This window comes from Rouxiella sp. Mn2063 (assembly GCF_049319665.1).
GTDB lineage: Bacteria > Pseudomonadota > Gammaproteobacteria > Enterobacterales > Enterobacteriaceae > JBMOUD01.
The window spans coordinates 173,015-229,718 of record NZ_JBMOUD010000008.1 but is presented as its reverse complement, the minus strand read 5'-3'; the positions used below and the strand labels follow the sequence as shown (position 1 = coordinate 229,718).

Annotated in this window: 56 protein-coding genes (1 of these 56 only partly in view); 18 read left to right on the top strand and 38 right to left on the bottom strand. The window is 47.4% G+C overall.

Features of this window, described 5'->3' with window-relative positions:
• Positions 1–447: 447 nt before the first annotated feature.
• Positions 448–1,635: a macrolide family glycosyltransferase gene (locus ACL9RG_RS13985; protein WP_422793222.1), complete on the bottom strand. Its 1,188-nt coding sequence runs from the start codon at positions 1,633–1,635 to the stop codon at positions 448–450.
• Positions 1,636–2,127: 492 nt separating this feature from the next.
• On the opposite strand from ACL9RG_RS13985, the gene ACL9RG_RS13980 reads away from it, so the two are divergent.
• The gene (locus tag ACL9RG_RS13980; RefSeq protein WP_422793221.1) at positions 2,128–2,298 is read left to right on the top strand and encodes a hypothetical protein; all 171 of its coding nucleotides are present in this window, start codon (positions 2,128–2,130) and stop codon (positions 2,296–2,298) included.
• A 208-nt stretch (positions 2,299–2,506) separates the two neighbouring features.
• Here ACL9RG_RS13980 and nrdF read toward each other — a convergent pair whose 3' ends face one another.
• From nrdF to ACL9RG_RS13955, 5 genes are all read right to left on the bottom strand, one after another.
• Positions 2,507–3,490, bottom strand: a complete 984-nt coding sequence (gene nrdF, locus ACL9RG_RS13975; RefSeq protein ID WP_422793220.1) for a class 1b ribonucleoside-diphosphate reductase subunit beta — start codon at positions 3,488–3,490, stop codon at positions 2,507–2,509.
• Positions 3,491–3,509: 19 nt separating this feature from the next.
• Complete coding sequence (gene nrdE / locus ACL9RG_RS13970; RefSeq protein WP_422793219.1) at positions 3,510–5,660, bottom strand: class 1b ribonucleoside-diphosphate reductase subunit alpha; 2,151 nt, start codon at positions 5,658–5,660, stop codon at positions 3,510–3,512.
• Positions 5,642–6,046, bottom strand: coding sequence for a class Ib ribonucleoside-diphosphate reductase assembly flavoprotein NrdI (gene nrdI / locus ACL9RG_RS13965; protein WP_422793218.1), 405 nt, complete (start codon positions 6,044–6,046; stop codon positions 5,642–5,644). Before nrdI ends, nrdE begins: the two co-directional genes overlap by 19 nt.
• A 9-nt stretch (positions 6,047–6,055) precedes the next feature.
• Positions 6,056–6,304 carry a redoxin NrdH gene (locus tag ACL9RG_RS13960; RefSeq protein WP_422793217.1) on the bottom strand — a complete coding sequence of 83 codons (249 nt, stop codon included), beginning with the start codon at positions 6,302–6,304 and terminating at the stop codon, positions 6,056–6,058.
• 353 nt (positions 6,305–6,657) lie between these two features.
• The gene (locus ACL9RG_RS13955) at positions 6,658–7,089 is read right to left on the bottom strand and encodes a carboxymuconolactone decarboxylase family protein (RefSeq protein ID WP_422793216.1); all 432 of its coding nucleotides are present in this window, start codon (positions 7,087–7,089) and stop codon (positions 6,658–6,660) included.
• A gap of 109 nt (positions 7,090–7,198) precedes the next feature.
• Here ACL9RG_RS13955 and ACL9RG_RS13950 point away from each other — a divergent pair, with 109 nt between their 5' ends.
• Positions 7,199–8,671: a PLP-dependent aminotransferase family protein gene (locus ACL9RG_RS13950; protein WP_422793215.1), complete on the top strand. Its 1,473-nt coding sequence runs from the start codon at positions 7,199–7,201 to the stop codon at positions 8,669–8,671.
• Positions 8,672–8,873: 202 nt separating this feature from the next.
• On the opposite strand, the gene ACL9RG_RS13945 is transcribed toward ACL9RG_RS13950, so the two are convergent.
• The gene (locus ACL9RG_RS13945; RefSeq protein ID WP_422793214.1) at positions 8,874–9,182 is read right to left on the bottom strand and encodes a DUF883 family protein; all 309 of its coding nucleotides are present in this window, start codon (positions 9,180–9,182) and stop codon (positions 8,874–8,876) included.
• A gap of 270 nt (positions 9,183–9,452) precedes the next feature.
• Between ACL9RG_RS13945 and ACL9RG_RS13940 the strand changes: the two genes are divergently transcribed.
• Both ACL9RG_RS13940 and ACL9RG_RS13935 read left to right on the top strand, forming a co-directional pair.
• Positions 9,453–10,649 carry an MFS transporter gene (locus ACL9RG_RS13940; RefSeq protein WP_422793213.1) on the top strand — a complete coding sequence of 399 codons (1,197 nt, stop codon included), beginning with the start codon at positions 9,453–9,455 and terminating at the stop codon, positions 10,647–10,649.
• 170 nt (positions 10,650–10,819) lie between these two features.
• Complete coding sequence (locus tag ACL9RG_RS13935; RefSeq protein WP_422793212.1) at positions 10,820–11,155, top strand: DUF2002 family protein; 336 nt, start codon at positions 10,820–10,822, stop codon at positions 11,153–11,155.
• 35 nt (positions 11,156–11,190) lie between these two features.
• Here the strand turns inward: ACL9RG_RS13935 and ACL9RG_RS13930 are convergent, their stop codons facing one another.
• Complete coding sequence (locus ACL9RG_RS13930; protein WP_422793211.1) at positions 11,191–11,655, bottom strand: DUF1198 family protein; 465 nt, start codon at positions 11,653–11,655, stop codon at positions 11,191–11,193.
• A 190-nt stretch (positions 11,656–11,845) separates the two neighbouring features.
• On the opposite strand from ACL9RG_RS13930, the gene ACL9RG_RS13925 reads away from it, so the two are divergent.
• Entirely contained in the window at positions 11,846–12,382 is a 537-nt protein-coding gene (locus ACL9RG_RS13925) for a class IV adenylate cyclase (protein ID WP_422793210.1), read from the top strand.
• Between the two features lie 39 nt (positions 12,383–12,421).
• A complete protein-coding gene (locus tag ACL9RG_RS13920; RefSeq protein WP_422793209.1) occupies positions 12,422–13,303 on the top strand; it encodes a PhzF family phenazine biosynthesis protein in 882 nt (293 codons plus the stop codon).
• Between the two features lie 70 nt (positions 13,304–13,373).
• Here ACL9RG_RS13920 and ACL9RG_RS13915 read toward each other — a convergent pair whose 3' ends face one another.
• Entirely contained in the window at positions 13,374–13,832 is a 459-nt protein-coding gene (locus tag ACL9RG_RS13915; RefSeq protein WP_422793208.1) for a GNAT family N-acetyltransferase, read from the bottom strand.
• Between the two features lie 65 nt (positions 13,833–13,897).
• Positions 13,898–14,605, bottom strand: coding sequence for a GNAT family N-acetyltransferase (locus tag ACL9RG_RS13910; protein ID WP_422793207.1), 708 nt, complete (start codon positions 14,603–14,605; stop codon positions 13,898–13,900).
• A 179-nt stretch (positions 14,606–14,784) separates the two neighbouring features.
• On the opposite strand from ACL9RG_RS13910, the gene ACL9RG_RS13905 reads away from it, so the two are divergent.
• Both ACL9RG_RS13905 and ACL9RG_RS13900 read left to right on the top strand, forming a co-directional pair.
• Positions 14,785–15,054 (top strand): AbrB/MazE/SpoVT family DNA-binding domain-containing protein, encoded by a 270-nt coding sequence (locus tag ACL9RG_RS13905; protein WP_422793206.1) that lies wholly within the window; start codon positions 14,785–14,787, stop codon positions 15,052–15,054.
• Positions 15,055–15,056: 2 nt separating this feature from the next.
• On the top strand, positions 15,057–15,416 hold the full coding sequence (locus tag ACL9RG_RS13900; protein WP_422793205.1) for a type II toxin-antitoxin system PemK/MazF family toxin: 360 nt from the start codon (positions 15,057–15,059) through the stop codon (positions 15,414–15,416).
• A 68-nt stretch (positions 15,417–15,484) separates the two neighbouring features.
• On the opposite strand, the gene ACL9RG_RS13895 is transcribed toward ACL9RG_RS13900, so the two are convergent.
• The 5 genes from ACL9RG_RS13895 to ACL9RG_RS13875 all read right to left on the bottom strand — a co-directional run bounded on the left by ACL9RG_RS13895 (position 15,485) and on the right by ACL9RG_RS13875 (position 19,968).
• The gene (locus ACL9RG_RS13895; protein ID WP_422793204.1) at positions 15,485–16,588 is read right to left on the bottom strand and encodes a DUF2817 domain-containing protein; all 1,104 of its coding nucleotides are present in this window, start codon (positions 16,586–16,588) and stop codon (positions 15,485–15,487) included.
• A gap of 186 nt (positions 16,589–16,774) precedes the next feature.
• The gene (locus tag ACL9RG_RS13890; protein ID WP_422793203.1) at positions 16,775–17,554 is read right to left on the bottom strand and encodes an ABC transporter substrate-binding protein; all 780 of its coding nucleotides are present in this window, start codon (positions 17,552–17,554) and stop codon (positions 16,775–16,777) included.
• Between the two features lie 256 nt (positions 17,555–17,810).
• On the bottom strand, positions 17,811–18,455 hold the full coding sequence (locus tag ACL9RG_RS13885; RefSeq protein WP_422793202.1) for a glutathione S-transferase family protein: 645 nt from the start codon (positions 18,453–18,455) through the stop codon (positions 17,811–17,813).
• Between the two features lie 215 nt (positions 18,456–18,670).
• Positions 18,671–18,952 carry a hypothetical protein gene (locus ACL9RG_RS13880; protein ID WP_422793201.1) on the bottom strand — a complete coding sequence of 94 codons (282 nt, stop codon included), beginning with the start codon at positions 18,950–18,952 and terminating at the stop codon, positions 18,671–18,673.
• 140 nt (positions 18,953–19,092) lie between these two features.
• Positions 19,093–19,968 carry a LysR family transcriptional regulator gene (locus ACL9RG_RS13875; RefSeq protein ID WP_422793200.1) on the bottom strand — a complete coding sequence of 292 codons (876 nt, stop codon included), beginning with the start codon at positions 19,966–19,968 and terminating at the stop codon, positions 19,093–19,095.
• A gap of 119 nt (positions 19,969–20,087) precedes the next feature.
• Between ACL9RG_RS13875 and ACL9RG_RS13870 the strand changes: the two genes are divergently transcribed.
• Positions 20,088–20,273 carry a hypothetical protein gene (locus ACL9RG_RS13870; protein WP_422793199.1) on the top strand — a complete coding sequence of 62 codons (186 nt, stop codon included), beginning with the start codon at positions 20,088–20,090 and terminating at the stop codon, positions 20,271–20,273.
• Complete coding sequence (locus ACL9RG_RS13865) at positions 20,266–21,504, top strand: MFS transporter (RefSeq protein ID WP_422793198.1); 1,239 nt, start codon at positions 20,266–20,268, stop codon at positions 21,502–21,504. Before ACL9RG_RS13870 ends, ACL9RG_RS13865 begins: the two co-directional genes overlap by 8 nt.
• A gap of 51 nt (positions 21,505–21,555) precedes the next feature.
• Here the strand turns inward: ACL9RG_RS13865 and ACL9RG_RS13860 are convergent, their stop codons facing one another.
• The 11 genes from ACL9RG_RS13860 to ACL9RG_RS13810 all read right to left on the bottom strand — a co-directional run bounded on the left by ACL9RG_RS13860 (position 21,556) and on the right by ACL9RG_RS13810 (position 33,295).
• Positions 21,556–22,584 carry a methionine ABC transporter ATP-binding protein gene (locus tag ACL9RG_RS13860; protein WP_422793197.1) on the bottom strand — a complete coding sequence of 343 codons (1,029 nt, stop codon included), beginning with the start codon at positions 22,582–22,584 and terminating at the stop codon, positions 21,556–21,558.
• A gap of 57 nt (positions 22,585–22,641) precedes the next feature.
• The gene (locus ACL9RG_RS13855) at positions 22,642–23,412 is read right to left on the bottom strand and encodes a MetQ/NlpA family ABC transporter substrate-binding protein (protein ID WP_422793196.1); all 771 of its coding nucleotides are present in this window, start codon (positions 23,410–23,412) and stop codon (positions 22,642–22,644) included.
• A gap of 103 nt (positions 23,413–23,515) precedes the next feature.
• A complete protein-coding gene (locus ACL9RG_RS13850) occupies positions 23,516–24,181 on the bottom strand; it encodes a methionine ABC transporter permease (RefSeq protein WP_422793195.1) in 666 nt (221 codons plus the stop codon).
• 11 nt (positions 24,182–24,192) lie between these two features.
• Positions 24,193–25,431 carry an SfnB family sulfur acquisition oxidoreductase gene (locus ACL9RG_RS13845; protein WP_422793194.1) on the bottom strand — a complete coding sequence of 413 codons (1,239 nt, stop codon included), beginning with the start codon at positions 25,429–25,431 and terminating at the stop codon, positions 24,193–24,195.
• 214 nt (positions 25,432–25,645) lie between these two features.
• A complete protein-coding gene (gene hpaB / locus ACL9RG_RS13840; RefSeq protein ID WP_422793193.1) occupies positions 25,646–27,208 on the bottom strand; it encodes a 4-hydroxyphenylacetate 3-monooxygenase, oxygenase component in 1,563 nt (520 codons plus the stop codon).
• 40 nt (positions 27,209–27,248) lie between these two features.
• Positions 27,249–28,049, bottom strand: a complete 801-nt coding sequence (hpaI, locus tag ACL9RG_RS13835; RefSeq protein WP_422793192.1) for a 4-hydroxy-2-oxoheptanedioate aldolase — start codon at positions 28,047–28,049, stop codon at positions 27,249–27,251.
• Positions 28,050–28,059: 10 nt separating this feature from the next.
• On the bottom strand, positions 28,060–28,863 hold the full coding sequence (gene hpaH / locus ACL9RG_RS13830; RefSeq protein ID WP_422793191.1) for a 2-oxo-hept-4-ene-1,7-dioate hydratase: 804 nt from the start codon (positions 28,861–28,863) through the stop codon (positions 28,060–28,062).
• Positions 28,864–28,889: 26 nt separating this feature from the next.
• Positions 28,890–29,270: a 5-carboxymethyl-2-hydroxymuconate Delta-isomerase gene (locus tag ACL9RG_RS13825; RefSeq protein WP_422793190.1), complete on the bottom strand. Its 381-nt coding sequence runs from the start codon at positions 29,268–29,270 to the stop codon at positions 28,890–28,892.
• 106 nt (positions 29,271–29,376) lie between these two features.
• Entirely contained in the window at positions 29,377–30,444 is a 1,068-nt protein-coding gene (hpaD, locus tag ACL9RG_RS13820; RefSeq protein WP_422793242.1) for a 3,4-dihydroxyphenylacetate 2,3-dioxygenase, read from the bottom strand.
• Between the two features lie 116 nt (positions 30,445–30,560).
• Entirely contained in the window at positions 30,561–32,015 is a 1,455-nt protein-coding gene (hpaE, locus tag ACL9RG_RS13815; protein WP_422793189.1) for a 5-carboxymethyl-2-hydroxymuconate semialdehyde dehydrogenase, read from the bottom strand.
• Positions 32,012–33,295 carry a fumarylacetoacetate hydrolase family protein gene (locus ACL9RG_RS13810; RefSeq protein ID WP_422793188.1) on the bottom strand — a complete coding sequence of 428 codons (1,284 nt, stop codon included), beginning with the start codon at positions 33,293–33,295 and terminating at the stop codon, positions 32,012–32,014. Before ACL9RG_RS13810 ends, hpaE begins: the two co-directional genes overlap by 4 nt.
• A 708-nt stretch (positions 33,296–34,003) precedes the next feature.
• Between ACL9RG_RS13810 and ACL9RG_RS13805 the strand changes: the two genes are divergently transcribed.
• From ACL9RG_RS13805 to ACL9RG_RS13795, 3 genes are all read left to right on the top strand, one after another.
• A complete protein-coding gene (locus ACL9RG_RS13805; protein ID WP_422793187.1) occupies positions 34,004–35,488 on the top strand; it encodes an aldehyde dehydrogenase family protein in 1,485 nt (494 codons plus the stop codon).
• Between the two features lie 440 nt (positions 35,489–35,928).
• A complete protein-coding gene (locus ACL9RG_RS13800) occupies positions 35,929–37,461 on the top strand; it encodes a catalase (protein WP_422793186.1) in 1,533 nt (510 codons plus the stop codon).
• Positions 37,462–37,500: 39 nt separating this feature from the next.
• Positions 37,501–38,064: an ankyrin repeat domain-containing protein gene (locus ACL9RG_RS13795; RefSeq protein ID WP_422793185.1), complete on the top strand. Its 564-nt coding sequence runs from the start codon at positions 37,501–37,503 to the stop codon at positions 38,062–38,064.
• A 32-nt stretch (positions 38,065–38,096) separates the two neighbouring features.
• On the opposite strand, the gene ACL9RG_RS13790 is transcribed toward ACL9RG_RS13795, so the two are convergent.
• Positions 38,097–38,615, bottom strand: a complete 519-nt coding sequence (locus ACL9RG_RS13790; protein ID WP_422793184.1) for a MarR family winged helix-turn-helix transcriptional regulator — start codon at positions 38,613–38,615, stop codon at positions 38,097–38,099.
• A gap of 348 nt (positions 38,616–38,963) precedes the next feature.
• Between ACL9RG_RS13790 and ACL9RG_RS13785 the strand changes: the two genes are divergently transcribed.
• From ACL9RG_RS13785 to ACL9RG_RS13775, 3 genes are read left to right on the top strand one after another with little or no spacing between them, the layout of a single operon-like run.
• Positions 38,964–40,325 (top strand): c-type cytochrome, encoded by a 1,362-nt coding sequence (locus ACL9RG_RS13785; RefSeq protein ID WP_422793183.1) that lies wholly within the window; start codon positions 38,964–38,966, stop codon positions 40,323–40,325.
• Positions 40,326–40,339: 14 nt separating this feature from the next.
• Entirely contained in the window at positions 40,340–40,822 is a 483-nt protein-coding gene (locus tag ACL9RG_RS13780; RefSeq protein WP_422793182.1) for a (2Fe-2S)-binding protein, read from the top strand.
• The gene (locus ACL9RG_RS13775) at positions 40,803–43,049 is read left to right on the top strand and encodes a molybdopterin cofactor-binding domain-containing protein (RefSeq protein WP_422793181.1); all 2,247 of its coding nucleotides are present in this window, start codon (positions 40,803–40,805) and stop codon (positions 43,047–43,049) included. Before ACL9RG_RS13780 ends, ACL9RG_RS13775 begins: the two co-directional genes overlap by 20 nt.
• Before the next feature lie 124 nt (positions 43,050–43,173).
• Here ACL9RG_RS13775 and ACL9RG_RS13770 read toward each other — a convergent pair whose 3' ends face one another.
• The 5 genes from ACL9RG_RS13770 to ACL9RG_RS13750 all read right to left on the bottom strand — a co-directional run bounded on the left by ACL9RG_RS13770 (position 43,174) and on the right by ACL9RG_RS13750 (position 48,032).
• Positions 43,174–44,148 (bottom strand): XdhC family protein, encoded by a 975-nt coding sequence (locus ACL9RG_RS13770; RefSeq protein ID WP_422793180.1) that lies wholly within the window; start codon positions 44,146–44,148, stop codon positions 43,174–43,176.
• A gap of 317 nt (positions 44,149–44,465) precedes the next feature.
• Positions 44,466–44,861, bottom strand: a complete 396-nt coding sequence (gene gloA, locus ACL9RG_RS13765; RefSeq protein WP_422793179.1) for a lactoylglutathione lyase — start codon at positions 44,859–44,861, stop codon at positions 44,466–44,468.
• A 583-nt stretch (positions 44,862–45,444) separates the two neighbouring features.
• Positions 45,445–46,353, bottom strand: coding sequence for a ParB/Srx family N-terminal domain-containing protein (locus tag ACL9RG_RS13760; protein ID WP_422793178.1), 909 nt, complete (start codon positions 46,351–46,353; stop codon positions 45,445–45,447).
• A gap of 179 nt (positions 46,354–46,532) precedes the next feature.
• The gene (locus ACL9RG_RS13755) at positions 46,533–47,435 is read right to left on the bottom strand and encodes an alpha/beta hydrolase (protein WP_422793177.1); all 903 of its coding nucleotides are present in this window, start codon (positions 47,433–47,435) and stop codon (positions 46,533–46,535) included.
• Between the two features lie 78 nt (positions 47,436–47,513).
• Positions 47,514–48,032: a nuclear transport factor 2 family protein gene (locus ACL9RG_RS13750; protein ID WP_422793176.1), complete on the bottom strand. Its 519-nt coding sequence runs from the start codon at positions 48,030–48,032 to the stop codon at positions 47,514–47,516.
• A gap of 389 nt (positions 48,033–48,421) precedes the next feature.
• On the opposite strand from ACL9RG_RS13750, the gene ACL9RG_RS13745 reads away from it, so the two are divergent.
• Positions 48,422–48,826: a DUF805 domain-containing protein gene (locus ACL9RG_RS13745; protein WP_422793175.1), complete on the top strand. Its 405-nt coding sequence runs from the start codon at positions 48,422–48,424 to the stop codon at positions 48,824–48,826.
• Between the two features lie 229 nt (positions 48,827–49,055).
• Here ACL9RG_RS13745 and ACL9RG_RS13740 read toward each other — a convergent pair whose 3' ends face one another.
• The 3 genes from ACL9RG_RS13740 to ACL9RG_RS13730 form a co-directional block, all read right to left on the bottom strand.
• The gene (locus tag ACL9RG_RS13740; protein ID WP_422793174.1) at positions 49,056–49,451 is read right to left on the bottom strand and encodes a hypothetical protein; all 396 of its coding nucleotides are present in this window, start codon (positions 49,449–49,451) and stop codon (positions 49,056–49,058) included.
• A gap of 51 nt (positions 49,452–49,502) precedes the next feature.
• Positions 49,503–49,655: an ash family protein gene (locus tag ACL9RG_RS13735; RefSeq protein ID WP_422793241.1), complete on the bottom strand. Its 153-nt coding sequence runs from the start codon at positions 49,653–49,655 to the stop codon at positions 49,503–49,505.
• Positions 49,656–49,820: 165 nt separating this feature from the next.
• Positions 49,821–50,798 (bottom strand): LysR family transcriptional regulator, encoded by a 978-nt coding sequence (locus ACL9RG_RS13730; protein ID WP_422793173.1) that lies wholly within the window; start codon positions 50,796–50,798, stop codon positions 49,821–49,823.
• A gap of 140 nt (positions 50,799–50,938) precedes the next feature.
• Between ACL9RG_RS13730 and ACL9RG_RS13725 the strand changes: the two genes are divergently transcribed.
• The gene (locus ACL9RG_RS13725) at positions 50,939–51,685 is read left to right on the top strand and encodes an SDR family oxidoreductase (protein ID WP_422793240.1); all 747 of its coding nucleotides are present in this window, start codon (positions 50,939–50,941) and stop codon (positions 51,683–51,685) included.
• 318 nt (positions 51,686–52,003) lie between these two features.
• Here the strand turns inward: ACL9RG_RS13725 and ACL9RG_RS13720 are convergent, their stop codons facing one another.
• The 3 genes from ACL9RG_RS13720 to ACL9RG_RS13710 form a co-directional block, all read right to left on the bottom strand.
• Entirely contained in the window at positions 52,004–53,974 is a 1,971-nt protein-coding gene (locus tag ACL9RG_RS13720) for an acyltransferase family protein (RefSeq protein WP_422793172.1), read from the bottom strand.
• A 691-nt stretch (positions 53,975–54,665) separates the two neighbouring features.
• Complete coding sequence (locus tag ACL9RG_RS13715; RefSeq protein WP_422793171.1) at positions 54,666–55,643, bottom strand: DUF4928 family protein; 978 nt, start codon at positions 55,641–55,643, stop codon at positions 54,666–54,668.
• Positions 55,643–56,704, bottom strand: partial view of a DNA cytosine methyltransferase gene (locus ACL9RG_RS13710; RefSeq protein ID WP_422793170.1) — the 3' portion only. It continues 303 nt past the right edge of the window; 1,062 of the gene's 1,365 nt are visible here — the last part of the coding sequence; its start codon lies beyond the right edge, outside the window; the stop codon is at positions 55,643–55,645. The genes ACL9RG_RS13715 and ACL9RG_RS13710 overlap by 1 nt, the downstream gene beginning before the upstream one ends.

Sequence of the window (56,704 nt, the reverse complement as noted above, 5' to 3'; positions counted from 1 at the left end):
TCTTACTGCACGACGCCGAGGTCCGCGTTGCGATGTGCGTTATGGTACAAGTACAACATGAAAGCGTACAACCGCCACTGGCTGAAAATTGCAACCAGCATAAGTAAATCAACGGGTTGTCATGGAATATTTAGTTGTCGCAAAAGATTACCTGGATGTTAAACCACCGGTTTAAAGCCATCCCGATGGTGCAACGTATCATACCAGCCAAACAAGCAATAAGCTGTTGTGGAGGGAAATTAGAGGCGTGCCGTAAATCTGGTATGTAATGGGTTTAGGGGATTTCGATGATGACTTTGCTGATACTGAGGGTAGTCGAACTCTTTAACAATGAGCGATCGCCTCTTGTCATTAAAATACAAAACGCCCGATATAATGCATCAGGCGTTTTAGAGGTATAAAAATATCAATCTATGCCAAAACTAGACCCCGGCATTAAGTTTACCATCACTGGCTATTTGCAACAGTGCTCATTATTCTGTCAAAAGCGTTTGCCGCAGATTTTGCTCCACCAGCGCATTTAATTTCTTTTTGTAAAAGTGAAATGTTTTGTTGATAATTAGGATTGGTTTTTACTTCACGTGCGTAAGAAAGTAGATTTTCTGCAGTAATATTCTCCCGCGGCAGATATTTCCCTAAATTTAGTTCTTGGATCCGTTTAGCGTTAGTGCGCTGTTCTGCCATTTGTGGAACTGCTAGCATAGGTACGCCATAATACACCGACTCCATTACACTACCCATGCCTGCATGAGTTACAAATAGGCTGGCTATTTGTAACACTTCCAATTGCGGTATACTGCGATGTATTTCAATATTGGGCGGTAATTCACCGAGCCCCTCAGCGTCAGTGTAACGACCAATGACCAATATTACATGCCACTCTGTATCAGCAAACGCTTTTATACATGTATGAAAAAATGATGGCTGGTGATTAAATATAGTACCTAATGATATGACTACGATTGGATTGTCCGTTTGCGGTGGTGTCCAGTCAGTGTGAGATGACCGACCTTCAATGTCAGGTCCAACGAATACAGTTGAAGGATCTGTTGTGTCTAGTTTTTCTTGGAAAGAACGAGGAATATAAGCAATAACATTTTCATGATCGGCCATAAAGGGTTCAATGGGTAGTTTCAGATCGTTATCCCGTAACATTTTTTCCAAGATTGGCGGGGAAGGTTGTTTGTCGAGAGGTATGCTATGCCATTCTTCGAATATTCCTTCATAACTTACATGTGTTGGCATGATGAGAACAGAAGGTATATTCCATAAATATGCAAGAGCCTTACCATGCCAGCCAAACATGTCATAGGCGATAACATCTGGTCGATCATTGTTAAAAGCGAGCATCATTTTAGGATAATTGTCATACGCCTCTTTGGCAAATTCCTCGTTAACATACGCTAAATTCTCTGGCAGCGGTTTCTCTTTTGTTACTCTTGGCTCGAAGAGTACCGGTGTAGCGCCAGCAAGCTCAATGCAGCGAGCGAATTCTGGCGATGTTGTGTAGCTGACTCGGTATCCACGGGCAACAAGCTCTTTGACAGTCCCTAGGGTAGGGTTGACGTGTCCATATTCGGCACAGTTAAAAATTGCGACATGTAGCTGTCGTTTTGTCATTCCCAAATTTGCCATCACCTTTTAGTCCTTAAAAATTAAATTAATTGAGAAATTTTAATTGTGGCAAAATCTAGCTAGTAATAACAAATCTCTAGCCATCCATAACGAATATCACCACAGCACCTTGCCGCCTTATTATGTCAATTTAATCTGTAATTATTACTCTGATTTTTATTAATGGATGAGTAATGATGTAGAGTGGAAATAGGATTTTACTTAGTTTTTATGTGCCGTGTTTTTTTGCGTGTCATAATTCAGCACTCATTTTTTATTTATTCAAGTAAATATTTAATTAAAATAAATCACCAGAATACATGCGGAATTCAGTATAGCGCATGAAGCCAGTTTGTCATTGTTATAATTTACTGATTGTGGTCAATTAACTGCAAAATATGTAGTGTCATTTTGAGGAATAGAAATGCTTAGATTTTATGACGTCGCCTAGAAATCTTGAGATACTATTTAAAGGATCATTTTGACCTAAAAACCGACCGTGAAGGGGCAGTGATGAGTGACAATAAAGAAGCACAGGTATCTTACGCTAAGCCCTCTCGTGCAGATATCGTTCGTTCTGTCGTCACCTCAACGGCGGTTGAAACGGGTCAGTGCTCAGCGAAGATCGAAGCTTCCCTTGAAGCAACACGTAAAAAGTTCTCCCATTTACGTCTTGTTGTTTAATCCCTTCTTAATACTTCTCTGACCCAGTGTTTCATTGGCTCGTAGTCCATTGACATGCCTGTGGGGATAGCTGTAATAAATACCCATATTGGTATATGGCGTGTAGCGAGATATGTAGCGTCGATATTTTAAGAAGTGAGCCGCCAAAAATCTATTTGAATGGCAACTCAACCTCTCGTTTATATTGCTGGAATAAATAACGTTACCCTTAAAAATCCCAGTCTTCGTCTTCAGTATTTACCGCTTTGCCAATCACATAAGATGAACCTGAACCTGAGAAGAAATCGTGGTTTTCATCGGCGTTTGGCGATAATGCCGATAAAATAGCCGGGTTGACTGCCGCCATGCTGGCAGGGAACAGCGCTTCATAGCCCAGATTCATCAAGGCTTTGTTCGCATTGTAATGCAGGAAGGTTTTCACCTCTTCGCTCCAGCCCACGCCGTCATACAGCTCTTCGGTGTAACGGATTTCGTTATCGTAGAGATCCTGGATTAAATCAAAGGTCTGGTCTTTGATCTGCCGTTGACGTTCAGGGCTCTCTTTTTGCAGAGCCTGCTGGAATTTATAGCCAATATAGTATCCATGTACCGCTTCATCACGAATGATCAGCCGGATCAGATCGGCGGTATTCGTGAGTTTAGCGCGGCTCGACCAGTACATCGGCAGATAGAATCCAGAATAGAACAGGAAGGATTCCAGGAACACGCTGGCGACCTTCTTCATCAGCGGATCTTCACCGTTGTAATAAGAGAGCACGATAGCCGCTTTGTTTTGCAGCGCGACGTTCTCTTCGCTCCAGCGATAAGCTTCATCAACATCTGGTGTCGAGCACAGGGTGGAGAATATTGAGCTGTAAGAGCGCGCGTGTACCGCTTCCATAAAGCAGATATTAGAATAGACCGCTTCTTCATGCGGGGTGACTGCATCTTTCATCAGGCCAGGTGCGCCGACCACGTTTTGCAGCGTATCGAGCAGCGTCAGCCCGGTAAAGACTCGAATCGTCAGTTGTTTTTCCTGTGCGGTGAGCGTGGCCCAGGACGGAATATCATTGGACAGCGGCACCTTTTCTGGCAGCCAGAAGTTAGAAGTCAGCCGGTTCCAGACTTCTAAATCTTTGTCATCCTGGATCTTGTTCCAGTTAATGGCTTTGCTGACAGGCTGTGACACCCATTTTTGTTTAATTGCGGTCATAAGTCGTTGGTCCTTTATGTCACAAGGTGCAGGAAACGCAGCCTTCAACTTCAGTGCCTTCCAGCGCCATCTGACGCAGACGGATGTAATAAATGGTTTTGATGCCTTTACGCCAGGCGTAAATCTGCGCCTTGTTAATATCGCGGGTGGTGGCGGTATCGCGGAAGAACAGCGTTAGCGACAAGCCCTGATCGACGTGCTGCGTGGCTTGGGCATAGGTATCAATGATCTTCTCAGGGCCGATTTCATAGGCGTCCTGGTAATACTCCAGGTTGTCGTTGCTCATAAAGGCGGCGGGATAATAAACCCGGCCAATTTTGCCTTCTTTACGGATTTCTACCCGCGAGACAATCGGGTGAATGCTGGAGGTGGAGTTGTTGATGTAAGAAATCGAGCCGGTTGGCGGTACCGCCTGCAGGTTTTGGTTGTACAAACCATGCGCCATCACTGACTCTTTCAGCGCTGCCCACTCGGCAACGCCCGGAATAGTAATGCCGCTAACGGCAAAGAGCTCGCGTACGCGCTCGGTTTTTGGGTGCCATTTATCTTCGAGGTATTTATCGAAATAAGCCCCGCTGGCATAGGTTGAATCAGCAAAGCCCTTAAAGCTCTGTTTACGTTCAATCGCCAATTGGTTAGAGGCGCGAATTGCGTGATAAACAACGCTGTAGAAATAGATATTGGTGAAATCCAGCCCTTCTTCTGAGCCATAGAAAATCCGCTCACGCGCCAGATAGCCGTGCAGGTTCATTTGCCCCAGCCCGATGGCGTGAGAATCGTGGTTGCCTTGCTCAATCGATGGCACCGAGCGGATATGGCTCATATCAGAGACTGCGGTCAGTGCGCGGATCGCCATTTCTACCGTTTGGCCAAAATCAGGCGAATCCATGGTAGCCGCAATATTCAAAGAACCGAGATTGCAGGAGATATCTTTGCCAATGTTTTTATAACCGAGGTCTTCGCTATATTCGGTGGCGGTGTTGACCTGCAAAATCTCCGAACACAGGTTGCTCATATTGATGCGACCTTTGATCGGGTTAGCGCGGTTAACCGTATCTTCAAACATAATGTACGGGTAGCCAGACTCAAACTGGATCTCTGCCAGCACCTGGAAAAATTCACGGGCGTTGATTTTGGTCTTGTGGATGCGCTTATCGTTAACCATCTCGCGGTATTTTTCGCTGATGCTGATTTCCGACATCGGCACGCCATACACTTTCTCAATGTGGTAGGGCGAGAACAGGTACATATCTTCGTTGTTCTTCGCCAGCTCGAAAGTGATATCCGGGATCACCACGCCTAAAGACAGGGTTTTAATACGGATCTTCTCATCGGCATTTTCGCGTTTGGTATCGAGAAAACGCAAAATATCCGGGTGATGAGCGTTAAGATACACCGCGCCTGCGCCTTGACGAGCGCCGAGCTGATTGGCGTAAGAGAACGCATCTTCCAGCATCTTCATGATCGGGATCACCCCGGAAGACTGGTTTTCAATGCGTTTGATCGGTGCGCCGACTTCACGGATATTGCTGAGCATAAAGGCCACGCCGCCGCCGCGTTTGGACAGTTGTAGCGCGGAGTTCACCGAACGGCCAATCGACTCCATATTATCTTCAATACGAAGCAAGAAGCAGGAAACCAGCTCACCGCGCTGTTTTTTGCCGCAGTTAAGGAAGGTTGGCGTCGCCGGTTGGAAGCGCCCAGAGATAATCTCATCGAGCAGCTTAGCCGCTAGCTTGATATCGCCTTGCGCCAGCGTCAGTGCGACCAGACAAACGCGGTCTTCGTAGCGTTCCAGATAGCGTTTACCATCGAAGGTTTTCAGCGTGTAGCTGGTGTAATACTTGAACGCCCCCAGAAAGGTCTGGAAGCGGAATTTATAGTTATACGCGCGTTTGAACAGGCCCTTGATATCATCAAAAGCATATTGATCCAGCACTTCGGCTTCGTAATAGCCTTCTTCGACCAGATAGCGCAGCTTTTCCGCCAGATTATGGAAAAACACCGTATTTTGATTCACGTGTTGCAGAAAATACTGCCGCGCGGCCAGTCTGTCCTTATCAAACTGAATTTTCCCGTCGGCATCGAACAAATTTAACATCGCGTTCAGCGCGTGGTAGTCCGGGCTCTGTGTGCCGGGATCGGTAATGGCTAATTCTGTCGCTGCCAAAATTCAGTTACTCCTTTTTTTACGTTAGCCACGTCTTCCGGGGTACCCAGCAGTTCAAAACGATACAGGTAGGGCACCTGACATTTCTGGGAGACGATTTCACCGGCGAGACCATAAGCTGCGCCGAAATTGGTGTTACCGGCGGCAATCACACCACGAATGAGCGAGCGGTTGTGCTCATCATTGAGAAAGTGGATCACCTGAATGGGAACGGCACCTTTCGCCGATCCTCCACCGTAACTAGGAACCACCAGGATGTAGGGTTGGGTCATACGCAGTTTTTCATGCTGACCGCCAATCGGAATACGTATTGCCGGTAAGTCGAGCTTACCGACAAAACGATGGGTGTTTTCCGATTGACTGGAAAAGTACACCAAGGGATTCATCTCAATGCCTTAATAGGCGCTTTGCAGTTGAGATTGCTGATGCAGTGCGCTGATTTTGTCTGGACGAAAGCCTGACCAATGCTCGTCGCCTGCGATAATCACCGGCACTTGTTGGTAACCCATGGCACGAACGTGGCTCAGCGCTTGGCTATCTTGTGTCAGGTCGATAACCTGATAAGCAATACCCTGTTTATCAAGGGCGCGGTAGGTGGCATTACATTGAACGCAGTCTGGCTTGCTATAAATAATGATGCTCATGATTCGCATTGACCTTATATACCTGTCGCGCTTCAATCCGCAGAGGATGAGTGGCTTCCTTTCTGCATCCGAAGTTACCTGGTATAGGTAAAATGATGGAATTGGCTGACCCTTGGCGCTAAAAGGCGCGCAGGGCCAGGCGAGATGCGTATCAACTGCTTGTGCGAGTTGACGAAGTAAATACTAGATGTAGTGTTTTATAATATCAACCTCGCAATATATAGTTCTATTGTGAAAATGATTATCATTTAAACGCAAAAGGCCAGCAGGCCCCGAATCATGCGGGTTGCTGGCCGAAAAGTTTTTTTAAAATTTTTTATAGAAATATTTTTGTTGTAAAAACAACCAAAAATTTATTGACGCATCCCGACAGCCAAGCGGTTGAAGGCATTCATGATGCTGATAGCGAAGCTCAAGTCGGAGATTTCTACATCGCTGAACAGAGCTTTTAACGCGTCGAAATCGCTATCCGGTGCGCCGGTTGTCGCCACGTGGGTCAATGATTCCGCCCAATTTAATGCCGCACGTTCGCGCTCGGAGTAGAGATGGCTGACGCGCCAACCGGCCAGTTGATCTAATTTATCCTGCGTGACGCCAGATTTGCGCAATGCCTTTGAATGCATATCCAAACAGAAAGCACAGCCGTTAATTTGCGACACGCGCAGGAAAACCAATTCAATAATGGTCATGCCCAGCGGGCTTTTTTCCAGTGTTAATACTGCCGATTTCAGCGGTTCGTAAGTGGCGGCAGACAGCGAATAATAAGGCAGGCGTAATGTATTCATGTTTTTTCCTCAGAGGTTACTAACCAGAGTGATTAGGTAATGGCGATGACTTTAGCGTTTTTATGGCCTATATTTTAGAGCCATAAAATGTCTTTTTTTGCAGGTCATAATGTCTGTCTTCGCTGGTGATTTCCGTCTGGATAATTTGCATGATGCGCCGTTATATCGGCAGATTTATACGCGGGTAAAACAGGCGATTATACAGGGACAGCTTAATGCCGGGGAGCGAGTACCCTCGGTACGTAGCCTGGCAAGCGAACTGGGCGTTGCCCGTGCAACGGTAGAGAATGCTTACGGTTTGTTGCTTGATGAAGGCTTCTTGCAAAGTCGGGGGCAGGCGGGTACCTATGTCAGCCGCACGTTGAATTTGCCGTCGGCAAGTCAGGTTGCCAATCAAGGGAAAACATATCCGTCACAATCGGTTCCTGAACAATCGGCTCCCGATTTAATACAGCCAGATTTACCGTTATCTTTTCAACTTGGTTTACCGGCATTGGATGCGTTCCCCCGGGCTATCTGGTCACGTATTGTGGCGCGTCGATTGCGCCATAGCACGGCAGTATCGCTTTCTCACCCTCCGCTGGCGGGAGACCCTGAATTGCGGCGGGCGATTGCCAGTTATTTACAACTATCGCGCGGATTTTCTTGCCGTCCTGAACAAGTGTTTATCTGTGCCGGTTACAGCGCCGTGCTGGATTTAATCGCCGGCAGTCTGATGCAACCGGGAGAGGGTGTTTGGCTTGAAGATCCTGGCTATCCGGTCACTCAGGCGTTTTTATCCGCGGCGGGTGCCACGCCGATGCCGGTACCTGTCGATAGCGAAGGGATGAATATCGATGAGGCAATAGCCCGCTGGCCCAATGCGCGTTTTGCGGCATTAACTCCAACTCATCAAAGTCCACTTGGCGTTAGCCTGAGCCTCTCGCGGCGTATGGCGATATTAGCCTGGGCTGCTGAGCGGAAAATGTGGATTTTAGAAGATGATTACGACAGTGAGTTTCGTTATCAGGGCCAGCCGTTACCTTCGTTAAAAAGTCTCGATACGCAAGAACGAGTGCTGTATGCCGGGACCTTTAGCAAGGTGATGTTCCCAGCGCTACGCATTGGCTATTTGGTGGTGCCAGAAAGCCTTGTCGCACAAGTAGATGCCTATTGTCATACGCGCAGCTGTGCGTGCCCGCCGTTATTACAGGCCAGCGTAGCCGATTTTATTGAGCAAGGGCATTTCTACCGTCATCTGAAACGTATGCGTCAGCTCTATGCGCAGCGACGCGGTTATTTGACGCAAGCGATAGCCAGCAGTTTTCCAACGGGGGAATTACAGGTTGAGCCGCAGCACGGCGGTATCCAACTTTGTACCCGGCTGGATCCGCGTATTGTCGATAGTGACGTCACTACATTGGCGCGTCAGCGAGGATTATCGCTACAGCCGCTGTCTGAATGGCGAGTAGTCAAGAGTGAAAACGGCAATAGACGCAATGGCTTATTAATGGGATTTACTAATATCGTCAGCCAGCAGCAAGCCGAGCTGCTATGTCAGCAACTGGCAGCAATCGTGCAGGAAGTAGGTGCGAAGAGATAATAAAAAAACGAAGCGTTAAATTTTGTGAATTTGATGATAACGTTGCTTTGAGTGCCGAGATACTCGGGTATAACACACCTAGGGGCGCTCCGGCAGCCAAGGCTGCTACGGCCCCAACGGTGTGCTCTCCCTAATAATCGGCTTTGTCAGTCGTTTGATGAATTAATAAAACATCAGTGCACTGTCCAACGTCTACCGAGGCTTAGCGCCTGCCTAGCAGCACACCTAATACGATGCCGACTGCGGCACCCGCCCCAATTCCATGCCAAGGATTATCCTTAACATATTGCACCGCTTGGCTGGCCTTATCACGAGCCTGCTGTTTCAAATCCAGATCGCCGCTAAAGCGTGAGCGGGCATCGCGCAATACGCCTTCCGCTTTATCACGAATTTTTTCCAGTTCTTCTTTGGTTTTTGAGCCCGAAGATTTTAAAACCTCATCCAGCGTATCTGCCAGCAGAGTGACATCTTGATCCAAGCTGTTTTCTAGTTTTTCTGTTTTCTTAACCATCGTATGCTCCTTGTTTACATGTACTGTTAAGCGTAGATGATATTTTTGATATGGGCAGATGAACGGCGATTTTTAGGTCGAAAATAGACGGTATTCATGATTATTGAGAGGTAAAAAAGCCAGAATGAGTGCGGGATTGATGAGGTATCATCAGAATAATCCTCATCTTCTTGAAGGATGAAATTTTAATTGTCATTTCCGGTATCACCGGCATGAAAAGATGTTTATGCTGTCATTTCACCAACTGTTTAGATTCTATCCAGGCAAGCAATGTCCCCGAGCAAATTTCAAACCAATCTACAGCTGAACAAGCGCATTATATCGATCGTTATTTTTACTTTTGTCTGTTATCTGAGCATCGGTTTACCGCTGGCGGTGTTACCGGGTTTTGTACATAACGGGCTAGGGTTTAACTCAGTATTGGCAGGATTGATTATCAGCCTGCAATATTTCTCGACCTTAGTGAGCCGGCCTCACGCCGGGCGTTATGCTGACCAAATCGGGCCGAAAAAGGTGGTGATTTTTGGTCTGGCCTGCTGTGGATTGAGTGGCTTGCTATATGTCTTGGCTTATTTCTCCACGGCGATACCGTTATTAAGTTTGATTCTATTATGCATCGGACGAGTATTGCTTGGGCTAGGCGAAAGCTTTGCGTCGACGGGCTCGATTCTGTGGGGAATTGGCGCGACTAACCCTATTCATACCGGGCGTGTGATTTCGTGGAATGGCGTGGCGACTTATGGCGCAATGGCTTTGGGTGCGCCGCTCGGCGTATTACTCAATATGCATTTTGGCTTACTTGGCGTGGCGGTATTTATCTTGCTGATTGCCGCGCTTGCTATCGCGCTGGCAAGTTCTAAACCCGCTATTGTGGTGGCGACCGGTAAGCGTTTGGCATTTCGCGCCGTGTTGGGCAAAATTTGGCTACACGGGTTAGGACTAGGCTTCGGGACTTTCGGTTTCGGTGTTATCGCTACCTTCATTACGCTTTATTATGCCGATAAGCACTGGGTTGGTGCTGCCTTCACGCTGTCGCTGTTCAGCGTAGGCTTCGTCGGAATGCGTCTGATATTTGGCAATATGATCTCGCGCTTTGGCGGCCTAAAAGTATCTCTGGTTTCCTTTGTGATAGAGATTGTTGGCCTGTTACTTATCTGGCATGGACATGACCCGATCACGGTGCAAATCGGCGCGCTGCTGACCGGCTGTGGTTTCTCGTTGATATTCCCGGCGTTGGGGATGGAAGCGGTGAAACAGGTACCCCAGCAAAACCAAGGCACCGCCTTGGGGACTTACGGTGCGTTCCTTGATCTCGGGCTGGGTTTAACCGGGCCTATCGCCGGACTGATTATTTCCCGCTTTGGCACGCCGTCAATCTATCTGGCAGCAGCAGGCATCGTATTGCTTGCTATTGCGGTTACCCTACGCATGATGAGCATGCAAAAGTCTTCATCATCATCGGAATAAGCCGGTATTTTTCCGCATGATAATCTGTTAGTAGCCAAGCGGTTAGTGTACTCAACGTGACGCTAACTGCTTGGATAATTCTGAAATAGCGCCAAATCGGCGACAAATGCATTGTTTGGGAAATTTATTACGGTAAGGTCGCTTTGCAGTTTTGAGAGCGAGGAGCGACCATGTATTTACGGCCAGATGAAGTGGCAAAGGTTTTAGAGAATTCAGGATTTCAACGTGATTTTATCGATGATAAAGCGTATGGCTATCGTCGGGGCGAGCACTATGTTTATGTAAACCGAGAAGCGCGGCTTGGCCGAACCGCACTGGTTATCCACCCTGCGCTACGCGAAAACAGCGAGCGCTTTGCTGAACCGACGTCGTCATTTCGTAGCAGCCACTTGTATACCGAGTTCCCCCTCGATTTAGAAAGTGAAACTACGGCGTATTACGGTATTGGGCACGGTTTTAGTTCCCGCCAGCTTCTAGCCAACTATCTGGAAAATGTTTTTAAATAGTCTGGCCTGATTGACCGGCAGGGAGCTATTGCCGGTCAATGCCGGGTAGAGCTATCGTCCAAATGTTGCCACTCGGTATTATACGTTTCGTTGTACTGACGACGGAACTGTGCCAATTCAAACGGCTCCAAATCTAACTCTGCAAAGTAAAACAGCGCCAGCTCGGCGTGCTCACTGCTCAGTTCCGGGTCCAGATGGGCGCGAATTAAAATCTGCCGCCAGCGGGCAATATTCTCTGCGGAATCATCTTTAATAAACGTTTGAAAGATAAAAACAATATAAGCCGCTTTGCGGATTTCTTCCGCATAACCACCGCTGATAGAACGAATAAACATTCGGCTTTGGCGCTCGCCCATTTCCAGCAGCATAGTGTCAATATAGGCCGGTTTTATCTTCAACAGCGCCGCCAATGAATCATTGGCTTTGCGGGTATCTGCGGTCATAAACCAATAACCAATGACGAATACCACCACAATGGCAGCAATCATAATCCAAATCATGCTGGACGTTCGCCTCCGAGCGCACCTGTCTTATACAAGAATGCGATGAGTTTATAGGGTTATGTTGCTTACGCAACCATGTGTCGCTTTTCCCATCATTTATCTGTGACAAGAACGTGCTAATGTTGAAGCCGATCTGAAAGTTAAGCTAACCATTGGTTAAACGAAACCATAAGATAAGGGAGTTAATATGGCTCGTAATGTTGAAATTAAAGCCCGCATTGATGATTTTTCTCAGCTTTACGCCAAGATAGCTCTGCTGGCTGACGGCCTCCCGGAGATCATTGACCAGGATGACACGTTTTTCTTGTGTCCGAACGGGCGTCTAAAACTGCGGACATTCTCGGCCAGCCGCGGGGAGCTTATTTTTTATCAACGCCCTAATCATGCAGGGCCGAAAACTTCATTTTATACGCTGAGCGAAACCCAAGACCCCGATAGCCTGCGCGAGACACTTAAGCTGGCGTATGGCGAAGTTGGCCGCGTTATCAAACAGCGCACACTGTTTATGGTGGGGCAGACGCGTTTACATCTTGACCAGGTGCAAGGTTTGGGAGATTACATTGAGTTCGAAGTGGTGCTCGATGATACGCAAACTCAGCAGCAGGGTATCGATATTGCTGAGGATTTGCTGGAACGCCTGGAGATTAATCGTCAGGAGCTGGTAGACCGTGCTTATGTCGATTTACTCAACGAAAAAACGCACAGAAAAAACACATCGCAATAACCTATAAAAACAGCAATAACGTATAAAAAAGGAGCCAAAATGTCTGTAACTCGTCGTTTTAAACAAGTGGATGTATTTACTCCCGTCGCGTTAAAGGGAAATCCGCTGGCGGTAATTTTTGATGCTGAAGGGCTCAGCAGTGAGCAGATGCAAGATATCGCCTGCTGGACCAACTTATCTGAAACCACCTTTATCCTGCCGCCGGAAGATCCGCGTGCGGATTATCGTGTGCGCATTTTTACCTCTGATAGCGAGTTGCCGTTTGCTGGTCACCCAACGCTGGGCACTGCTCATTCACTGCTAGAGTCTGGACTACAGCCGAAAACGCCAGGCTTACTACAACAAGAGTGCGGCGTGGGGCTGGTTGCCGTTAAAATTGCAACAGATAACAGCTTGGCATTTAGCGCGCCTGAGGCTGAAATTTTGCCACTTTCTGCGCAGCAGCTTGGGTTGCTTAGTGAGGTTTTAGGGGCCAAAGCCGGATTGGAAATGATCGCCGCCCAGGTGGTCAAAATGGGGATTTGTTGGCTGGTGGTGCGTCTGCCTGATGCGCAAACGTGCCTTGATGTACAGGTTGATGCCGACGCATTGGTACGAATCAAACAGGCCTGCGGCGTCAGCGGTGTGGCGGTGTTTGGTGTACATCCGCATGCTCAACCTGCCGATTATGAACTCCGGGCGTTTATTGTTGAGCAAGGCGTATTAATAGAGGATCCGGTTACCGGTAGCGCCAACGCCTGTCTGGCACGTTTGCTACAGGCCGAAAATTTCCCTGATGGAGAGAAAACACGCACGGGTTATCAAGTACGACAGGGAACTCAGCGCCAGCGGGCAGGGCAGGTTAACGTAGAGTTTATCGATGGTTTGCCGTGGATTGGTGGCATGAGCGTTACGTTGATTGATGGCACTATTACGGTATAAAGCAACGACTCGCGCTAAATGGTTAGCGCGAGCGAGCATTGTTTTTTATGACCAGAGTTTGAGGATCTGATTATCCCGCCAAGTCTTTAACCATATACACGCTAAGCGGATCATCGATATAACTGCCAAAGCATTCTGTTTGTTGAAAACCAAGGCGGCGATATAAACCGACAGCATGCGGCTGATAAATACCGGTTTCCAGATACAGTCGCGAGATATTACGCTTTCGCGCCTGGAGTTCCACCGCCTGAACCAATTTGACGGCAATCCCTTGGCCGCGGCAATGGGGATCAACAAATACGCGCTTTATTTCGGCAATCCCATCGGCAATATATAAACAGGCGCATCCTACCGCTGTGCCCGCTATTTCTGCCAGCAGCGGATAACTCTCCGCTTGCGCCATCACTTCCAGCGGCATGGTATAGTCGTTGGTCGCAGGATAGAGCGGCTTTTGGTAACTATCCAACTGATTAACCAACGCCACAAAACGATGGTCAAACAGCTCAACGCGAGTCAGAGTGACGGACATAATGGTTTGTTATCCTGCATTGAAAGCATATGCCTTGGTTTATCTCTTCAGCTTTATCCCCTCAACTACAAAGGCATAAACGCGTCGATCTTCTGTTTTTGCTGGCCGTTGGCGTCGAAGTTATTGGCATCTAACCAGCCCTGGAAGCCCAGTTTTACTTCTGGCCATTCGTGGTCGAGCATTGAGAACCATAACGTATCGCGGTTACGGCCTTTGACGACCAGCAGTTGGCGGAAGGTGCCTTCATATTGGAAACCAAATCGTTTAGCGGCGGCTGAGGATGCTTCGTTCATGCTGTGGCATTTCCACTCGCAGCGGCGATATTGCAGGGTATCAAACAGGTGGCTGAGCAGCAGATAAATCGCTTCGGTACCAAAGCGCGAACGCCTCATTAACGGCGTCCAGTTAACCCAACCAATTTCTGCCACGCCGTTCTCAGTATCAATACGCATTAGCGATACGCCACCAATAGCTTTGCCGGTTTGGTTATCGACGACCGCGAAAAATAGTGGGTCTTGGCTGGCGGCGTTACGGGCGATCATTGCGTCGCACTCAGCTTGGGTCTCTGGGCGATCGACGGAGAAATAAGTCCAGTCGCGATTATCTTCAACCAGATGCCAGGCTGTAAATAACTGCTCGCTGTGTTTGTCTACGTTGAGCGGTTCAAGGCGGCAATATTGCCCATTTAATTGGCTATGTGCCGGGCGTTGGCGAGGTTGCCAGGTGGGAAGTTCATCCCCGACAGGTTGTCCGAATTTATTTAATACAGCCATGAAGATATTCCATTTTATAGAGGGCTCTCTATAAAATCAGAAGATTGTGTTATCCGCAACGCCGTTTGCTGGCAATGTTAGCGTCAATGTACCGGGAATTATTTCGGTTAACGCCGTGTCAGCTAAGTCGTTTTAGTGCTACATTGAGTGCTACTTAGTAGCACTTGGAGGGGTTGGCTATGCAAACGGTGAAAATTCGTCAACAGGGAGGGGCAATGATTATCACGATTCCTAAGGATGTGGCCGCTGATCTAGGTTGGGCAGTGGGAACCGAGGTTGCAGTGGAGAGAAGTGGCGAGGGGTTAAATCTTAAGCCTGCAAAACGTAAAGCTCGTGGCGCTTTCACCGTGGCGGAGCTTCTGCAACAAATTGACCAAGATGAAATCGCTGCTTTTAACGAGGATGTTAAGGATTTCACTCATGCCGTTCCTAAAGGTAAGGAATACTGATTATGGGAAAGACGCCGCAAAAAGGTGATATCTGGCATTTTAATCCCGATCCTGTTTCTGGACGGGAGCTAAAAGGTCATCACTATTGCATCGTTGTCACGGATGAAGAACTCAATAAGGCACTTGGCGTTGCTATCTGTTGTCCTATATCCACAGTAGCGAGTGTTGCTCGCTCAACGGGTGTCACTGTCGCCGTTCAGCCAATGGATACTGAACGCGGTGATATTCGTGGCGTTGTTCTCTGTCATCAAGTAAAAGCGATAGATCTCATTGCCAGAGAGGCGACCTTTGAAACTGTCGCTGATTCAGGGTTGATTCAGGAAGTGGTGTTTAAACTAAGTAATCTCATCGATCCCCAGTAAGAGAAAACTCACTGCGAATCAATGATTAACTCCCTCCCAAACCCTGAGGTTTGGAAGGGTGAAGCGACTTAAAGGCTTTTGAGCGCCTTAAACGCGCGGTTAAAGATTTGCTGGGTGCGTAGCGCCGTTAACGCTTGCCAATCTTCATCCTGCGGATAAAAACCTTCTAATAACTCGCCTTTGATTTTTCTCGCCTGCGGGCTAGTGAGATCGCCAAAAAGATGCAGCCAGTGATCGTCGCGCACCAGATGATGCATGGTTTCACCATCGTAGGTGCCGCATTCAATGACCAGTTGCAACACCTGGCGACCCGGCAGATTATCCAGAATAAATTGCGAAAGATAGCCGGTGGCCGTGGCAGTAATACCGGTATTGGTACCGACGTTGGCACCGGTGATCACCACATTGAGCCAAGATCCGAAAATCTCCCTCGCCTGCTGTAACGCCGGATAGGCAGTTTGGGCAATCGCCATCAGCATTGGTGTGCCGTAAGCGCCCGCTCCGGTATGTAAATCAAAGCTGATAATAGACTCAGCCTGTGACAGATGAGCCTCAACGATCTTTTTCATGGTCAGCTGTGACCAACAAGCCTGTTGTCCGCCAAAGAAGATGCCGTCCGGATACTGATACTGCCCGGCCTCGACAATTTTCTTCACCTCAGACCAACCTTGCTCGTGAGTATATTTATCCATCAGATCGTCAGCATGAGCCCGCTGCGGGCCGTTAAGATCTTCGCAGAGATAGATCTCATGCAGATTCTCATACTGCGGATTCGGCGGCAGCGGTTGGCTGAAATCGACGAAGTTACGGTTAAGATCCAGATTGTCTTCGTTAACCCGGCGTAGATAAGCGGTACCCCAAGGATTAATCAGATGCACCATCACCACCGCCGTGTTCTCCGGTAGCGAAGCGGTGTTCCCTGCCTGCAGCCAAGCGATCTGGTTATCGGAGCCATAATAACCTTCAACCCCGTGCGTACCAGAAATCACTACCAGTAAGCGTTTAGCCTGCGGCGAACCAAAGGTTGCCACATCGGTCGCCAGCACTTCGCCGTTCGGACCGGCAAGCGGGTGGGAATACGTGGTTATCTGTCCACCAGCCTGTTGCGCCACGCTGAGGAAACGTTCACGCTGCGCGTTGAAATCAGGAAGGTGCGAATATCCTTGCAACATCTTAAACTCCTTGAGGAATGAAGGTCATATCCCCTCCATATTTGGCGTCATACATCTGATGGTCATGCTGACCAACCCGAATCACTTAGCGATGTAAGAACATCGGAATGCGTCCGCATGCCTCCCTGCCAATTATTTGGGGTACCGACTAAGCGCCTATAGCGATAGGCGCTTAGTCGATAATAATTAAGGTTTTTTATTATAGACGTCGAAAGTGAAGTATTTTTTCTCGAGCATCTGATAAGTGCCATCTTTATGCATCTGCGCTAACGCGCTATTGATCATCTTCACGCGGTCAGCATCGCCTTTACGCAAAGCGATGGCGGCCCCTTCACCTAAATAGTGAGTGTCAGTTAACGGTTTGCCGCTAAAGGCGAAATCTTTGCCCTGTGGCGTATTGAGGAAACCGGCGGTGGCAGTCGCAGAATCAGTCAGCGTGGCATCAACGCGACCAGAAATTAAATCTTGGTTCACAAAGTCTTGGTTCTGATAGGAAACCACGTCGACGCCTTTGCCCTGCCATTCGCCTTTGGCATAGGCTTCTTGCGTCGTGCCTTGCGCCACGCCAATGGTTTTGCCTTTGAGCGAGTCAACGGTGGGTTGCAGATTGCTGCCTTTTTTCGCAACCAGGACACTCGGCGTGTTGTAGAGCATATCGGAGAAATCAACCTGCGCTTTGCGCTTCTCGTTGATTGACATGGCTGATAGCACGGCATCAAATTTTTTGGCATCCAACGCAGGGATGATGCTGTCGTAGGCGGTTTCCACCCAGACACATTTCATTTTCAGGTGTTGGCAGATGGCATTACCTAAATCGATATCAAAACCGACTAAGTTGCCGTTTGCAGTCTTAGATTCAAAAGGTGGGAAAGTGGGGTCCACACCAAAGCTCAAAACGGATTCGGCATGTGCCAAAGAGCTAAAAGAGGCCATCGCGAATAAGCTGTACAGAGCAAATTTCTTCATTATATTTCCTCAAAATAACGCGATATCGTCAGGTCGAGCTGACGACATTGGTGCCTGCGGCAGGCTGATTAAGCAAGACGCATACCAACCCTCGGCCTATAAAATCTATTGAGGTGGGATGAGAGAGCGGCAATAGCTAATAAGGAAATTATCGGTGATAAGCGAGCGTGGAGATATCGTATTGCACCTAAAATGTGCAGGCAGTCGCTATGGCGACCGCCTTTGGTGCAATGGCGTCAAACAGCTGATGTGCTGTTTAATCTAGAACGCGTAAGTCGTCGTAAGAGACCATCACATGTTCTTGATAGGCTGGACGTTGGGTTAGGCGTTGGTAATAAGCGGCGAGTCTTGGTAAGTCTGGACGTTCGATTTCCATCGTAAAATAGCGATATAAAATATGACCAAACTGGATATCAGCCAGCGAGAAGTGCTCTCCAGCCAGATACTCGTGGCGACTGAATTGGTATTCAGCAATTTTTAAAATAGGGATGAGTTTTTGGATGGCATCGGCGATGGCTTTAGGGTCACGTTGACTTGGTGCCGTGCGCACGACACGCCAGAAAAGCGGTACGCCAAAATTTTGTGCAAAATTTAGTTTGGACCATTCAGCCCACATATCAACGGGGGCGCGTGTTGCAGGGTTTTGCGGCCAGAAAGGGGCACTGGCATAAGCGGAGGCCAGATAACGCAGAATTGCAGCGGATTCCCATAACGGCGCTTGTTCATCATCTTTTAGAACCGGCACTGTGCCGTTAGGATTCATCGACAGAAATTCGGGGGTATCATTACCGCCATATTTACCGCCAATATCAAACCGTTGGTACTCAAGATTTAACTCACCGATGCACCACATCACAGCTTGTACGTTCGATGACGTTTTTCTTCCCCATACTTTTAACATCGTGCTTGCTCCGCGTTGAATAAACAGCTGTAGGTCGATTGCCTTAATCAGTATGGCACGGAAAAAGACAGCAAATTATAACGTTTTTGTTGTCTTTTTTTGTCCAAGAAGAAGCGAGGGGGGAAGGGAACTAAAAGTAAAAGATGGTCTCCTGGTGGCAGGTTGCCTGAATCGCTGATTTAAGGCGGTTTTGCCTTTAACCTGCGGAATGTTTTTTAATTTTTTTGTATTTTTTGATTGTATTCAATCTGTGCAGACACTCTATTTTGAAACACTAAATCTACATCAATAGGAATTCGGAAACAGGAAATCATGTACCAAGTGTTGTTGGCTTTTTCGATGATATCGTCGACAAAAAAAGGGATGCTTTTTCTGACCTGAAACACCGTATAAATATCGCCTTCAAAATCGTCTAGTGACGGTTTGTTTTTTGATAATTTTGCCATATAAACAATGACATGTTCTTTTTCATACGTCTGAGTGATTTTACCTTTCATTGCGTTATCCCACGTTGGCAAACAGCTATATCGTAGACCTCGGGCGCGATGAAAATCTCCATCGAAAATCAGCCATTACGAATAAATTACACAGCGTTAACGTGGGGATAGCAGAACAGAAATCTGATTTACCAGATGCATCATATTGGTGAGTTATTTGAGAATTCATATTCTAGCGCTGTTATCACCGCCCGAACTTTAGCTGAACGCTGTAGGTCTGGATGTAATACCAGCCAGATATCGACCCAGTCTCGATTTTCAGGGAAGATGCGCACCAGTTTGGGGTCTTTATCGGCAATAAAAGAAGAGAGCAGGCCAATACCGAGGCTTTGGCAGGCTGCGCTGCGTAACAGCATTTGCGAGTTGGATTGCAAAACGACATTTGGGTGAGTCAGGTGTTCGCCACAGAAATTGTCCCAATGCCTTGGCACTAGCTCTTTTGGATGCATCAGTAAATCATGCCCCTGTAACTGAGTGCCTTTAACCGGAAGCCCTTTCTTGTGAATGTATTCCTCTGTGGCGTATAGCCCCATTTCGATGGTCGCTAAGCGCTTAATAATCAGCGTTTCTTCTTCTGGTCTGGCCCCACGAATAGCGATGTCAGCGCTACGGTACGAAATATCAGAGATATTAATCGAGGTTAATAGCGTCACGTTGATGTCAGGATATTGTACCCGCAGCTTTTTCAATGCCGGAATAACAAAAAACTCGGCCATGCTATCAGTGGTCGCAATACTGACATGACCGCTCATACTGTCGTCACCATTAGAGGCCTTACGACGGACGGACTGCATCGCGTTTTCCATCGTTATCACCTCAGGTAATAACGCCTCGCCTAATGAACTGAGGGAAAAACGCTTCGGTGTGCGAATAAAAAGTTTCGATCCCAACGCTTCTTCTAGCGCAGTAATGCGTCTGCCAACCGTAGCCTGATCAACCAGTAACTGGCTCGCTGCTTTGCGTAAAGTTCCACATCGCGCTAAGGCAAGAAAAAAGCGGGCGTCATCCCAATTCATGTTCTAGGTTCCTTTTGCGAGGATTTATTCTGGGCGGTATTGCAGGTGTTGAGAGTAAAGTCTTGGCTTCATCATAGAGGTCTTTCTGCCTGCATGTAAAAGACTAACGTGATGCAAAAATGCATCATCGTACAGCGATAATGCGCCTTATGCGTGATGATGTTTTGTGGTTACATACGCCCTATGTTGGATTTGAAAATCACCGTGATACAGATGGTTATAATGATTTATTACCTATCAGAGTGATGTTTTTAATTAAAATTGCTGAGAGACAAGCCAAGCATGGTGGAGATAAAAATGCCTGATAGCGTTACTAAGAAGAGTATTCGGGCGCACACGGCGCATTTTTCAATTTTACTCTTTCTGGCTTTGGCTTTAATGGCCGCGTTGCTAAATAGCAGCGCCCCAACGCCGCTTTACCCGTTGTATCAACATCAGTTGGGGCTGACGGCGGTTAGTCTGACCATTATTTATGGGGCCTATGCGGCTGGGGTTCTTATCTCACTATTTGGCGTAGGTAATATGGCCGGTAAAGTCCGGGATCTGCGCAGCATGATTTTACCTGCGCTATTCATGGTATTTTGCGGAGCACTATTATTTGCCATCGCTGATTCCTTTCAATGGCTCTTTCTCGCCCGCTTACTTGCTGGCATTGGCACCGGCGCGCTGACCGGAGCCGCAAATATCGCCTTACTACGTTTTGGTCCAAGGGATAATGGCAAAGCGGCAGCCTTGATTGCCACCTTGTCCTTTACCTTTGGGTTAGCATTGGGGCCCATTTTCAGCGGCATTGCTCTGCAAACTGGATTCCATACTACGTCATTAGCCTTCATGTTCATTATGGCGATGTCGTTGATTGCCGCGTTGGGGATAATCTTTACCTGGCCGAGAGCCGCCATTGCTAACCCGCGTGAGCAAACAGAGGATGGCCTTAAGCCGGCTAATAGCAGTTTACTGGCCGGGCTTCAGGCGACAGGTAAAAACTTCTTCTTATGCGCTATGGCTTTGTTTATGTGTTGGGCTATTGCTTCCAGTATTCTTGCCGTGGGGCCCAGCGTTTCAGAGTCATTATTAGGCGTTCATAGTCGCGGTGTTTATGGCTATGTGATCGCGGTTTATCTGATTATTGCGGGCATTAGCCAGATTTTAAGTCGCAAGGTGAATGCGCGGCAGGCTTTGATGTCTGGATGTTTCGCACAAGTCTGCTCACTCATGTTATTTGCAGCATCGGTTGAGTGGCATTCTGTGATACTGGCCTGTATCGGCATGATTATTGGCGGCTACGCGTATGGCGCAATCTTTGTGGGGAGCGCAACCTTGGTGAATATGATTTCGCCTAACGCCAGCCATGCGCGCTTGTTGTCTCTATTTTATGTCATTGCTTATGTGTCTAATTGGGTGCCTGTTTTACTCGGCGTGGTGATTGACCATGCCAGCCTGCTGCTTGCGGTTAACCTATTGTTTGGTTGCAGTGCGGTGATATGCCTTGCGTTAGCGCTAATGGTTGTCCGGGCTAATTTTCAAATTGCGCAATAACCCGCTTATAGAATGAGCTAATAAGCGGGTCATTAAACGCATGGATGTGGGCTACGACACCACTTCAATCCGGTCGGCAATGCGACCGCTTTGTGCCAATATGGCATCGACAGAGGTTGTGTCAACACGCACCTGCAATTGGCCGATAACCCGGCCTTGGATCTGTTCGCAGTTGCTATATAACAGGTGCGCATTTTCGCCCAAGGTGGCGGCGATGGTGGCAAGGCTCGGTTCTTGCCCGCTGACGCCGGTGTAATGCAGTGTCAGCAGTTGTTGGTTGGTTGAGGCGTCGCTCTGGTTATCAAAACGACTGTAATGCATGGTCCCCAACAACTTGTGCGTGACCTCGTGCTCAGGCGCGCCAAAGACTCGCCATACTTCGCCTTGCTCAATCAGTCGGCCTTGTTCGAGCACGGCCACACGGTCACACAGAGTGCGGATCACATCCATCTCGTGAGTGATTAACACAATGGTTAATCCCAGCCGCTGATTGATATCGCGCAGCAGCGCCAAAATGGTTTGGGTATTTTCGGGATCAAGGGCAGAAGTGGCCTCGTCACAGAGCAAAATTTCTGGCTGCAACACCAACGCACGGGCAATCCCCACCCGCTGTTTTTGCCCGCCAGAAAGCTGTGCAGGCCAACTGTGCTGGTGGCTTTCCAGTCCGACCAGACGCAGCATATCCTGCACTCGCTGCTTGCGTTCTGCCCGGGCAACCGCCGCCATGCGCAGCGGTAACTCGATGTTTTCCGCCACCGTTTTAGTGGCCATTAAATTGAAATGCTGAAAAATCATCGCCACCCGTCGGCGCAGGCTAAGTAGCTGAGGCGAGGAGAACTCACCGATGTTCTCCTCGTCAATAATGATACTGCCATCACCGGGGTCTTCTAGTCGGTTTAGCATACGTAGCAGCGTTGACTTACCGGCACCGCTACGGCCAATGATGCCAAATATTTCCCCCCGGCGAATATCCAGGCTGATGTTATGCAGGGCATGAACCCCGTTGGGATAATACTTATTAATATTCTCCAGCCGAATATGAACGGCAGGTGAATCCGTGTTGTGAACCCTGTTAGTCAAAGCGTGTTACTCCAGCAAAAACCACAATCCAGACACCGTTGGTGTGAAAGATAACGATTAGAACCCAGGCAGGATCTGGCCTTTATAGCGGGTAATAATAAAGTTACGCACTTCTGGCGAATTCAGCGCTTTGGCGAGTTTCTGCATCGCTGGGGAATGAATATTGTCCGGTCGGGCGACCAAATATTCGATATACAGGCTTTTACCTTTTTCTGATAACAGCGCGCTATTGGTATCGATGCCCGCTTCCAGCGCGTAGTTAGCAAATACAAACGCCAGATCAACCTGTTTCAACGCTCGCGCTAACATCGCGCCTTCCAACTCGCGGATGCGCAGATGTTTCGGGTTAGCGACAATATCCTGAGTGGAAGCTTGAGTATTGTTAGGATCTTTTAAGGTGATTAACCCTGCTTCACTTAACATCACCAGCGCCCGCCCGGTATTGACCGGGTCATTCGGAATGGCAACGTCAGCACCGTCTGGCAGGTCTTTAATCGATTTGTACTTCACCGAATAAGCACCGAACGGCTCGATATGCACCCCTACAACCGGGACCAGATTGGTATGACGGGTTTTGTTATATTCATCGAGGAACGGCAGATACTGATAATAGTTGGCGTCGAGATGCTTCTCGGCCAGCTGTTGGTTAGGCTGAATAAAATCGTTAAAGACTTTAATCTGTAAATCCACGCCTTCTTTGGCCAGTATCGGCTTAACAAACTCCAAAATCTCGGCGTGTGGCACCGGCGTTGCGCCGACGACCAATTTCTCATTAGCCATCGCCGATACGGCAAACAGTGATAGCAGTGCGACAAGTATTTTCTTCATTGCAGTGACCCCATGTAATTTATTATTGTTTAATAACGAATGAATTACGTTTAACTTATTGTTTTAAAATGTTTATTTTAAATTTCGTATTTTAACTAACGTATTAGTGGCGACTAAAGTGACGCACCAGACGATCGCCGCTCATTTGCAGCGCCTGAACCAAGGCGATAAGCAGCACCACCGTCACCACCATCACATTGGTCTGGAAGCGTTGATAGCCAAAGCGAATGGCTAAATCACCCAGTCCGCCGCCGCCGATAACGCCTGCCATCGCGGTGTAATCGACCAGCACAATAGCGGTGACGGTAACCGCAGCAATCAGGCCGGTGCGAGACTCGGGCAATAAGGTGTGCCAGATAATCTGTCGGGTATTGCCACCCATCGACCCGGCCGCTTCTACCAGCCCGTAATCCACCTCACGCAGGGCCGTTTCCACCAGCCGGGCGAAGAACGGCGTACAGCCGACAACCAGCGGTGGAATGGTGCCGACCACGCCTAGTGCGGTCCCGGTCAATAGCGTGGTAAAGGGGATGAGAACAATCAGCAAAATGATAAACGGCAGCGATCGCACCACATTCACGCACAGCGAGAGCAGGCGATAGAGCACCGGCGCATTAAGCAGGCGTGACTGGCTGCTTAAATACAACACGATGCCCAGCGGCAACCCGAACAGCACGGTAAAGCCTAAAGATATGCCGAGCATGCTTAAGGTATCGAGACAGGCTTGGCCGATGTCATCCCAGTTGAGGCTATTAAAAAAATCGAGCATGGCGGTTTCCGTCAGTTCCAATCGTGGCGAGCGGGGCGGATGCCGTTCAACAGCCAGTTGCCAAGCAGGTGATACTTCCAGCGCACCGGGTCATGTAGCGTATGAACGCGGGCGTTGCGCCAGTGGCGGTCGAAATTATGGCGGCTTTGCGTCGAACGGGTACCGCCTAACTCAAACAGGCGGTTAGTGGCTTCAATGGCAATTTCAGTGGTGAAGATCTTGGCACGAGCCACGGCCAGCGAGGCCTGAGCAACCTGATCTTCATTCGGCGAGTTTTTAAAGCGGTCTAGCGTTTTTCCGGCGCGTTCCAACAGGGCTTCAGCGGCGCTAATGCGGCTATCAAGGACGCCAACCTGATGAATAGTTAGCGGATCTTCGCTGGCTTTTTGTACCCCAGAATCAATCCACGGGCGCGCCTGTTGCTGCACAAAGCTGATGGTATCGTTGAGCGCTGCACGGGCAATGCCAACATCGATAGCGGCAGTGGTTAACTGAGCAAAGGGACCAGCCAGCGTTGGGCTTTCGTATGAGCGATAGGTGGGGAAGACGTTAAACGCCGGAACCTGTAGCGCATCGGCAATGACCGTACCGCTGGAGGTGGTGCGCTGACCGAGACAGTCCCAGTCATCGATGATAAACAATCCCGGCGTATTGCGTGGTGCAAATGCCAGATTGGCGCGACCTTGGCTGTCGAGCGCCAAAATGCCAATCCAATGAGAATAAAGCGAGCCGGTGCAATACCCTTTGCGTCCATCAATGCGATAGCCCGCTTCTCCAGAGGCCAGAGTTTGTGCGACCAACTGTGTGCTGACATCCTGCACATTTTTGCCGCCAGTTTCTGACAGTGCGTTGGCAAAACGGTGGCCTTGCAGCGCTAAATCGAAAAAGAAGCGTTTCTGCTCGTCGCTTCCTTGCAGGCGAATATCTTCCAGCAGGCAGTAATGATTTTGCGGGATTTGCCCCAGCGAAGGGTCAGCCGCAGACACGATAGCAATCACTTCTGCCAAGGTGGCCCAGGAAACATCTGCTCCACCCCAGGTTTTCGGAATGGTTATTCCCCACAGACCGCTATTGGAAAACGCATCAACCACGTCGGCTGGCACTGAGCGGGTTTTGTCTCGCGTGGATGCACCTTCCTGCAATAGCGCGGCGATGCGATGCGCGACGGTAATCGCCTCTGCATCATCTTGAATAATATGGGCGTGAGGGGGATTGATGGCATAAAAAGCCGATTGCAGATTTTCTGACATATAACCGTTTCTCTCTTTATAAGATATTTTAATTTCCTATTGATATATGTCAGGTTTGCAGAAAGTGTGCCAATTCAGGCAGTTTATTTTGTCGATTTAAATCAATGAATTAGTGTTTTTTAATAAAAGGATGTGCTGCAAAAGCAACAAGTTATGAACAGCTTCTGTTGCCTTTGCAGCAATTAATGACATTTAACTTGGGGGGCCGCATCTCTTATTTGAGTAAACGATCGAGCTGGTTAATGTCGGTATTGTTATGCAGGTGCGGGACTGTCCAGCCATCAAGGTCATAATCGGCCAGACAGCGGTCAACCAATGCCATCATGTTTTTCATGTTGCCCGAACCTTGAGCATGGCGCAGACATTGCAGGCGAACTTCATCTTGGCTGCCTGCGTAGTTGATTTCATACAGTTCATGGCGGCCACCAAACTCGCTGCCTATCGCATCCCACATGAGCTTGAGGATTTTGATACGTTCTTCATGTTCCATACCGTTTGAACCGCGTACATAACGCGCCAGATAGCGGTCAATTTCCGGGTTTTTAAAATCACGCACGCTAGAAGGCAAATAGATCAAACTGCTCGTGACTGTGCTTTCAATAATGTTTTTGATCTTGCTGTAGGCCATTGGCGCCATGACGCGGTAGGTTTGCATCGCTTGCATATCAGGCAACCAGGCGCCATTTTTCCATGCAACAGATTCGGCCCACATCGCATCGCTGAGTGACCAGAATAGGTTACGCCAGGCGACGACTTCCCCTAGCGATGCTTGCACGCCGCGAAACTCCATCACGCCTGAACACTCGAGACTTTTTTGCAATAAGGCGGTGATGAAATCGAGTTTAACGGCCAGACGAACGCAGGCTTGCATCGGATAAATACGGGCAAATCCGGCTTCGATGCTCCAGCGGCGACAGCGGTCAAAATCACGATAAATCAGGACGTTTTCCCACGGGATGAGCACCTTATCCATCACCAGGATGGCATCGTTTTCATCAAAACGGCTAGAGAGCGGATAATCGAAGGGTGAGCCGGTTACCCCCGCAACCAGCTCGTAAGAGGCGCGAGAAATCAATTTGACGCCATCGGCATCCATCGGCGCAATAAACATGACGGCGAAGTTCGGGTCTTCCCCCATCACTTGCGCTGAACCAAAGCCGATAAAGTTGTAATGGGTTAACGCCGAGTTTGTGGCGACGACTTTTGCCCCGCTAACAATAATGCCCGCATCGGTCTCTTTCTCGACTTTGATATAGACATCTTTCACTTCATCGGCGGGTTTATGGCGATCGATAGGGGGATTAACGATGGCGTGATTGAAATAAAGCCCGGCTTCTTGAATGCGTTTATACCAATGGCGGGCATTATCTGCGTAGTCACCATAAAATTCGGGGTTCGCGCCGAGTGAACAGGCGAAGGCCGCTTTGTAATCGGGCGTGCGGCCCATCCAGCCGTAATTGATGCGTGACCAATCGGCAATAGCATCGCGCTGCTGGTGGATCTCTTGCGCCGAGCGGGCAAAACGGAAGGTACGATGAGTATAACCACCATTGCCGGTATCCGTGTTCCAGCACAGGCTATCGTGGGTGTCTGGCGCATGTAAGGCATCATAAAGCGTGGCAATCGACCCCGCCGCATTGCGAAAAGCCGGGTGGCGAGTGACATCTTTAACACGTTCGCCATAAATATAAATCTCGCGGCCATCTTGCAGGCTTTTTAAATATTCTTCACCTGTAAAAGGACGATGTGTTTCGGCACGATATTCTTCAGGTTTCATGTTCTACCTCAGAGGTTGTCATTGTGTGCTGCTCATCGGCCTAACTAACGGACGTATTAATTTGACCCGTTGATGGTTTGGTCTCTTTAAAACGCGCGGCTAGCGCTTCGGCAGAACGCGCCAGCAATGTGGTGTCGACGCCAACGGCAACAAAGAGTGCGCCTAAGTGCAGGTAGTGCTGTGCGACCTTTTCATTCGCCATTAAAATGCCCGGCGCTTTATTTGCCGCCAGTATTTTGGCGATGCAGTGTTCAATGGTTTCTTGCACCTGCGGATGGGTTGGATTTCCGGAAAAATCCATATCGGCGCTAAGATCTGCCGGGCCGATGAATACGCCATCAATACCTTCAACTTTGAGGATAGCATCGAGATTGGCGACGCCCAGACGGGTTTCAATTTGTACCAGCACACACATCTGCTCGTCTGATTCTTGCAGATAGTTCTCAACCCGGTTCCAGCGAGAGGCGCGCGCTAAGGCGCTGCCGACGCCTCGAATTCCTAAAGGTGGGTAGCGGCAAGCTTTAACGGCATTTGCTGCATCGTCAGCGGTTTGCACCATCGGTATTAAGAGCGTCTGGGCACCGGTATCAAGCAGTTGTTTAATAATGACCGCATCATTCCACGGTGGGCGAACCACCGGCTGGCTGTAATAGGGGGCAATAGCCTGCAACTGCGTGAGTATTGAACGTACATCGTTAGGCGCATGTTCGCCGTCAATCAGCAGCCAATCGAAGCCTGCTCCGGCTACTATTTCTGTGCTGTAGCTATTTGCTAATCCTAACCACAGGCCAATTTGCGGTTTTTTCTGCCGCAGCGCTTGTTTGAATTCATTAATAATCATGGTATTGCCCTCAAACGAAACGACAGCTAATGCTGCCCATCGTGCCGTAATCAACGTGGAAGGTATCGCCTTTACACGCGGCAACCGGGCGGGTAAATGAGCCGCCGAGAATAATTTGACCAGGTTCAAGTTGAACGTCATGCGGGGCCAGTTTGTTGGCAAGCCAGGCCACGCCGTTTGCCGGATGATTAAGGACAGCAGCGGCAACGCCGGACTCTTCGATAACCCCATTGCGGTACATGAGCGCGGCGATCCAACGCAAATCGAAGGCATCGATTTTGACCGGACGTCCGCCCATCACGACACCAGCATTGGCGGCATTGTCGGATATGGTGTCGAAGACTTTACGTGGCCGTTGGCTCTCGGGGTCAATGTTGTGGCAGCGGGCATCGATAATTTCCAGCGCAGGGATGACATAATCGGTGGCGTTATACACATCAAACAGCGTGCAGTTTGGGCCTCGCAGCGGTTTAGCTAATACAAATGCCAGTTCAACCTCGACGCGGGGAACGATAAAGCGTTCGATAGGAATATCGCTGCCTTCTTCGAAGAACATGTCATTGAGCAGGGCGCCATAATCAGGCTCATCGATTTGTGAACTGGCCTGCATGGCTTTGGACGTCAGCCCGATTTTATGGCCTTTTAATTCGCGACCTTCGGCGATTTTCGCCGCCACCCATTCACGTTGAATAGCGTAAGCATCTTCAATAGTCATCTCTGGATGGCGTAAGGATAACTGACGGATTTGTTCGCGGTTTTGCTCTGCCAGATGCAGTTCACGCGCCAGGCTATGGATGGTTTGGGGGTTTAACATCGTGCCTCTCCCGTTTCGTTGAGTTTTCAGCGAAATAACGCGTGGACATTATTTTGTTTGAAATTGAGTACCGGATGCAGCTCCTCTACCGCCATCGACAGCGCCAGATAACGCGTTGCCATCAGATCGGCGAAATGTAATTTAATGGTCTCGAATAGCGTGTTCATTAGCGGTTGCAACGCTTCGACCGTGCGGCCGTGGCCGATTTTTAATGTGATATGGACGAAGGCGTAATCGTTTTTTCCATCGGCCATTTGCCAGGTATCAATCCAGTGCACGCGGCTGCGAATGCCGGCAAGCGGGAAAATACCGCTATCGGCGAGCAGGGCGTTGACGTGTGAAAAGAGCGCGGGCAGCCGTGCTGGTTCACGAATGTTTTCGGTACATTCGACGATAAAATGGGGCATAGTCAGGCTCCTTAAGCGACGTCTGTTAGACATCTATTGGCCCACCGACGGGCTTTGTACCCATCGGTTTAGCTGTGGTGATTATCGAGGCGGGTCTGCTGCCCAGTTACAGCGTATTGCCGAGCTTAAATCCTTCTGTCGTGTCTTCTTTGCGGGTATAGGAGAAACCATCTGCGCCGATAGTAACGGCCATCTCGCTCGGGGCGTGACGCTCGATGACCGGCTGCGGATTGCCATCAAGATCCAGCACGTAAGACCCGTCGGTATACCAACTGGCCACTACTGGCGTGCCCCACCAATCGCGACGTTGGTTATCATGTACATCCCAACTGACGACCGGATTATCTGGGTCACCGGTGTAATAATCTTGCGTGTAAATTTCTACGCGGTGCCCATCGGGATCGCGCAAGTAGAGATAAAACGCATTTGAGACGCCGTGACGGCCAGGCCCGCGCTCGATAAGGTCTGATTTGCGTAATGCGCCTAACTTGTCGCAGATAGATAAGATGTTGTGTTTTTCATGGGTAGAGAAGGCAATATGGTGCATACGCGGGCCAGCGCCGCCGGTCATGGCGGTATCGTGCACGGTTTGTTTGCGGCGCACCCAAGCGGCATAAACCACGCCGTTTGCATCACGAATATCTTCCGTTACGCGAAAACCTAACCCTTGAATATATTCAACGGCGAGCGGCACGTCGGGGGTAATTTGATTGAAGTGATCCAGGCGAACCAATGCGCCCGGCGTGTAAAGGTCATAGCGCCAGGCTAGACGATCGACGTGCTGAACGTCATAGAAAAATTCATAAGGGAAACCGAGCGGGTCTTCAACGCGAACAGAATCCCCGATGCCTTTTGTAAAACCCGTCGCTCGCCGCTCAGTTCGACAGCCCAATGCCTTGAAATACGCTTCGGCTTTATCGACATCTTCCGGGCTGCGTACTCGATAAGAGAAAGCCGCAACAGCGGCTATCGGCCCTTTACGCAACACCAGATTGTGATGGATAAACTCTTCCAGAGTGCGCAGATAAATAGACCGTTCGTCCTCTTCGGTGACGGTCAGGCCCAGGATATCGACATAAAACTCTCGCGCAGCTTGCAGGTCTGTCACCTGTATTTCCATATAAGCACAGCGCAAAATGTCGGGTGCGGGTACCGAAGATGTTATGGTTTTCATCGCCATATTTATGTTCTCTCATGGTTAGCGCATTATGCGTGCATCACAACGACATCGGCTTTATTGCGCGTCGTTGCCCTGTGATATTGCGAGGTCTACTGCATCAACGGCCTCGACTAGATACCCCATTTAGGGATGGGATGATTGCCGAGCGAAATACAGACGTTTTTCATTTCGGCAAAGACTTCAAAACTGTATTCACCGCCTTCACGGCCGGTTCCAGAGGCTTTTACTCCGCCAAATGGCTGACGTAAGTCGCGGACATTTTGGGTATTCACAAACACCATACCGGCTTCGATACTGCGTGCGAGACGCAGCACTTTGCTGACATCTTGCGTCCATAGATAAGAGGCCAGGCCGTATTCGACGTCATTTGCCAAACGCAGTCCTTCTGCTTCATCTTTAAAAGGCAACAGGCAGGCGACGGGGCCAAAAATTTCTTCCTGGGCGATACGCATGCGGTTATCAACATCGGCCAGTACGGTTGGGCGCAAGAAGTTTCCCTGGTGTAGGCCTTCTGGTTTGTCCGGGCCGCCGGCCAGTAATGTGGCACCTTCTTCAATGCCTAACCGGATATAGCCCGAAACTTTTTCCCAATGCTGCTGGCTGATCAGTGCCCCTATCTGTGTGTTCGGATCGGTGGGATCTCCTACGCGCAGACGATTAGCGCGTTCGGCAAAACGCTTTACAAATTCTGGGTAGATGCTTTCTTGGATAAAAATGCGCGAACCGGCGGTACAGCGTTCGCCATTAATAGAGAAAATAGTGAATAGAGCGGCGTCGAGCGCACGTTCGATATCGGCATCTTCAAAGACTAAAACCGGAGATTTTCCGCCCAGCTCCATGGAGAATTTCTTCAGCCCGGCATTTTTAACGATGTTGCGACCGGTTGCCGTACCGCCGGTAAAGGAGACGGCGCGGACGTCTTTATGGCGTACCAAGGCATCGCCTGCGGTTGCGCCATAGCCTTGCACCACGTTTAAAACTCCGGCTGGAATACCGGCTTCTAGGGCTAATTCCCCTAATCGGTCGGCGCTTAGCGGCGACAACTCTGACATTTTAAGCACCGCGGTATTCCCTAAAGCCAGACAAGGTGCGGTTTTCCAGGTTGCGGTCATAAAAGGGACATTCCATGGCGAAACTAATGCACAGACGCCCACCGGCTGTATCAGCGTATAGTTGAGCATGCTGTCATCGACCGGGTAGGTGCGGCCGTTCATCTGCTGGCAGATTTCAGCGAAAAATTCGAAGTTATGGGATGCTCGAGGGATCAGCACATTTTTGGTCTGGTGGATCGGCAAACCGGTATCTGCGGTTTCGAGTTCGGCAATCTCCGGTACATTTTTATCAATAAGCTCACCAAGGCGGCGCATTAAGCGAGCGCGCTCTTTCATTGGCGTATTCGCCCACTTAGGAAAGGCATTTTTGGCGGCTTCTACCGCAAGGTGGATCTCTTTCTCGCTACCGGAGGCAACCTCTGCGAGAACCTCACCATTAGCTGGGTTCGTGGTGGTGAAGTAGTCAGGGCTTCCGACATTTTTGCCGTCTATCCAATGGTTAATTTTCTTCATTTCAGGCTCTCCTCGTAGTGTTGTTCGCTGACAACGTAGTTGGTCAATCGACCAACGCCTTCAATTTCGACGACCACTTCATCCCCGGGTTGGACGTCAGAAAGGCCTTTGGGTGTGCCGGTCGCAATCATGTCGCCAGGTTGCAGCGTCATAAATTCGCTCAAATAAGCGATAAGAAAGGGCACATCAAACACCATGTCGCGGGTGTTACCTGATTGGCGCAATTCGCCGTTAACGTAGGTTTTTAAAGACAGGTTTTGTGCATCAGGCACGGCGCTGCGTGCAATTACCTTGGGTAAGAGTGGCGTTAACGTATCGCGGCTTTTCACCCGTAAATTGGGACGATAGTAGTTTTCGAGATAGTCACGTACCGCGTAGTCATTGCACAGCGTATAGCCCTGGACATAATCGAGCGCCTGCTCGACGCTAACATTGCGCGCGGTTTTACCTATCACCACGACCAGCTCGGCTTCGTAGTGCATGTAATCAAGATTATCGGGACGAATACTGACGCTGTGATCCCCGGTAATGGTATTGGGTGATTTGAGGAAAATAAGCGGCTCTTCCGGGGCTTTAAAATCTAACTCGCTGGCGTGGTCGGCATAATTTAAACCCAGAGCAAAAAACGTTGGGTACCCGTCGGGTTGTTCTACTGGGTGAAGGCTATCGGTAAATTGATTGCTAAGATGCGTAAAACCTGGCGCTTTGATAACAACAGTATCGCCAGGGTGCACCAAGATACGTTGCTGCGGTGTGCCCAGTAAAATAATGTCGCCTGCTTGTAAGGTGGCAAAATCACTTAATGCGGCGATCAGTTCAAAGGCATCGCGCTGCAAATCGGCGACAGACCAAACCTGCTCAATAGTGCCGTTGACTTCGGTGGTGATCTCCAGCCCGCGAATGTCATCGATTGGCGTCAGTTCGCCAATAGGACAAAAGCCATCGCGACATTTGGCTTTAATCGCAGGGCGATAAAAACTGCTTTCTACCAAACTCAGCTCGTTAGCCAAAACATAACCCGCGATATATTGCCCGGCTTGAGATTGGCTGACCTTACGTGCTTTTTGCTTAATCACTACGCCAATAGTGGCCCCGATAAAAGTCTGATGGTCGGCTGGCAGGCTAATGACATCATGATTATTACGATGAGTATTGCGTGGCTTGATAAACCATATCGGCGTTTGAGGTGGCTTTACGTAAGGGGATTGCTGAAAGTCATCACTCCATTTTTCTATTTGCGAACGGTGATTTAGAGCAACGGCAAATATAGACCTTTTCATCACAACTCCTCACGTTACGGTTTCAGCTATAATTTAATTGTTATCATATTAATGAATTTATTTTTATGCTCGAATGGAACGAATATCAAGGGAATGTCATAAAAGTGTGATGCAGGTTTAATTATTGGTTTTATGTTATTTTATCTTTTATTTTTATGTGTTTAATTTTTATTTTGAGTAAGTGGAAATGTAGCGCCATGTTATTTTGTTTAATTAAATCAGTTTGTTAACATGTTTATGAAATTTAAAAATATTGCATTAATTTTTACTGTGGAGGTGTTAAAAGGGAACGAAGGTGATGGGATGGGTAGTAATTTAATGCGATTAAATCCATAAAGTAATTAATTCATGATTTTTCTATCATAATGATTTATGAGTAATATATTGTGAAAAATATTCTGATAATTTCCATTTTAAAATTAACGCTATTAAATTTCATTTCAACTGATTGGTATGTATTGAGGTTTTCATGATTTTTTAAATGAATGTCGTGATTACATAACGGAAGATTTTCACTAGGTAAGTATAAGATCCTATCCCATTAGTGCTATTTAATTTGTTCTGTTGAACCTGAGCAGTGCTCGAAATCCTCACGTACTGCGTGTACGTTCCGGTCTCTGTGTGCTCTCCGTGTCCAACATGCCTGCAACAATAACGCCTACTGGGATAGGTTCTAAATCTGAATATAGACGTGAACAGGAGAAGAGCATGAATAATGATAATTTACTGCCTCAAGTCAGAGCGTTCTTAAAGCGTGCACATGGTAATTTTGTTGAAGGCTTATCCGAAGTGGGAGGCGGAGAGGCTATTGACATAATCAATCCTGCCGATGGTTCTGTCGTGGGCATCGTCAACAGCGCCACGCAGCAGCAGGCTAACCTGGCGATGTTATCTGCCGAAAAAGCCCTGGGGGAATGGCGTAATATGCCAACCTTACAACGCGGTGCGTTATTACTGAAATTAGCCGATAAACTCGCACAAGAGCGTGAAGCATTGGCGCAAATAGAGAGTGTTTGCTCTGGCAAAACGCTCCAATTAGCCCGAATGCTGGAGGTTGAGCAGTCGATAGCCTTTCTACGTTATTTCGCCGGATGGGCAGGAAAAATCAATGGCGAGACGCTAGATGTTTCCCTGCCATCGTTCGCGGGAGAAAAATACACCGCTTTTACGCGTCGCCAGCCCGTAGGTGTCGTCGTCGGCATTATCCCGTGGAATTTCTCGATAATGATCGCCATTTGGAAGTTGGCGGCTGCATTAGTCTGTGGCTGTACCGTGGTCTTAAAACCCAGCGAATATACACCGCTAACGCTGTTGCGCGTTGCCGAACTCGCGACCGAGTGTGGTTTCCCTGCGGGCGTGATTAACGTTATCAACGGCCGGGGGGCCGGATTGGGGGCTTATCTTATTGAGCATCCGGCCTGCGCAAAAATAAGCTTCACAGGGTCGGTCGCTACCGGCCAACACATCAAAGAGTCTGCGACCAAAACCGGGAAAAAACTCACGTTGGAGCTTGGTGGCAAAAACGCCGCGCTTTTCTTTGATGATTTAAATGAAGATGAAATAGTGAACGGTATCATGGAAGCAGGTTATCTAAATCAGGGACAAATATGTGCCGCCGCTGAAAACATCTGGTTGCCTGCAAGTAAAATAGAAGCGGTGTTGGCGAAGCTAAAAGCACGTCTGGCGGCGGTGAAAATTGGTGACCCATTGGATGACGCGACTGAAATGGGGCCGATCGCCAACAAAGCGCAATATGACAAAATCCTTAATTTGATCGAGAAAGCGAAAGCCGATGGCGATGAAATTATTTATGGCGGTCAGTCGCTCGATAAGAAAGGCTATTTTGTGCAGCCGACGGCAATCCGCGCGGCTTCGTTTAACAGCCAGTTGCTAAGCGAGGAAACATTTGGGCCAGTATGTAGCTTTATTGCTTATCATGATGAAGAAGAGGCCTTACAGAAAATCAACGCTTCGCCTTTCGGTCTGTCTGCCAGCGTTTGGTCACATAACATAAGCAAAGCACTGCGGGTTAGTGAAAGGCTCGAGGCCGGCATGGTGTGGATTAACATGCATACCTTCCTTGACCCAGCGGTGCCTTTTGGCGGCATGAAAGGCTCAGGAATCGGGCGCGAGTTTGGTAGTGCATTTATTGAAGATTACACCGAGTTGAAATCAATCATGGTGCGCTACTAGGGGCTAGTGGTTAGGCGCCGGATGTTCAGGGCGCGTTGCCTCGTCTGACCCGCGCAGAACCAGACAAAATATTGACGATATTTTGAAAAGTATGATTATCAGAGGCTGAGTTAGTATTGGCTAGCAGGCCTCTGATACTGCAATATCTCCCTTTCAATTTTATCTTAATGCAACCTGTATATTATATAAATGTGATATTCATTCGGTTATTCCTTTGTCTTCTTTTTTCTCCGTTATTTCATATAGGATTAATATTAAATAAATTGAATTATGACGTTCTGTTTTCTTATTAAATACCAGCCAATTGTTCGTATATCCCATTTTATTACGATTTAAGTACATTCGTAATTGGTGCATTTACCTATTAAATCAATAACTCAATCAAAATGGTTTTATGATTAGAATCGCTGTGGGTATTATAAAAAAACAGGAGCAGTGCAATGAAAGCAAAACTATTAGCGAGTGGAATCGCTCTCGCCTTATTAACCCCACTGACCGCACTCGCGGTAAATAATACGCAAATGACTCAGGATAATGGTGCACCGGTTGGTGATAATCAGAATTCGCAGACCGCTGGTCCGAATGGTCCAACACTATTGCAAGATAGCCATCTTATTCAAAAGTTACAGCGCTTCGACCGTGAACGTATTCCAGAGCGCGTGGTACATGCGCGTGGTGTAGGCGCTTTTGGCGAGTTTAAGGCCGATAAAGATATCAGTAATCTCACCATTGCTAATGTCTTTAAGCCCGGTACGGTAACGCCACTTTTCTTAAGATTTTCAACGGTAATTCACTCTAACGGTTCGCCGGAAGAGTTGCGTGATCCGCATGGTTTTGCCATCAAGTTTTATACCGCACAAGGTAATTGGGATTTATTGGGCTTAGACGAGCCGGTGTTCTTTATTCGCGATGCGATGAAGTTCCCGGATATGATCCACTCTTTAAAACCATCGCCTGTTACCAACGTACAAGATCCTAATCGCTATTTTGATTTCTTTAGCCATCAGCCAGAAAGTACGCATATGTTGACGCGTATTTTCTCCTTCCGTGGCATCCCCGCGTCATATAGAAAAGTCGATGGTTATGGCGTTCACGCCTTTAAATTTATCAATGCTAAAGGTGACGTCACTTATGTGAAGTTCCACTTTAAGAGCCGTCAAGGTAATGAAGGTTACAATGTTGAACAGGCCAAAGTGGAACAAGGGAAAGATTTTAATAATCTGACCGACGATCTTTATAGCAATATTAAACAGGGCCACTTCCCAATATGGGATCTTTATATTCAAACCCTGACACCGGATCAATTAAATAACTTCCGTTATAACCCGCTGGATGACACCAAAGAGTGGCTGGGCGTACCAGAAACTAAAATTGGTACCCTGACGCTGAATAAAATACCGGAAAACTTCTTCCAGACGACTGAGTCCGCGGCCTTTGATCCTTCCAATCTGGTGCCAGGTATTGAACCTTCCGAAGATCGCATGTTGCAAGGCAGACTGTTCTCTTATGCTGATACCCATATGTATCGCTTAGGAGCGAACTATCAGCAACTGCCGATTAACCGTCCGCGTGTCGCGGTTAATAACTACAACCAGGATGGCAGTGGTAATCAGGGCGAGACCAAAGGTGATGTGAACTATCAACCGTCTGTTGAGCAGGGATCGGTCACCGACAATCCGGCTTATAAGGCGACCAGAACGCCACTCAGCGGTACGGTGCAGCAGGAGTTGATTACTAAAACTGATAACTTCGAGCAGGCCGGCGCTTATTACCATTCACTGACGCCACAACAGCAGGATGACCTGATTGAAGCCCTCGGTGGCGAGTTGCAGAAGGTGAAAAATGACAGCGTTCGTCAAACCATGCTCAGCCATTTCTACAAAGCCGATGCGACTTACGGTACTCGTCTGGCACAGCGTACCAAAGATGATGTTAACGCCATCAAAGTGTTGGCCGAGAAGCTAAAAGACTAATTTAACCGGAGACTGCCCGCGATAGCGGGCAGTAATGACATGCTAAAAAGAAAATTGATAATGCTCGCCACGATGCTGGTGGCATTATTGCTCAACCACTCAGTGTTAGCCGCGTTAAACCCTGCTCTTATTGATTCGGCGCGTAGCGGCGATCTGAGTACGATCGAGACGGCGCTAAAGCAGGGCGCTAATATTAATGACACCGATGACAACGGCTATAGCCTGCTAATACTGTCGATTTACCACAATCAGAATCATATTGCCGCTTATCTACTGGCTCACGGCGCGAACCCAAACCAGACAGATAATCATGGGCGCAGTGCATTAATGGGCGCGGCATTTAACGGCGATATCAAGGCTGCCCAGGTACTGCTACAAGACCCTCGGACCCAAATCAATCTACAAAATGATGTCGGCCAGACTGCCGCGATGTTCGCTGCACTCTTCGGGCATAAGGCCTTTTTACAGTTTCTAAGTGAAAAGGGCGCTGACCTACAGATTGCCGATAAAAAAGGGAATACAGCGGCCTCGCTGGCAGCGGCGCAAGGCAATCAGGATTTAGCCGATTGGATTTCAAGCCAGAAAAAAACGCCGAAATCTTGATGATTGATAATATAAAACCGCAGCTTGTTCCATTACAGGCTGTGGTGTTTTTTCTTTTTAAGCGGCTTTTCTACTTCCTCAGTTTCTTCCGCGCTGTCACTATCCTGCTGAATAATATGCAACGCACGTTCTTTGATCTTCTCAACCACATATTTAAAAGTGGCCAATTGCTCAGGAGAGACATCAAGTAGTAACTGTTTACGTGAGGCTTCGGCGTGTATATCCAATTCTTCGAGCAAGTGCTTTCCTTCCTCGGTAATTGTGACGCCTTTTGCTCGCTTGTCCCCTTCCATAATCGTTTTGGTAATTAACTGGTTTTTTTCCAGAAACGCTAATGCTCTCGAACAGGTTGAAACCTCACACTGAAGATAGTCGCATATTTGCGTCATATTGCAGTTGGCACCGAGCTCATCAATTGCACCCAGCGCCAGCCAATGCGGACGGTTAATTTTCGTATAAGTAATGTTTTTATTCATTGCCTCCTGCCAAAGGCGATTTGATATATCGAGATGAATACCGAGTCGCCATGCGGGAGTTTTGTTTTTACTCATAAGTTCTCCGAGTGTTGGGCTTTGCAGCTAAGGTAAAGTAACGTTTAGCCACATGCAATGTGAGCTGACCATTTCTCCCTTTTTGACGGCATAAAATAAAACTGTTGCAGCAACCAGAGCCTGATTTCCTCCATTTTTGGCAATTCGTGTTATCTACGCAAACCTTCCGCATATTCATTGTTTTTTTTCATCGCCTGAACTAAATTTATTTGCAAATGCAAATAAATTTAGTCTGATTAACTCAGTAACATCCAACATGGTTGTTGCGATGAATCTCTATTATCAAATTGAATTTATTGGTTAATTTTTTTGTGGCTTTCGAGGCCACTCCGGCCATGGATGCTGTTCATGAAGACACTTTTAACCATTAATTTTGCCACGTTGCTGATGTCGAGTCTGTTGATCGGCTCGCCTGCCAGGGCGGATAGCACATCGCCCGATCCGGCTTTACTAGCGCGCGGAGCTTATGTGGCTCAGGCGGCTGATTGCAACGCCTGTCATAAAGGGGCGTCAGCCGGTAGTCCTGATTACAGCGGCGGCGTGCCTATTGCAACGCCAATGGGGGAGATTATTGGCAGCAATATTACGCCATCAGTTGACTATGGAATCGGTAAATACAGCGAAGAAGATTTTAAAAAAGCGCTGACTCAGGGGATCCGGCGTGATGGTAAAAACTTATATCCAGCGATGCCTTATACCGCTTATCAAGGGATGACCAATGATGATATCCATGCCTTATTTGTTTGGCTCAAGTTTGGTGTTCAACCGGTAAATAAAGCGGCTCCAGAGACGCACCTTGGTTTCCCTTGGTCAATACGTCCAATGATGGGGATATGGAATTTATTTAATAACTATTTCCCCACGCCCGTGACCTCTCTTAAAGATGTTCAATTGCAGCGCGGTGATTATTTGGGGGAGGTGCTAGGCCACTGTTCCGCTTGTCATAGTCCACGTAATTTTATGATGGGGGAAAGTCGATCGGCTAGATTTTCCGGCGGGCAAGTCGGAGGTTGGGCTGTACCGAATATTACCAGCGATCCTATTAGTGGCGTAGGAGGTTGGAGTGACGCGCAACTCAAACAATATTTAAAAACGGGACATGTGGAAGGTCGAGGGATCGCCGCGAGTGGAATGGGAGAAGCGGTTGAAAATAGCCTTAGCTATTTGAACGATAGCGATATCGACGCGATTGTCACTTGGTTACGTCAGATCCCGGCAGTACGAGATCCGGAAGATCAACAACCTGCCTGGAGCTATGCAGGCGATCCAGCGCGTGCACAGCACTTGCCTGGCAAAGCATTATTTTTGAGCTCTTGTGCGGCCTGCCACCGTGATGCGGGCCAGGGCGCGAATAATGATAGCTTCCCTGCGCTAACCCATAACTCAACAACTGGAAATCATAACCCGAGCAATTTAGTTATGGTGATTTTAGATGGTGTCGATCGTCAGGGCAGGTTTGCCCCTGTTCATATGCCGGGATTACGCGACACATTAAGCGATGAGCAAATTGCGCAAGTCGCCAATTACGTCACAGCCAGTTTCGGTAATCCGCACGTTCAGGTCAGCGGAGATTTTGTCGCGCAGCAACGCCAAGGCGGAGCGAAACCGTTGTTATTACGTTTGATGCCTTGGGGCGGTGGAGCGGCGTTATTACTCGTCGTTCTCCTTGGGTGGCAAATAAGCCGTAAGCGTGCTGGCAAACCTCAATAATAGGGATATAGCGTATGAATTTTATACTTAATGGCAAACCGGTTTCCTTTGATGGTGAGCCTGATACCCCGCTGCTTTGGGTTATTCGTGAACATTTCAAATTAACCGGGACAAAATTTGGCTGCGGAATTGGGGCGTGTGGCGCTTGTACTTTACATGTTGATGACAAAGCGGTTCGCTCATGTAGCTACCCGTTAAAATTGGTAGAAAATCGAAGAGTGACCACCATTGAAGGTCTGGCACATGGTGCTTTCCATCCCGTCCAGCAAGCCTGGATTGATGAAGATGTACCACAATGTGGTTACTGCCAGTCAGGGATGATTATGAAGGTTTCAGCGGTGTTAGCTCAACGCCCTTTGCCTTCTGAACAACAGCTATATCGCCAGGTGACAAATCTGTGCCGTTGTGCGACTTACCACCGTATCAAGCTGGCATTGAAGCGTTTGCACCAGAATGCCCAAGAGTTGGAGGGTGAAAATGACCATCACCAGGCGTAATTTTTTGTTAGGTGCAGGCAGTCTTGCACTGTTAATCCCTTTAGGACCAACGCTCAAATCAGCAATGCTGTTACAGCAGGCACAATTGCCAGAAGGTAATCAGGAATTAAATGACTGGATCTGGGTTGGCCCAGATAATCAGGTGGTGATTGGTGTGTCACAATCTGAAGTTGGACAGGGGATCTATACCGGGCTGGCGGAAGTCGTTGCGGCGGAAATGGATGCTGATTGGGATAAGGTTGAGGTCCAGTTTGTCACTAACCGTGATGCTTATCGACAGGTTGCCGGTGGAGAGGATAAGGCACAATTTGTCGCCGCATCGACTTCCATGACCAATTTCTACCAGCGTACTCGCCTGGCTGGCGCTCAGGGGAGGGCATTCTTTCTTGCCGCCGGTGCCCGAGAGTTGGGCGTTGAGCCGAGCTATTGCCGAACAGAAAAAAGCTTCATTATTGATACTCTTTCTGGGCGAAAAGTCAGTTATTCAGAGGTTATTCATTGGGCATCAGATATCCCTCTAGAGATGGACCCACCTTTAAAAACGCCTGAGCAAGAGCATCAGAGCTTTATTGGTCAGCCATTGCGACGTGTGGATACACCGGCAAAGGTGAATGGTAAGGCGCTGTTTGGTATTGATGTTGATGTCCCTGATATGTTGGTGGGGGTGCCTTGGATGGTGCCTTCGCTCAATGGCAAAATTGTCAGGATCCTTAATGAAAGCCGCATCAGGGCGTTACCCGGCGTGGTCGATTTGGTACTGACGTGCCAGCTTTCAACACTCAATATGGTCAAGCTTGACCCTGATATGCCGTTGAATACGGTGATTGTGGTCGCAAACAGTTATTGGCAGGCAAAGAAAGCCGCCGATCTTTTGCAAGTGGAATACCAACACAGCACGAAAGATAGCTTTTCAACCGCGAGCATTAACAAACAAAGTAAGTTGGCGCTGCAATCGGGAGCAATGGTGGCTGCCACGGATCGTCACAATGCGCCAGAAATTATTAATGCGGCGCGAGATAGCAATAAATATTACCAAGCCAGTTACCGCTCTGGTTATGTGGTACACGCCACAATGGAGCCCTGCAATGGTACCGTTTTTGTTGAGAAAGATCGGATAACTGCCTGGGGACCTTTCCAGGGGCAAGATTTTGTTCGCATGTTGCTCAGCAAAATGTTTGGCATGACGGCTGAGCAAGTCGTTGTGAACACGACGTTTCTTGGAGGCAGTTTTGGGCGTAAATATACGCCTGATGCGGCATTGCATGCGGCTTTGGCCTCTAAAGCGACCGGGAAACCGGTAAAAGTTATCTATCCACGCGAGATAGATATTCAGCATGGCTATTATCGTACCGGCAGTAGCAGTCATTATCAGGCAGTGTTGGATGAGGAAGGGTATCCGCAGGCATTGTGGGCTCGGTATGCGGGGCAAGGTTTACATTGGCAGCTTCAGCGGGCCAGGGTCAAAAAGAATGGCGGTTGGGATGAGACCATTGTCGAGTGCGCTTACGATATGGATTATGACATTCCCGCTTTGCGTGTTGAAGAAAGCATCATCGATCAATATATCCCTCTGGCGTTTTTACGTGGTGTTGGCAGTGTTGCCAGTCTTTTTTTCCTCGAAAGTTTTATTAGTGAGCTTAGCTATAAAGCTGGAATAGATGAATTGGCCTATCGCCAGCGCCTGTTGAAAAACGCCCCAGAGATGCTCAGCGTTATGAATGAAACGGCCAAGCTTGCCAAGTGGGACTCACCCTTGCCCGATAACCATTTTCGTGGTTTAGCGGTCAATGTGTGGCTCGCCAGAGATAAAGTCTTTGTCTCTTATGTCGCGGCAGTGGTGGATATTGAAGTGATTGGTAATCGCTGGCGGGTGGCCCGCATATTTTGCGGTGTTGATTGCGGCAAGGTGATTAACCCATCTTTGGTGCGTGCGACTATCGAAGGTGGATTGGGTTTTGCTCTCAGCGGAGCGCTACACAGTGAAGTCACTTTTGAATATGGTGCGGTACAGCAAAGTAACTTCAATAATTACGGCATTATCAATCTTGAAGAGATGCCTGATATAGAAGTGCTATTAGTTGATAGTGAGCGGTCGCCGCAGGGGACTGGTGAGATTGCAACGGCGGTACTGGCGCCGGCACTGGCGAGTGCATTACACAAGGCCAGCGGGAAACTATGGCAATCTTTGCCTTTTTCAGCAGATATTACCGCCCCTAATGAAGTGTAAGCGCTTTAGTTGATCATGTTATGCGGCTATCAATTGAGTGCAGATAAGGTGTATCTGTTCTCGGTGGCCGCCTTTGGTTTTGTCGATGATTTATAGAGGTAAGGCTACGCGGGTTATTACGCCGCTAGAGGCCATTTTTATAAGAGACAATATCTGCTAACACTGACAAGGCAATTTCGGCGGGCGTTTTACTGCCAAGATCCAGACCAATAGGCGCATGTATCCTCGCCAATTCAGTTTCACTAAGACCGGCTACACGCGTAAGGCGTTCGAAACGCTTCTGACTATTATTCTTTGATCCCATTGCTCCGATATAAAAGGCCGGGGTATTTACCGCCTCCATCAGTGTTAAGTCATCCATACGCGCATCGTGTGTGAGGGCGACGATTGCGGTTCTGGCATGACATCCTTCCGTTTCTAAATAGGTGGCGGGAAGGCGGGTGATAAGGCGGACGTGCTTTGGCAATGTGTGGGCAAGTTTAGAAAATATCTCCTCCCGGGGTTCACAGACAATCACTTCAAAGCCCAGTGCATAGCCAAAGCTTATGCAGTACTCGGCAACGCTAGAATAGCCTGCGATAAATAAGCATGGCGCGGCGTCATGCCAAATAGTCACTTGCGGCGCGTCATATATAACGGCGGGGTGCCCGGTGGGCTCGCAGGGAGAGATATGTTGGCAGGCAGCAGGCAAGACGAGGGTTTTACAAACCGGCTGATATCCCATAAACGCACGGTGTAACTGTTCGAGATAGGCACTGGTATTACTCCCGGCTGGGAGATATTCAATCAAAATATCCAGCTTCCCGCCACATGGCAAACTGATATCTGGTTGCAAGCCATCTGCACCATAGCGCACGACCTGACTAGCCTCCCGCCAGTCTCCATTTTTGAGTTGGCTTAAAAAGCTTTCTTCAACACAGCCTCCCGATAGCGAACCGCACCACTCACCACGAGCATTTGCCACCATTAATGCACCAGGACTGCGAGGAGAGGAGCCCCATGTCTGCAAGACGGTACATAACCAGATTTCCTCGTGACGAGACCAGTTTAGTGCTTGTTCAATGATCTGAATATTTTGTGGAAGCGTTGATGTATTCATTTTTCGTTATTCACAAAAGAGGAATGAGAGGTCGCTGAAATAGAACATTAAAAAATCTATTTTATTTGCACTTGCAACTAAATTGATAAGATTAGTATTTGCAATTTCAAGTAAATTTGCAAGGTTAATATTTGCATATGCAATTAATTTTTATGCGTAAAGCCTGATTTCCCATCACTTCATGGGTTGGGGCTATGGGTCTACCCACCACTGAATCTCTCTATCAAACCTGATATTGGTCATGCGTTTATAGGTTTTTCTTGATTGGATTGATTCAGTGGTGTTCATACATAAATTCCCTATTGTTGAGTTGATATTTAATCGAACTGAGTTCCTTTTTGAATCAACTCAATTTGATGACCGTCAGGATCGACGATGAACGCAATAATTGTTTTTCCGTGTTTCATTGGCCCGGCTTCCCGTGTCACTTTATACCCCTGTTTTTTAACTAAAGCGCAGGTTGCTGCCGCATCATCAACTTCAATGGCCACATGGCCGAATGAATCACCTAATTCATAAGAGCCGACATCCCAGTTATGGGTTAATTCGATAGCCGCGGCTTCGCGTTCATCTTTATAACCGACAAAAGCCAAAGTGAAACGACCTTCTTCATATACAGATTTTCTTAATAGTTTCATGCCAAGCACATCGTGATAAAATTTAATTGCGGCATCTAAATCGGTAACTCGAAACATGGTATGTAAAATTCTCATGGTAAACTCCTCATCATAATTTTCTAATATCTATTGGTGTGAAAATTCATAGCGTTGAAATTCATGTTTTTTTAAAAATATAATTCATGTGGATTGTCTTAAATATCCGTCATAGATTTAAATGGTGTGAGGGTCAGCACGCATTATAAATAGAAGGTATGTTATTTTTAATAACCCACGATATTTTATTAACTGATTAATTTGTTAGTGGTGTTTCATGGGTTTTATCGTAAGAGATCCATGTGATGTAATTATTCAATTACTTTCTAAGCAAGATGGTATTAATAAGTGTGTAACCCATGTAATGAAGCTTACTTGAACTGGTTATTTTCAAAAAGTGAATTGTTTTCAATCATTTTGTTTACTAAATGGAATGGGGGGTACTTACGTTCATCACATCAACCGGTGGGTTATACATGTTTTATGCGGTTTTCTGCATGGATATTATTTTAATTAAAACCCTTTATCTTATTGTTTTTACCGAAAGGTATAGTATTTGCTAGTAATACCGCATTAGCGAGCAGATGAATAGCGGATAAGTCACAGAGAGGTAAGGCGGGAAAACCGCCTTACCTATTACGCATTAAGCTTTGTCAGAGAACAACTGAGTAAGCTTGCCATCTTCTTCAGTTAATTTTTTGAGTTTTTTGCTTTTTACGCTATCGAGTTTACCCAATTGATCTAACGTCGGTGATTTGGCATCCGCGGTGGCGTGTTGCGAGCCATCGGCTGCGGTGAGTGCTTGCGCGGCTTCAGACAAGTAGGCGGCGTAACCGGCTTCGGTTTTCAGCGCATCACCTTTAACCGGTGCATGAGTCCGTAACCAGCTGCCAAGGTAGAATTCGAGGAATGGCGGCGCATCATCCATTTTTTTATAGGCAGCACCACGCAAGAAATACACCACGGAACGATAGTCATCATTCGGCATGTACTTCATTCCCACCTGCTTTGGCAGATCCTCTGGCTTGACGATGTTGCCTTGAGGATCGCTCAACCAAGCCAGGTTTTTCTGTTGCATGGTATCCCAGAAAGCCTGCATGCTTGGCAGCTTGCTGAAATCATCGGTGATCCGCACATAATATGGGAAATCTTTATCGCCGCTGAAATCACGGAACACGCTAATGGTATGATGCCCGTCGGTCAGATACACCTGATGATCCGGTGCTAATACGGCGCTTTTCACTTCCGCTAGCTGGCTACCAAAGGCATCTGCGCACTGAAAACTTTTCGCCACGGTAATATCAGATTTCGCATCAAAACTGGTGACTTTCCCTGCGCCATTGTTCTTACAAAATTCATTAAAGAGCTTTTTGCGGTCTTGTTTAAGCTCCGCAATTTTCAGTTTAACTTCGTCGTAGCCAATGGCTGGCTGAGTAGGATGGATCTGTGAGACGGGCAACTGCTTAACGTAATCTGCGTGAGCCATGCTGCTGTTAAACGCCAACACACCCGACAGCAGCGCTAGCGCCGCATTAAAACCTGAATACTTCATCTATGAATACCCCTTCTTATTGTGAAAATAGCTGGTATATCGCGCTGAAAATAAAACCTGTAGGTAGCGGAAAGATCTTCAGCACAGATAATAGCCTTTCGAGCACAATTAGTTAACGGGTAACGGGAAGGGGACCCCGATATACCGCTGTGATACTCGCTATCGGGTTCTCCGGTATTTCAGAGGTAATGATGCAGGAACGCGATGCCTTCATCTAATGCAGGCTGGCCGCCTGGGTGGTTAGCGGTATCTTTATAAAACTGGATAAAGCCATGTTGCTGCTTTGCAAAGACGCTAACTTTCGCTTGTACTCCAGCATCTTGTAGGGCCTGAACATAGTCTTTACAGCCATCGGAAAGGGGATCATAACTGCCGACTGAAATCAGCGTAGGCGGCATTTGCGGTAAATCACCGTGAAATAATGAGAGTAACGGGCTGTTTACGTCCATTCCCGACGGGACATAACACGCGGTGACCCGTTTCATCACCTCTTTTGTCGGGAAATAAGTCTGACCGTACTGCTCAAAAGAGTTGGTTGTGATATCAAAATTCGCTGCCGGATACATTAACCACTGGGCACGAATATTGGGACCTTGGCGCTGTTTAGTCAGCATACTTACGACCGCCGCAATATTGCCGCCAGCGCTGTCACCAGAGATCACGAGACGATTTTTATCCGCGCCAAGCTGTTCTGCATTGTTATCCAACCATTGCAGCGCGCCATATACATCTTCAATACCACGCGGGGCAGGATGTTCCGGTGCCAGCCGGTATTCTATCGCGAGAACCACAGCATGAACGCCATTGGCCAGACCGCGAGCCAGAACATCGTGGGTATCGAGATCGCCAGAGACCCAACCGCCACCGTGTACAAAAAGCACAATGGGTAGTTTTTCCTGATTACTGTCTCTGGTAGGAGTATAGAGGCGTGCTGGCAAGCTATAGCCGCAGGGTAGCTCAATAAAAAATGTTTCTACGTTGCTTACCAAATCTGGCTGGCCGGCGGCCGGGATCATGGCTCGGTATTCACTACGCATCTGCTGTGCAAATGCATGGAGCGTTGTATCGATTGGCTCAGACATAATATTCTCAATAGTTAGCGATAAAAATGGGATAGAGGCAGCGGAAGTGCTGCCCCTAGGTTTGCGTAACTAGAGCGTCTACTTAATGCCGACCTTGAACTTATTCTCGTCACCGCTGCGGTGCTGAATGATCCATTCACCACTAACGCGGAATGATGCCGCTGATGCGTAGGTATCTTCCATAAATTGGAAATACACGATTTTCCCATCGCTAACCTGGGCTTTAATTGAAAACGGTGAGGTAAATGAATGGCCTAATGTCACGGATGTATAGGTAAACTGTCCGAATACGGCCACGATATCTTTTTCTGACAATATATCGCTAATCGTAAAGTCATCGACATTCCAATAGGTGCCAACATTGGAAAAGGTATCGATATAAACTTGCCGACCTTTTGATGTTCCCGCCCAGGGTTCAATTTGTTTTAATTCTTTATTTTCAAAATTTAAAGAGGTGTAGGTTGCATTCTCATCGACCAGTTGAGTCGCTGCATAGGCAACGTTTTCTTTGGCCGTATTCAGCAGAAATGCATACACCACATCTTTAGGATTTTTTGTAGCAACTGCATTTTCTATGAGTTTTTTTGTATCCGTCATGATTAGTCCTTCCGTATTAATCCATCTATTACGCCATCAATGACAATGTGATGAATGCTCGACGCAATCTCACATTTCTATGCACGGTTATGCCTTAATTCAACGAGTTTCTTGACGTCAATGCTATCCAACCCGTTCCTGCATTATCGTCCCATTGAATTGGCTATTTTTATGATAGTAGATTTAATTTACGGTTGTCGTTCTATTTTTGTGACATATTGAGCGATGAAACGAGACAATTGTTATGTTCTATTATGTAAGTACTGCGCTATTGCTATGGCATGAAAATGTGGCGAAATCCTATATTTATGGCGATAGTATTGTGCTTAAGTTCTGTGGTGGTGATAGCCACAAAATTTTTATAAACCGATATTATGGATGGGGAAGAGATGGAAGCTTATAAAGATGCTTTTAGGAATTACTTTAATTGGCAAGGAAGAACCCGCAGAGCGGGCTACTGGTTTTTCTTATTGATCAATCTTATCGTGGTCGGGTTACTGCGTATCCTTGACCGCTGGGTAGCCGTAAAATATCTGGGATTCTCCACCGAAGAAGCGCACGAGGCTGGGATTTATACCTTTAGCGTGCTGTACTCATTGCTGGTCGCTATCCCGGGTATTACGCTGAGCATCAGACGACTCCACGATACCGATCGTAGCGGCTGGTGGTTGTTACTCAACTTTATTCCCGTGATTGGTTCGCTGATTCTTTTGGTATTTTACTGTCAAAGCAGCAAGCCGGATAACCGATTTGGTGCCGCGCCTTATCCTCAACTGACGACCAGACCGAGTTAAGCGCTATAGAGCCTCGGCGTTATCGGAATGACAGTGTATTAAAGAATATAAAGAAGCCGCAATGAGCGGCTTCAGATTGTAACAACGTTGTCTTTTATATCGAGATACGCGGGATTAGTAATCCTAGGGGCGCTCCGGCGAGCTCGCTACGACCCCAACGGTTTACTTTCCCTAATAACCGGCTTTTCAGTAGCCTGAAACAGCTAATTCATTAAGACAGCCAATCCTATTACGCTTGTACTTCATCGTTCACATAGAGCGACCTGCGCAGCATTTCCAGACGTTCCCACAGCACAAAGGCGATCACTTCCTTCACCCATTTATCACTAAGCATCAGCAGCGCATAATTGAGCGCGAAGCACTGATCGCAAAGTTCAGCCGGCTCAAGTTCCACATCATCAAACAGGCCATCGTTGGCTGGCAGTGTAGCGGATTGATGATACTCAGGGATTGGTAAATTCAGCGCGGCTTGCAAGGCTTTCAAATGAGTTTCCATCATCAGGCACAGCGTATGTTGCGCATGATGATTCTGCGGGCCGATCAGTGCGTGTGCTAATAAGCGACAACTATCGCACAGCGACCAAGAGTCTGGTGGTGATTGGGGGATAAGTTGTTTTTTATCCATGGTCCACCTCGTTAAAGGCGAGGTGGATGCAGAAAATAGAGTGGATTATGTTTAGAGTCGTAGCCATCTGGCAGCCTCCAGTAGTTTACGTACAACGTTACCACCGGAGTTCCTACGCTCTTGGGTGGCAACCCAGGCGGGGGTAGGAATATCGGTTCTACTGGATACCGACCAGCCCGAAGGCTGCCCCGCCTGAGTCACCATTGACACAATACAAAATCACTTTGCAATGGATGAGTCAAAGCGACGGCACGCGCAACGAGCGGTGCCGCCAGTAGATTTCCGGGTTCCTACGCCCGGCTGCGGATTTTGCCGCAGCGGCGCGAATATACCGCATTCGTTAGGGATTGACCAAATGTTGGGGAGTATTTAGCGAGATTTCCCGCTCGCCTTCTTACGACCTTTCGCTTCCGCCATCGCTAACTCCCGCGCATCTAGCACATAGTCTGTGGAATTAACCAATCGTTCTACTGTCAGGTCGATAAAAGCCCGAACCCGCGATGGTTGTGCGGCGCGGCTGCCGTAATAAACATGCACGCTCATATGATCGGTGGCGTGTTGTGTAAGAAGCGGCACGAGTTTTCCTGAACGAATCGGAGCCGCTGCCGATAGCCCAGAAAGCAAGCCGATAACATGGCCTGATAGCACCGCCTGCGTTTCAAGTTGTGCATCGTTGCTTGCAAAGGCGGGATGCACATTGATGGAAACCACTTCACCCTCCACTTTGAACAGCCAAGGCAGCACGCGGCCGCTACCTGGGTGGCGGAAGGTGCTGCACCGATGTGAGGCCAATTGTTCGATTGAATTTGGTGCGCCGTATTTGGCGATATAGGCCGGGGATGCGCAGGCGATCAGCTGCATGGCGAACAGGCGGCGAACCGAGAGATCGTCATCCGGCGGCAGGCCAATACGAAAGCCAACATCGGCGCGATCTTGTACCCAGCTACCGATACGATCGTCGAGTTTGACGTCCGGTTCAACCTCCGGGTGGCGCTGGCAGAACTCATCAAGTAATGGCCACAGCACCGGCAAAAATGAGTACTTCGGGGCGACAATCCGCAGCGGTCCGGCAATAGCATCTTTAACATTACGCACTCGATCTCCAGCGCGTGTCAGTGCCGCTAATGCCGGTTGGGCCGCTTCGAGGAACTGTTGTCCTTCGGTGGTTAGTGCCAGGCTGCGCGTCGTTCGGTGCAATAGGCGCACGCCCAGATGTGCTTCAAGCGCGGCAAGCGACTGGCTGGCGGCCTGCGGGCTGACGCCTTGGGCGGCAGCCGCACGACGAATACTGCCGAGTTCGATAGCGTTGATGAAGGTTTCGATAGCACGAAGATCGCTAATAGGCATAGATATTCCTCTTAAATATTCGCCGTCAGTATCAATCTCACCTTGTTACTGAGTCAATATTTAGCCTACTAGTGGATTGATAATCTTTTACCTAACATCGGCTCTGACATCATTATGAGGAGCGTATTGTGAATAACAACATCAACGACAACATCAAAGATAAAGTCATCGTTATTACCGGGGCGAGCAGCGGCCTCGGGCTGGCGGCGGCGCGCCTGCTGAGTGAGCAGGGCGCACGCGTGGTACTCGGTGCGCGACGTATCGAGCGCTTGCAACAGCTGGCCGATGAGTTAAATAACGCAGGACATCAGGCACTCGCCGTTGCCACAGACGTTACCGTGCTCGATGCGGTAAAACATCTGGTTGATAGTGCGGTGCAAACATTCGGGCGAATCGATGTCATGGTCAACAACGCCGGGCTTATGCCGATTTCGGCGCTTGAACGACTGAAGGTTGAGGATTGGGATCGCACAATTGATGTCAATCTGAAGGGCGTACTCTATGGCATCGCCGCCGCTCTGCCGCACATGCAGCGCCAGAAGGCTGGACATTTCATCAATGTATCCTCGGTTGCCGGTCACAAGATTATGGCAAACGGCGCCGTTTACTCGGCAACCAAACATGCGGTACGCGCCTTGTCAGAAGGTCTGCGACAAGAGGTCAAACCTTGGAATATCCGCACCACGATCGTTTCACCGGGTGCCGTCGATACTGAACTGCCAAGCAGCATCACCGAGCAGGACGTGGCGCAAGGCATGTTGGGGTTCTATCAGGCCAACGCTATCCCGGCCGACTCTTTCGCCCGAGCCATCGCCTTCGCCATCGGTCAGCCCGATGATATGGATGTAAACGAGATATTGTTCCGACCGACCAAGCAGATTCCTTAAAGGGGAGGAGGTATATTTATTAAAGATTTATTGGTTGGTCTTTACTGTTATAGCTAGCCTTTGTATTTATTGGCCCAATGAAAACAATAGCCGTTTTTGTTGGGCCTATTTATAGGCTGAAAAGAAAGAGAGTAAATAAGCTGCCTGACTGGGACAGTCTGTGATAGATGAGTTGAGTTTATACCTGATTGGACTTCATTAAGATGCTTTTCAGTGGAAGATATTTATAAACTAAATAATATGTAACCTATTTTCCAAACTAACGGATTGCTGTAGTTAAGCGTGAAAAAAAACCGGCCTTATGTGGCCGGTTGTAATTTATTTAAAAGGGTTTTTGAATTTTTCGAGATATTCCTGCCCAAATTTGTAAGAGGCATAATCAGTCATATGTCCTATATCGCGATAGACAGGGACACCATTAATGTCTGTTTTACACGAATCCTTTGAACATTGTACGTCTTTGGGATCAATGATGATCAACGTTGGGTATTCATTTTTTAATGTATTAAATAACGTAGTAAACCACTCATTACTATCCCCATGCCATAATGCAGCGTTGCAAGAGTCACCACTGTATTGCTCTCTTAATTTTATACGTCGCTGAAAACAGGTCATATAATTCTCAGGCATTGGGTAGATAGTTTTTATAATAACAGGTTTTGCACCCGACTTTACGATTATATCTAATGCTTTTCTTATCGAAATTTTAATTCTTTCTCTTGATAATTCAATTGAACGTTTGTCATTTTCATTATTAATAATATGATCGCCAGAATATGCATCCCACACTTCGCCTATTATGACATAGTCAAAATTTCCATTTCTAATATGATCATAGTATTTTTCAGTATTGTCATGACACTCTTGGTATACTCTATTCTTAAAGTACCACCAATCAAATTGGTAGATCCCTGGTAGAGTTAAACATGAAGATGTGCCTTGGGCTAAAACTGACATATCTGCATTTTTTGCCAAGGTATCAATAAATCCCCAGAAATGGTTGGAGTGAGAATCACCGATTAAAAATGCTTTTTTGCTTGAGTTATGCACTCCTATAATGCAATTAGTATTACTACCATCATTATTATTTCCATCAATACATAATGGTCGCTCAGATGATGAAAATTCTCTTAGAGAAGATTCAATGTGCGCATACTCAGAGCCAAATCGACTTTCAAATCCTATATATTTATCACTGATAGGATATAATGCTAAGAATAATACTGCAGGGGTTAATATAAGTACGATAAATGATTTTTTTAATGACCAACGTTTTTTTCTACATGGTTTTTCGATGAAAACATATGAGATATATGCGAGAGCAAAAGTTAGGGTGAAGCATGTAAGTATAAAGGTTGTATTTTCAGTAAACCCTATATATCTGGCAAGTGCGAAGATAGGCCAATGCCATAAATATAAAGAATAAGAAATAGAACCAATAAAAACCAATGGTGACAGAGACAGTATACGTGATACAAGTCCCTTGTCTGAACTACCTGTTAGTATTAATAATGCCGTAGCGACAGAGACAATTACAGCGTGATAATCAGGATAGCCTAGGACAATATTTTCTCTTGTTGCACAATAAAATATTGCCGCAAGAGACAGTAGACCTAACACAGAGGAAATATTTTTTTTGAATTTTAATTTTGTGTATCCAAGCAATACAAGGCTACCGCCGATCAAAAATTCAAAAATACGAGAGCTGAGAAAATAATAACTTTTATTTGGGTATTTATCAGATAGGTATAGTGATATTCCTAGCATGAAAAAGGTGAGGGATACAGTTACTATTTTTATATTTTTTTCTGATAAATAGCGATTTAGTAAAAAGAGTCCCATTGGCAAAAATAAATACCATTGCCATTCGATAGATAGTGACCAGGTATGTAATAGAAGCAAATATGCCGCGTCTGGGGCAGCATATCCGGTCGTAGAGCGTTCAAAATACTGGTTTGATATTAATAGTGTTGTGTATTTTGCACTCTTAATGTAATCAATGAAGTCATTTGGTAGGTAAAATATTACTGATAATATCAGAGTGAAAATGACAACGGAGATTAATGCGGGTTGCAATCTCCATAAACGTCGAACATAAAAATCAGATAATGAAAATGTGTTTTTATTTAATGAGTTATTTATTATTGATGTTATTAAAAAACCAGAAATAACGAAAAATATATCAACACCAATAAAACCAGAAGGAAAGATACCTAATCCGGCGTGGAACATCAAAACAAAAAGTACTGCGATTGCCCTTAGTCCATCAATGTCTGAACGATAATGCATTTTAAATCCATGTGTTATTAAAAATCGCTCTTACGAAGCTTAATACTTTCTCATTCAATCACTTTTATTAATCGTGACATGCGAAATCGAAGCCCATAATTTCAATAGACCCGAAGTATAACACTTATTAGAGCGCTTGAAGAGATGTCGCGCTCACTGATTGTACAGAGCTGCTCTTTTTATTTTTGTATGATGTCTCGCAAAGTGAATAAAACCCACGTCCCCAAAGCAATTCGTAACCATTTGATTAAAAAGAAAATTTAAATAAAATATCAAAGAAAATCATAATTGATTGATTTTAAAAAATTTATTTGAAGAATGGGAATGCTGTCGGATAGGAAGCGAAAGAATTAGCAGGCGAAAAAAACCTCCGCTGGTGGCAGAGGTTCTTTTAACAGAAGGAGCCGCGTATCTTTTACGTATCCTTTTCTGTCTAGATGGTGTCAGAGCTTGGTCCTAACTCCGCACATAAGTTACTGGTTTTTATGTGCTTGTCCCGCTACTGTCCTATCTAAATTGGGCTGGCGGAGTCTGAATTGGTTATGTAATCCTTTGTTTTTTATTGCCTTCTCCTCAATTCAACTTTGCGAAGGGGCCTATAGAGGGGCCTAAAAGAAATTATCATGTATATGGGGGAGCGGAGCCATATGAAAATTGGCTCCGAGTGTTAAGGTTCTGTCAGGATAGAGGGTTACTTTTCCCCTAACTCGATCTTCATGCTGAGGTCATATTCCACTGTTTCAATGATACGGTTGTAAGCCTCAATAATTTTACTGAGCGAGGCTTTACGACCAGCGGCATTAAACCTTCCAAGTTCAATGACGTTTGATGCTATAAACTGTTCAAACTCCAGGATATCAACACGACCATCGTATACGCCATTAGAAACATTCTCGAGTAATGTTTCTAATACAAATGCACCCTTAGACGACGTAATTACGAGTGGCTTATAACCCCCTTCCAGGTTTGCGATACACTTGCTCAGCAATGCTTCTGTTGGTAGGTTGGTAACATGTAACACCATGTCTTCATAGTCAAAATCACCACTGCGACTGGAGCCTGAATCGTTCTGATTCGAATGATGATGGGTAACTTTCCCTTCTCCAAGGAGTACATCCAATTTGGCTCCAACCATATGCTGCATCAGTGTACCTACAAATCTGGTACCAGTACCTTCATTTTGTCTATTTTGCGCTTGAGTCAGCAAATGGCGAATAGCTCGACGAACTCCCCATTGGGGATCGATGCTTAAAACAAATGGGCGTCTTTCAAAATACTCTTTGGCCTTATTAATCCAGAAGCATTCACACCGAAATAGATCTATAGAACCGTTGATTTGGTAATAATTATTTAACAACTCAATGTATCCCAGCATGAGTTGCATACTACCACGACTAGTACGACCGCCTTCGCTGGCTAATATTCTTTCAATTCCATGATCAGCCAACACTTTTTGCGTTGCCGGACCCCCTAACCCTTTTACCTGGCCTTGTTTACCAGTCTTCCAATCATCACTATTTAAAGGCCATTCCAGGATTTCGCCCCTTTGCTTCTCAAGTGCATGTCGGTTAATAACTAACAGAGCTGCAATGGGTCCCTTATTCCCATTTACCGAGTTACTTACAGAAAATGCTTCCAGTACTGTGTCAATTGCAGATGTTGAATTCATTACGCAACCTTTTTCTGATTCAATACAGTATTGTACGATTCTGAAAGGATAGCTTCAAAGATGAATCTGGAAAGATGTCTAACAACAGGTACAACAACGCCATCACCTGCAATATGATAAGCATCGTTATAGTTATCCGGGAGTTTGTAGGTATCAGGTAACCCCATTAAGCGAGCCGCCTCTCTCGGGGAGAGGAGACGTGAACGAATCTGATCCCCCTCTACGACCAAGATGCTCTGGCGGCTAGAACCGCCCGCAGGTGTACGTAAACATCCGGCAATACCATCAAATCGTACTTCTGCTCGTTGCGCTTTTATACCGTTATCATCTTTGCGTGTACGCTTATAAAGACCGCCAACTACAAGCTGCTCTGACTTCATAGCAGCTTTGACTTTGCTGAGATTTGCTACAGTCATCATTGACAGTAATAGCTTGGTTTTCTCAGGAGAGTCCCATTTTACCCCGACAGGCTCTTCATCGATTATGTCAGTAAATGTGATTAACCGCTTATCAGGTAGGGGTAAATTCCACCATAACCATAATTCCTGAGCTTTCTCTGATAGTCCGTTGAAAGCAGTAATCATCCGTTCTGGGTGCCATGGAGTGACTGGTGTTTGAGATATTAGTTGTTGTGGTAATTCTACTGTCGGATGGATGGCCACAATGAAAACTCGAGGGCGTGACTGGGGTACGAAATGGACAGCATCAATCATCATCGCGCCAAAGCGATAACCAGCATCAGATAAAACAGTACCTATTGAGGCGAAATCCTTTCCCTTATTTGACGTCAAAACACCATAGACATTTTCAAGCACAATTATTTGAGGTGCTCGATTTTCTGTCATAAGACTTCGCATGAGTTGCCAGAAAGGCCAGAATGTCCCTGAACGGGTTTGAGTCACATCATCCTCGCTACCAATGCCTTTATATCCGCCTGCGAGAGAGAGGTCCTGGCAAGGGAAAGAAGCCCATACCAGGTCAGCCTGGTCGGGAAGTTGTTTGCTGGTAATCTTATTTATATCTTCAACTAATAAATCTAATCCACCATGCCAGTTGTTCCT

Excerpts from the sequence above, each read along its gene's own strand:
- ACL9RG_RS13905 (WP_422793206.1), top strand. The coding sequence starts at position 14,785 with ATGCAAACGGTGAAAATTCGTCAACAGGGAGGGGCAATGATTATCACG.
- ACL9RG_RS13735 (WP_422793241.1), bottom strand. The coding sequence starts at position 49,655 with ATGGTGACTCAGGCGGGGCAGCCTTCGGGCTGGTCGGTATCCAGTAGA.
- ACL9RG_RS13870 (WP_422793199.1), top strand. The coding sequence starts at position 20,088 with ATGCATCATCGTACAGCGATAATGCGCCTTATGCGTGATGATGTTTTG.
- hpaB (WP_422793193.1), bottom strand. The coding sequence starts at position 27,208 with ATGAAACCTGAAGAATATCGTGCCGAAACACATCGTCCTTTTACAGGT.
- hpaE (WP_422793189.1), bottom strand. The coding sequence starts at position 32,015 with ATGAAGAAAATTAACCATTGGATAGACGGCAAAAATGTCGGAAGCCCT.
- hpaH (WP_422793191.1), bottom strand. The coding sequence starts at position 28,863 with ATGTTAAACCCCCAAACCATCCATAGCCTGGCGCGTGAACTGCATCTG.
- ACL9RG_RS13750 (WP_422793176.1), bottom strand. The coding sequence starts at position 48,032 with ATGACGGATACAAAAAAACTCATAGAAAATGCAGTTGCTACAAAAAAT.
- ACL9RG_RS13890 (WP_422793203.1), bottom strand. The coding sequence starts at position 17,554 with ATGAAGAAATTTGCTCTGTACAGCTTATTCGCGATGGCCTCTTTTAGC.
- ACL9RG_RS13825 (WP_422793190.1), bottom strand. The coding sequence starts at position 29,270 with ATGCCCCATTTTATCGTCGAATGTACCGAAAACATTCGTGAACCAGCA.
- ACL9RG_RS13880 (WP_422793201.1), bottom strand. The coding sequence starts at position 18,952 with ATGAAAGGTAAAATCACTCAGACGTATGAAAAAGAACATGTCATTGTT.
- ACL9RG_RS13720 (WP_422793172.1), bottom strand. The coding sequence starts at position 53,974 with ATGCATTATCGTTCAGACATTGATGGACTAAGGGCAATCGCAGTACTT.
- ACL9RG_RS13810 (WP_422793188.1), bottom strand. The coding sequence starts at position 33,295 with ATGAAAAGGTCTATATTTGCCGTTGCTCTAAATCACCGTTCGCAAATA.
- ACL9RG_RS13910 (WP_422793207.1), bottom strand. The coding sequence starts at position 14,605 with ATGGCTGTATTAAATAAATTCGGACAACCTGTCGGGGATGAACTTCCC.
- ACL9RG_RS13915 (WP_422793208.1), bottom strand. The coding sequence starts at position 13,832 with ATGTCCGTCACTCTGACTCGCGTTGAGCTGTTTGACCATCGTTTTGTG.
- ACL9RG_RS13960 (WP_422793217.1), bottom strand. The coding sequence starts at position 6,304 with ATGAGCATCATTATTTATAGCAAGCCAGACTGCGTTCAATGTAATGCC.
- ACL9RG_RS13800 (WP_422793186.1), top strand. The coding sequence starts at position 35,929 with ATGAAAGCAAAACTATTAGCGAGTGGAATCGCTCTCGCCTTATTAACC.
- ACL9RG_RS13850 (WP_422793195.1), bottom strand. The coding sequence starts at position 24,181 with ATGCTCGATTTTTTTAATAGCCTCAACTGGGATGACATCGGCCAAGCC.
- hpaD (WP_422793242.1), bottom strand. The coding sequence starts at position 30,444 with ATGAAAACCATAACATCTTCGGTACCCGCACCCGACATTTTGCGCTGT.
- ACL9RG_RS13945 (WP_422793214.1), bottom strand. The coding sequence starts at position 9,182 with ATGGTTAAGAAAACAGAAAAACTAGAAAACAGCTTGGATCAAGATGTC.
- ACL9RG_RS13925 (WP_422793210.1), top strand. The coding sequence starts at position 11,846 with ATGGCTCGTAATGTTGAAATTAAAGCCCGCATTGATGATTTTTCTCAG.
- ACL9RG_RS13920 (WP_422793209.1), top strand. The coding sequence starts at position 12,422 with ATGTCTGTAACTCGTCGTTTTAAACAAGTGGATGTATTTACTCCCGTC.
- ACL9RG_RS13795 (WP_422793185.1), top strand. The coding sequence starts at position 37,501 with ATGCTAAAAAGAAAATTGATAATGCTCGCCACGATGCTGGTGGCATTA.
- nrdI (WP_422793218.1), bottom strand. The coding sequence starts at position 6,046 with ATGAATCCCTTGGTGTACTTTTCCAGTCAATCGGAAAACACCCATCGT.
- ACL9RG_RS13855 (WP_422793196.1), bottom strand. The coding sequence starts at position 23,412 with ATGAAGAAAATACTTGTCGCACTGCTATCACTGTTTGCCGTATCGGCG.
- ACL9RG_RS13930 (WP_422793211.1), bottom strand. The coding sequence starts at position 11,655 with ATGATTTGGATTATGATTGCTGCCATTGTGGTGGTATTCGTCATTGGT.
- ACL9RG_RS13950 (WP_422793215.1), top strand. The coding sequence starts at position 7,199 with ATGTCTGTCTTCGCTGGTGATTTCCGTCTGGATAATTTGCATGATGCG.
- ACL9RG_RS13985 (WP_422793222.1), bottom strand. The coding sequence starts at position 1,635 with ATGGCAAATTTGGGAATGACAAAACGACAGCTACATGTCGCAATTTTT.
- ACL9RG_RS13790 (WP_422793184.1), bottom strand. The coding sequence starts at position 38,615 with ATGAGTAAAAACAAAACTCCCGCATGGCGACTCGGTATTCATCTCGAT.
- ACL9RG_RS13775 (WP_422793181.1), top strand. The coding sequence starts at position 40,803 with ATGACCATCACCAGGCGTAATTTTTTGTTAGGTGCAGGCAGTCTTGCA.
- ACL9RG_RS13745 (WP_422793175.1), top strand. The coding sequence starts at position 48,422 with ATGGAAGCTTATAAAGATGCTTTTAGGAATTACTTTAATTGGCAAGGA.
- ACL9RG_RS13805 (WP_422793187.1), top strand. The coding sequence starts at position 34,004 with ATGAATAATGATAATTTACTGCCTCAAGTCAGAGCGTTCTTAAAGCGT.
- ACL9RG_RS13740 (WP_422793174.1), bottom strand. The coding sequence starts at position 49,451 with ATGGATAAAAAACAACTTATCCCCCAATCACCACCAGACTCTTGGTCG.
- hpaI (WP_422793192.1), bottom strand. The coding sequence starts at position 28,049 with ATGATTATTAATGAATTCAAACAAGCGCTGCGGCAGAAAAAACCGCAA.
- ACL9RG_RS13785 (WP_422793183.1), top strand. The coding sequence starts at position 38,964 with ATGAAGACACTTTTAACCATTAATTTTGCCACGTTGCTGATGTCGAGT.
- nrdF (WP_422793220.1), bottom strand. The coding sequence starts at position 3,490 with ATGACCGCAATTAAACAAAAATGGGTGTCACAGCCTGTCAGCAAAGCC.
- ACL9RG_RS13900 (WP_422793205.1), top strand. The coding sequence starts at position 15,057 with ATGGGAAAGACGCCGCAAAAAGGTGATATCTGGCATTTTAATCCCGAT.
- ACL9RG_RS13955 (WP_422793216.1), bottom strand. The coding sequence starts at position 7,089 with ATGAATACATTACGCCTGCCTTATTATTCGCTGTCTGCCGCCACTTAC.
- ACL9RG_RS13730 (WP_422793173.1), bottom strand. The coding sequence starts at position 50,798 with ATGCCTATTAGCGATCTTCGTGCTATCGAAACCTTCATCAACGCTATC.
- ACL9RG_RS13755 (WP_422793177.1), bottom strand. The coding sequence starts at position 47,435 with ATGTCTGAGCCAATCGATACAACGCTCCATGCATTTGCACAGCAGATG.
- ACL9RG_RS13895 (WP_422793204.1), bottom strand. The coding sequence starts at position 16,588 with ATGTTGCAAGGATATTCGCACCTTCCTGATTTCAACGCGCAGCGTGAA.
- ACL9RG_RS13980 (WP_422793221.1), top strand. The coding sequence starts at position 2,128 with ATGAGTGACAATAAAGAAGCACAGGTATCTTACGCTAAGCCCTCTCGT.
- ACL9RG_RS13780 (WP_422793182.1), top strand. The coding sequence starts at position 40,340 with ATGAATTTTATACTTAATGGCAAACCGGTTTCCTTTGATGGTGAGCCT.
- ACL9RG_RS13865 (WP_422793198.1), top strand. The coding sequence starts at position 20,266 with ATGCCTGATAGCGTTACTAAGAAGAGTATTCGGGCGCACACGGCGCAT.
- ACL9RG_RS13885 (WP_422793202.1), bottom strand. The coding sequence starts at position 18,455 with ATGTTAAAAGTATGGGGAAGAAAAACGTCATCGAACGTACAAGCTGTG.
- gloA (WP_422793179.1), bottom strand. The coding sequence starts at position 44,861 with ATGAGAATTTTACATACCATGTTTCGAGTTACCGATTTAGATGCCGCA.
- ACL9RG_RS13715 (WP_422793171.1), bottom strand. The coding sequence starts at position 55,643 with ATGAATTCAACATCTGCAATTGACACAGTACTGGAAGCATTTTCTGTA.
- ACL9RG_RS13875 (WP_422793200.1), bottom strand. The coding sequence starts at position 19,968 with ATGAATTGGGATGACGCCCGCTTTTTTCTTGCCTTAGCGCGATGTGGA.
- ACL9RG_RS13940 (WP_422793213.1), top strand. The coding sequence starts at position 9,453 with ATGTCCCCGAGCAAATTTCAAACCAATCTACAGCTGAACAAGCGCATT.
- ACL9RG_RS13770 (WP_422793180.1), bottom strand. The coding sequence starts at position 44,148 with ATGAATACATCAACGCTTCCACAAAATATTCAGATCATTGAACAAGCA.
- ACL9RG_RS13845 (WP_422793194.1), bottom strand. The coding sequence starts at position 25,431 with ATGTCAGAAAATCTGCAATCGGCTTTTTATGCCATCAATCCCCCTCAC.
- ACL9RG_RS13935 (WP_422793212.1), top strand. The coding sequence starts at position 10,820 with ATGTATTTACGGCCAGATGAAGTGGCAAAGGTTTTAGAGAATTCAGGA.
- ACL9RG_RS13760 (WP_422793178.1), bottom strand. The coding sequence starts at position 46,353 with ATGAAGTATTCAGGTTTTAATGCGGCGCTAGCGCTGCTGTCGGGTGTG.